Origin of the sequence: Bradyrhizobium sp. th-b2 (assembly GCF_000426785.1) — a bacterium.
Classification (GTDB): domain Bacteria; phylum Pseudomonadota; class Alphaproteobacteria; order Rhizobiales; family Xanthobacteraceae; genus Bradyrhizobium; species Bradyrhizobium septentrionale.
On sequence record NZ_AUGA01000053.1, the window covers coordinates 1 to 46,975 of the forward strand.

The following is a 46,975-nucleotide window of genomic DNA, read 5'->3' on the forward strand; positions in this document are numbered from 1 at the left end:
AGGGCGACCGTGCATGCGATGACGGCGCTTGATGATCAGGGTCATCGACGCGGCCGTCTCCATACAGCAAACGGCCGGGAGGCGAGTAGAGTGAGGAGGCCAGTTGGTGATCGCTCCTCTTCAGCCGTACAGCTAGACAATTTCGATCAGGTTTCCGCATATCGAGTGGACCCCTTGAAAGGAACTTGGCCGGCGGAGTATCCGCCAGCCAAGAGCGATCGTCATCACGTGCTCCTGCTGTTGGCGGAGACAATCTATCAACCTTCGCACATGGCCCTTGTCGCTGCTAAAGCTATGGGCACTAGCCGGCGGGCGGATCTTGCCCCGCGTCTGCCGGCCTGTCTTCGTCCACATCTGCGGGCCAAAGGCTCGGGTCCAGTGCTGGCGTGAGGCGAATGAAGCCCTCGTCTCTCCATTCGGCCGTGTGAGGTACGCCGAAAAGGGTAAAGACTTTGGTCGGGTGGTCTTGGGTCGGCAGTACCCCGCTGCGCTCCAGCATGTCGATCTGAGCGCTTGTGGCTGTTTGGCCCATGAAAACCCAGTAGTCCTTGGCGAGACGTCCGTCCCGCATACGGAACTCGGAAAGTTCTGGCGGTACAACTTCGGAAGGCCCAGCCTGAGATGGTCCGGCGTGCGAGGGATTTTTATCCATATCCTGCCATAGCAAATCTTGGTCGAAATCAGGATGCGCCTCGATCGCCTGAGCGATCGTCTGCTGCGAGAGGTGATGCGGGGACCGTTCTGGTGCTGGATCTGCACCGAGCGCAGCCGGCGCATGCGAATCATCCTCCCAACCCAAGCCTGGCGAATAGGGTTGCGCTATATCCAGGTACGGCGAAAAAGGGTGCCGAGCATCCAAGTACGGCGAATAGGGATGGCCTGCGTCCAGATATGGCGAATAGGGCTCCCCCGGCAGCGCGGGCGAGGCGGTACGATGTGGCGCAGCACCACCCTGAGCGCCGTTGAGCTGCTGCTCAAAGCCGGTAGCGTCCGTGGGCGGTAGCGGTGAATTGGTGTCCGGGCTCGTGTTCGATGGTCCGATTTCGTTGAAATCCATCCTGTCACTCCCGCATGATGGAGCAGCTCGAGCAATGCGAAGGCTCCTGCCCTGCGAGACCGAAGCAGCTGTTTCGGAGGTTCGCGTTGATCTTCAAGCCCTCCTGGATGCACACGTCTGGCGCGGTCGATGCGAGGCACCGCCATCCAGACAGGCTCATCCTGGGTGAGGCAGCTTTCGAAAAGCTGACGATCAGATGGATTTAAGCGAATGCAGTTCGGATCCTCGGCTCGAGCTCTCTCGTATTGTTAAGTCACTTCTGGCCTGCAGCTTCGCGCACGATGCCGTCCTGATGCTGCGCTTCTGAGGAATAGTGGCTTTCAGGTCGTCCGTCGCGAATGACCGTGCTCGAGGAGCCACGAAACAACATCAAAACCGACCCCAGTGGCGGCTTTTCAGCAGCGGTTGGATTCCGCCGCGCCTGCGCCTCCGCCACAAGGCCCTTGAGCGTTTGGTCCACGAGCGCGATGAAGCGCGGCGGGCCCGAAGCCAGGACGAGGCCATCTCCTGGAGCCGGCTTCACGATATAGCGCTCATCGGAGATGTTGAGCACATCGAGCGCGGTCCTGAACGCATCGAAGCTGATCGGATTCAACACAATGAGACGGCTTTGCGCCTCTTGAGCCGCGGATATGTAAAGCACGAGACCGTCGTAATACCATTGAAGATTGTACAGATTGGTCAAGCGCTCGAGGAACTCTCGCGGTGGCAGGTCCGGCATTCGCCCACGAATCCGGCCCTTTACCTCGGCGCTGACATTGACCCTGATATTGTGATTGTTGCCGAACTCCTGCAGCGCGGCGGAAAGGTCCTGATCCAGAACCGTGTAGCTGTAAGGAGCCGACGGCAGTGAGAGGGATGCGCCGAGCGCGCTTACCGTTCCCAGATAGACAAAAACTCCGACATGGAGAACTCTCCTCAAAGTGTAGACCGTTGTGGATCGGATGAGCATTCCCGAAGGCCTTCCGCCTGAAAACAAACCTGGAATTTCATTCCAACGTGAAGGCCAAACGTGATCTTTAGATGACGTAACCAGCGGCATCTTCGTCAGGTTTTCGTCAGCTCGCCAATCTACGCTCATGATCCGTTCGTCGTTCAACAATGCCTGATCTCATCACACGAGCACAATGACTCCTTATATGATGGTAGGCGCAACGCCGATCTCTCCCCATTCAGCTGACTGTGTTTCCAGTGCCTGCTCGCCGGCAGTCACTGGCGAGCAGGCTCACTTTGAGCAGTCCCTTGCGCAAGCGTCTTCCAATGAGGTCGCCGCCTCGTCAGTCTCAGCTAGAGCGGCAGTCGCTCCGCCGGTATCGGAGGTTCAGCGAGCGAGCGCGCTCGCAAGTCCGCCGGGCGATCGCGTCCTTCATGCGCTTTCCACCATGTACCGGAGCCATGCCGTTTCTCCCGCGGTCAGCGGCGCGCCTGCTCCGAATGGCGTGCAAGGGGGGCCGGCTGCGCAGCTGCTCGTGCAGGTGGATGATGTCGGCACACATGCGGCGGTTAAGCCGATAGGTTCGGATTTCGATTCGATGATGGTTGGTCTGCGTGATGTCTACAGAGACGTCGTTCAGGTTTCACTTGTCTCCAAGAGCACCAGCGCCGTCAGTTCGTCGCTGAACAAGCTGCTATCGGCCGGCTGAGCGAGGATGATGACTGACGTGGTCCAGAGGCGTGGCGGTGGCGGCCATCGATCGTGGCGGCGGCTTCGCATTTGTCTTGCCCTGCCGCTCCTTCTTGCTTTGATTGGCTGCAAGACTGATCTCTATACCAAGATTCAGGAGCGTGAGGCTAATGAGATGCTCGCGCTTCTTCTTGGCAAGGGTGTCGATGCGGTCCGTGTTGTCGCCAAGGATGGAACCAGCGCAATCCAGGTCGAGGAAAAGCAGCTTGCGTATTCGATTGACTTGCTGAATGTCGAGGGGCTGCCTCGCCAATCCTTTAAGAATCTTGGCGAGGTGTTCAAGGGGTCAGGACTGGTTGCCTCACCGATCGAGGAGCGCGCTCGTTACATCTATGCGCTAAGCGAAGAATTATCCCGCACGATCAGCAATATCGATGGCGTCCTTTCAGCGCGTGTTCATGTCGTTCTGCCGAAGAACGATCTGTTGCGGCAGGATGCGACCCCATCCTCGGCGTCGGTCTTCATTCGACATGGCTCTAACGCGAAGCTCTCGGTGCTCTTACCGCAGATCAAGATGCTGGTCGCCAACAGCATCGAGGGGCTCTCCTACGACAAGGTGGCGGTCGTCTTTGTGCCGGTTGAGCGGGCGCCGCTTGAGTCGTCACGGGCAGTCAGTTCCCCTCAACCAGCAAAATTTGCTTCAACGCCGTTGCTTGCCTTCGGGGTGGGCGGTGCCGGCGCCGCATTCGGCATCGCCTCTTACGTGTTGTTGGGCGCGCGTATTCGTCAATTCGGACAATCGTCGCGCAAACTGACCATGTTTGGCGGAGGTTCGAATGTGCCGGCCGTCCAGGCTGCTGACGAGAAGACCACTTCTGATGCGACGTAGTCAGGACGCTTATGTCGGCATCGATGTCATTCACCGAATCCAATCGTTCGTCCGTGTTGGCTTCCGATCGGCTGCGCGAGCTTGTTGCCTCCATCCATCCGAGCCGCTTTGCTGCGCGCCTTGATCCGTTGCTGTCGCCTCCCACGTTGCTACGGTTGCAGCAGAGTTCCAGACTGCAGCCAAAACTGGCCGGGCTGCTGCTTGGCGGCGAAGTCGATGTGAGCGGAGCCAACTGGAACGAAGACCTGCTGCTCGGGCATGATCCGCGTCGAGCTGCCCTGCTCGCAGGTAGTATCTGGCATGCGCGCTCGGTCCTGAAGCTGGTTTCAAGGCACGATCTATCAATTTTGGTCGAACTGATCGGTGCCGAAGTGCATGCTTTTGGGATCCGGCATTTATCAAGCGCGGTCGCAACGACGCCCATTGCCGACCCGGAGCAACTATCGCGACAGATTGAACATGATGGGCTCGTCTGTCTCGGCACCTGGCTCGACGAGGCTCCAGCGCTTGAGCGTACCCGCGTGCTTCTACGCTTGCCCGTTGGGACCGCCGCGGACAATCCGGCGGCCGACTACCGTGGTGCCGCAGGCCCGCTGCTTTCCTTGGTCATGGCCCATTTGAGGACGGAGGTTGCCAGGGGATGACCGCCGATGTCCCAGCATTGCCGGTGGCGCCGCGGATTCGCCCGCTCGGGCCCCTGATACGGGCAGCCGAACTCAAGGTCTGGCACGATGCCGTGCAGGCGCTCGCCGCTGCCGAGCGACATCTGCAGCGCGTTCGTAGCTGGGGACGCAAAGCTTATGAGCTGGAACGGATGCGCGGCCATGCCGAGGGCAAAAAGACGGGAGCGGAGGAAATGACACGGCTGATCGCGCAGGCTGTTTGTGAACTGGCGCAGCGAAAGGCCGCTCTGGATCAGGAATTGCCGCAGTTGGTCATTGAGATCGTGAGCAATTTGCTGGGTGCCTTTGAGCCGAGCGAGATGCTGGTGCGGGCCGTTCGTCACGCCATCGAGCAGAAGTATAAGAACACGGAAGTTTGCCTTCACGTATCGCCCCTGAAAGCCGATCTGCTGGCCAGTGAGTTCGCGGCCTACGATGGACTTGACGACCGACCTAAGGTCAGGATTCAGCCGGATCCTGCGCTGACGGCGGACCAGTGCGTTTTGTGGAGCGAGTTTGGCAATGTCGACCTTGGACTTGCCGCGCAGGTCCGCGCGCTTCGTCTTGGCCTTGGTTTGTCCTCGCAGGAGGGCGAGCCGTGACCATGCAACGACCAGCCCATGAGGCTGCGGCAGGGGAGGGGAATGTTCACGCCGCGCTCTCGTCCTTAAGATCTTCCGCAAAGCATATTGACACCCGCGCCGTTCGTGGTCGGGTCACGCGGGCAATAGGGACGCTGCTCCACGCCGTTCTGCCGGAGGCCCGTGTTGGGGAACTGTGCCTCCTGCAAGATCCTCGCAGCGGATGGTCACTAGAGGCCGAGGTGATCGGTCTATTGCCGGACGGGGTGTTACTCACCCCGATCGGCGACATGGTCGGATTGTCCAACCGTGCGGAAGTGGTCACGACCGGGCGAATGCAGGAAGTGCCAGTCGGTCCCAATTTGCTCGGCCGCGTGATCGACAGCTTCGGCCGTCCACTCGATGGCGGGGGCCCGATAAAGACTGGCGAAGTTCGCCCGCTGCGCGGCAGGGCGCCCAACCCCATGAAGCGACGCGGCATCGAACAGCCTTTTCCGCTTGGCGTTCGCGTCCTCGACGGGCTTCTGACATGTGGAGAAGGCCAGCGGATCGGAATCTATGGTGACGCTGGTTGCGGCAAGTCGACGCTGATGTCGCAGATCGTCAAAGGCGCGGCCGCCGATGTCACCATCGTCGCGCTGATCGGCGAACGTGGCCGGGAGGTGCGTGAATTCATCGAGCGCCATCTTTGCGAGGCCATGCACCGTTCGGTCGTCGTCGTTGAAACCTCCGACAGTTCGGCCATGGAGCGGGCGCAATGCGCCCATATGGCAACCGCGCTGGCCGAATATTTTCGTGATCAAGGATTGCGCGTCGTTCTGATGATGGATTCATTGACGCGCTTTAGCCGCGCCATGCGTGAAATCGGCCTTGCCGCAGGAGAGCCTCCGACCCGACGCGGATTTCCGCCCTCGGTTTTCGCGCTGTTGCCAGGCCTATTGGAGCGTGCTGGCATGGGCGAGCACGGCTCAATCACGGCTTTCTATACCGTGCTCGTCGAAGGTGACGGCACGGGCGATCCCATCGCCGAAGAATCGCGCGGCATACTTGACGGCCATATCATTCTCTCACGCGCGCTTGCCTCGCGAGAGCAGTTTCCGGCCATCGACGTGTTGTCGAGCCGAAGCCGCGTCATGGACGCAATCGTGTCTGTGCCGCATCGCAAGTCGGCATCCTTCTTCCGTGATCTGCTCTCGCGGTACGCCGAGGCGGAGTTTTTGATCAAGGTCGGCGAATACAAGCAAGGCTCCGATCCGTTGACGGACCGGGCGATCGCCTCGATTGATGAGTTGCGGGCATTTTTGCGCCAGGGTCAGGACCAGGCATGCAGTTTTGAGGAGACGGTGGCATGGATGTCACGTCTGACCGCCTGAATGGCGTTCATGCGTCTAAACTGCGGCTCGTCAAGGACATGAGGGAGCGAAGCGCCTTTCGTGAACTGTCCAACATGGAAACCAGGCGCCACATCGCGGTTGAAGCCGTCGAACAGGCTTCCAAGCATCTTGCAAATGCCGAACGACGCCGCGCAAGGGTTGAAGCCGAGCTTTATCGGGAAATGTTGTCGGCCGATGCGATATCGGTCGCCGACCTCGAGCGGCGCCACCATCTCATCATTGGGCGGCTCACAGAGGAGATCGCAGCGACGCAACGGGCGTTTGATGAGGCACGTTCCGCTCAAGACCAGGCCGAGGCTGCCGTTCTTGAGGCGCGGACCCTCTGGGCCAAACGTTCAACGGCGAGCCAAAAATGGCAAGAGATCGAGCGCGACGTTCAGCGCATGACCGACGCGCATTGCGAAGCTGCGGCCGAAATTGAAGCCGATGATGAGGTCGTGCTTCGGTACCGGAGGGGATCAGATCGCCAAGTGGGAGGCGAGTCGACCTGATGGCCACTTCTCCAACGCCAGGACGCCCTGATGTGGAAGGGAGGGTTGCGTCGCGATCGTCGGGGGAACCCGCACCGTTCAGACCAGCGCTGATCCTCTCTCATGCTGTGGTCTCATGGCTCAATGAAATCGCAGCTTTCCGCGTCGCTCTGCAAAGCCATCTAGGAGATAAACCGCTGTCGCTGGATCATAACCGGCTGGTCTGGCAGGCCGAGCCGGCTGCGGCATCGATGCTTGACTGCGTCTTTGACGCCGGCGGCGAAACGGTCGTCTTGTCCTTGCCCGGTTCGCTTGTGGAAGCGTTGATTGCGAACGTGCAGAGTGGTTTGACCTTACCTTCCGAGCCAAGTCGTTCGCTGATCCTTGAACTCGCGCTTGAACAATTGCTCGCTCCACTGGAGAGATTGATCCAACGGCCGTTGCAGCTTATCCGCACCCATAAAGCAGTGATGTCGGGTCCATATATTGAATTCGACGTCGCCTATGGTCCGCTTACAGCGAAGGCTCGCCTGCTTCTATTCCCGTCTCTCGACGGTCCCGTTCCGCCTGCGTTCAGCGCCCTCGGCGAACTGCTTGGCCGATTGCCGCGACAGCGGCCCAAGCTTCGTCCTGAGCTGCCTGTCATCGTTGCAGGCCAGATTGGCTCGCTCCGCGTCACGATTGGGCTTGTTCGTCAAGCACAGCAAGGTGACGCGCTGCTGCCGGACGCAATTCCCCTCGCTTGCGGCCAGATCATCCTTGCCGCTGACCAATTATGGGCTCCTGCCGAGATTGCCCGCGACAGGCTGGTCCTGCGGGGGCCATTCCGCTTGCAATCCCACCCCCTGAAGAGTGGACATATGACGACACAACCAGAAGCGCAGCAGCTTCCTTCTGAAGCCGACATCGACAGCCTCGAGATCACACTTGTATTTGAATGCGGCCGCTGGCCCCTGCCGCTGGGAACCTTGCGAACTATCAACGAAGGTCATGTGTTCGAACTTGGCCGGCCGCTTGATGGTCCGGTCGATATCCTTGCCAACGGCCAACGCATTGGACGCGGCGACCTCGTGCGGATTGGCGAGAAACTTGCCGTCAGGTTACGCGGCAGGTTGGCGGTCAATGACTGAGATTCAACCCAGCATCCTCGCGCTTCTGGCGGTGACGGTCGGCCTCGGCCTGCTCGCGTTCGCCGTCGTCACAACCACCGCCTTCATAAAGGTCTCCGTTGTTCTCTTCCTGGTTCGCAATGCGCTCGGGACCCAATCGATACCGCCGAACATTGTCCTGTACGGCGCGGCACTGATTCTGACCGTCTTCATCAGCGCTCCGGTCTTTGAGCAGACCTACAACCGCTTGACTGATCCCCAACTTCGCTACCAAACCTTCGATGACTGGGTGACCGCCGCCAAGGACGGACAGGAGCCGCTGCGCGCCCATCTGAAGAAATTCACCAATGAAGAGCAGCGCCGGTTTTTCTTGTCCTCGACTGAACATGTCTGGTCGGAAGAGATGCGCGGCAGCGCTACGGCCGATGATTTTGTGATTCTGGTCCCGTCTTTCCTGATCTCCGAACTCAAGCGTGGTTTCGAGATCGGGTTTCTTCTCTATCTTCCCTTTATTACCATCGACCTGATCGTCACGACGATTTTGATGGCCATGGGCATGTCGATGGTGTCCCCGACGGTGATATCTGTTCCCTTCAAGCTCTTTCTGTTCGTCACCATCGATGGCTGGTCACGTCTCATGCACGGGCTGGTATTGAGCTACACAACGCCGGGAGGCGGACAATGAATGAAGCCGGTATCCTCACGCATCTGAGCGAATCGCTCGTCCTGTTCATGATTTGGGTTCTGCCACCGCTCCTCGCAGCCTTGGTCTCCGGATTGATCATCGGCCTCATCCAGGCGGCGACGCAGCTCCAGGATCAAACCTTGCCCCTGACGGTGAAGCTTCTGGTCGTCGTCGCCGTCCTCGCTGGGTTTTCTCCGGTGCTCAGTGCTCCCCTCATCGAGCAGGCCGAGCGCATCTTCAGCGAGTTTCCCGCACTCACCGGCAGATACTAGCAGAGCCTGGATGGCTGGACTGTCCCCCACAGATGCGCAAGCTCTGGTCCAGGGCGCGATCGAACTTGTCGCCGCAACGGGTCTTGGTGCGGCCCGTGCCTTGGGAATCATGCTGGTGCTTCCCGTCTTTACGAGGCCACGTATCAGCGGCTTGGTTCGAGGAAGCCTGACGATTGCGATCGGACTGCCGTGTCTGGCGCAGATCAAGCTCGGCCTGCAGGCGCTGGATCCAAACACGCGTCTGGTCAGCGTCACCATGCTCGGTCTGAAAGAGGTGTTCGTCGGCCTTCTGCTCGGAATCCTGCTCAGTATCCCATTATGGAGTATCCAGGCGGTCGGCGACATCATCGATACTCAACGGGGAATTTCGAGCCAGGTGGCGGCGGAGGATCCCGCAACGCACAGCCAAGCGTCGGGAACCGGGCTTTTTCTCGGTATCACGGCGGTCACGATTTTCGTTCTGGTGGGCGGCCTGCAGACCATGGTGAGAAGCCTTTATGGCAGCTACCTGATCTGGCCCGTGTATCAGTTTCTGCCCGCGGTGACGGCGCAAGGGGCAATGCAATGTCTGAGCCTACTCGATCACATCATGCTGACGACGCTTCTGGTCGCCGGGCCGGTGCTGGCCCTGCTGCTGCTGATCGATGTATCGGTCATGATGCTGGGGCGCTTTGCATCGCAGCTCAAGTTGAACGATCTCTCTCCGACGATCAAGAATGTCGCCTTCGGTCTCATCATGGTCAGCTACACCGTCTATCTTCTTGAATACGCGGGAACTGAGATCCTCACGTCGGACAACGTGCTGGAATATCTGAAGAAGCTCTTGAAATGAGCGGCTCGAGCGAGGAGAAAAAGCTACCTCCAACTCCCAAGAAGCTGCGCGATGCGCGCAAGAAGGGGCAGAGCGCGCGCAGCTCCGATTTGGTGAGCGGTGTCAGCGCGTGCGCCGGTTTCGGCTGTCTGTGGTGGAGAGCCGGGCCGATCGAAGACAAGTGGCACGAAACGGTCCGGCTGATCGACAAAGTGCAGGAGCAGCCGTTCACGAGCGCGGTCCCGCAAGCGCTCAGTGGCTTGCTGGAGCTTTCGCTGGCAGCCGTCGCGCCATTGCTCGCCTGTGCCGTGGCAGCGGCCCTGTTGGCGAATATCCTGGCCAATGGCGGCTTTATGTTTGCCTCGGAGCCGCTCAAGCCGAAGCTGGAGAAATTGGATCCCGTCAAGGGCCTGAAGCGGATCGCATCGAAACGTTCGTTGATCGAACTTGGCAAGACGCTGGTCAAGGTGGTGGTCCTCGGGACGAGTTTGTTCCTCACCGTGATGGCAAGTTGGAAGACGCTGGTGTACCTGCCGGTCTGCGGCATGGGCTGTCTTGGCTTCGTCTTCACCGAGGTCAAACTGCTAACCGGAATTGCCGCTGCGGCTTTTCTGGTCGGCGGATTGGCCGACCTTCTGATCCAGCGCTGGTTGTTTCTGCAGGACATGCGCATGACGGAAACAGAGGCCAAGCGCGAGAACAAGGAACAGCAAGGCAATCCGCAGATAAAGCGTGAGCACCGCCGTCTGCGGCAGGAGGCGGCGAACGAGGCTCCGCTCGGCGTCCATCGCGCCACTTTGATATTGAGGGGAGCGGCAACCTTGATTGGGTTGCGCTATGTTCGCGGCGAAACCGGCGTGCCGATCCTGGTCTGCCGTGGCGAAGGCGACGCTGCGTCACAGCTGCTTCATGAGGCGCGCGCGCTCCGCCTCCGTATTGTAGATGACGACATCCTGGCGCGCCAGCTCCTCGGCAAAGCAAGGCTGGGCAACCCGGTTCCTTCAGAGCATTTCGAGCCGGTCGCAAAAGCGCTTTACGCTGCCGGACTGGTCTAGATCGTTTTGACCGAGGGGCTGCGATTGCGAAAGGCCGTCATCGAGGCGGCTGTATGTCCCTCGTTCCGCCCGCTGGGGCTTCCGGCGCTGCCCTGTTGGCTCCATCGTCGCTATTGCTCTTGTTGCGCGCGGTAAATGTCCCGTAGTTCGCAACGGGACCGGCGGCACGATCGCCATTGCTTGGCATAACCGATCGATTGTCCAGCAAATCGAGCGGATCGTTGACCATGGCTGCCAGATTGCTTCTGGTCGAGCAGCCGAGCGTCGGGTCAAACGAATTATCGTCAACTGCAGGCCCGACGATGGAGAGCGACGGACAGACAGGAGGATGGGCTTGATAGGTGATCGCCTCGATCCTCACCCCGAAACGGGCAGGCAGATCGAGCGGGGAGGCCGACAGGCGGATGTTGTAAGGGGCAACGCCCATGGCACGGGCCTCGTGCGCCACCTGGGCGATGAGACGGGGCGAGCCGGTGACCTCGATATGAAGTGCATCCCGCCGGCCGCCACTCGCAGTTGCAATGAAACTGTGCAGCCGGTGCCTTTCGGAGCCGCGAAGGCTCTGCAGGACCAACACGCTGTTCTTCTGCTCCACCTCAATCGCTTGTTGAGCCGATCCAGAATGGGTCGAAGCATTGTTTGCGCATCCGCCTAATGCTGCCGCAACAGCGATCAAATGGCACAAATGTCGTAAGGTCATTTGACGATCCTCACTCGATGATAAAGCCGGCACCGCCAGTCAACCCTGGTGCGCTCGTGCGGGGCCCATCGCGATCTCGGGACGGCCGTGCCAGCGTGTTCGTCAGAACGCGGCCCGCATCTGAGGGCGGCGCGATGCGATCGTTCGGCGCACTCATCCGAGTCGGGTTCGATCCCGGCCGAACGATGTAGGGTGTGACGACAATGACGAGCTCGGTTTCGCGCTTTTGAAACGATGAGGAGCGAAAAAGCGCGCCAAGAATCGGCACGTCGCCGAGCCAAGGAAACTCGCCGATGTCAGTGTTGAAGTTGCGCCGGATGAGCCCCCCGATTGCAAAGCTCTGACCGCTGGCGAGCTCGACAACGGTGCTGGCACGCCGCGTCGAGAGGGCGGGGACGGCCATGCCGTTGATTTTGACTTCACCTTCTGTCGACAATTCACTGACTTCGGGCTTCACGCGCACGTTGATCTGGTTGTTACTGAGGACCGTGGGGACAAACTCCAGGCTCACGCCGAACTGGCGGAATTGGACCGAAACCTGCCGGTTATCCTGCATGACCGGAATGGGAAATTCGCCGCCGGCCAGGAAGCTCGCAGCTTCCCCGGACATCGCCGTCAAGTTGGGCTCAGCCAGGATTGAAGCGAGGTGCTCGCTGGCGAGCGCGTCGAGAACAGCGCTCAGGTTGATACTGCCGGCGCTAAATCCGATACCGACCGTGCCGCCGCCGCCCGCAGCGCCGGAACCTGCACTTTTTCCGGTGACAATGAAGGCGCCATTTTGGCCCGAGGCGGAGAGGTTGATATTGAGATCCTTGACGGCGCTGCGGGAGACTTCCGCCACGCGGACGCTGAGATTCACCTGCAAAGAGCCGGCGACCTGGATCTTGTTAACGACCAGCGCACCCGCACCGAGAAACTGCTCGGTCACCTTCTTGGCGGTCTCGACGACGTCTGCATTGGGTGCGGTCCCGCCAAGGATCGCTCCGCGCGGGGTATAGCTGACCAGAATCGGATAGTCGCCGACCTCGGCTCTCAGCGTGGCACGCAGATCCTCAATCGGCTGCGTGACCACAACACGCATCTCGGCGAGGGCCTCGCCGGCGTCGTTCAAGGCAAACAGGCTGGTCCGCCCAGGCTTTTTACCAAACACGAAGATCGTCGTGTTTGAGGGGGCCTGGTAATCGGCGATCGCCGGATCTGCAACAAAGATGCTGGCCGCAGGAGCGGTCAGATGAACTGTCTTGCCCTGTGAGGAGGACAGGTTGAGGGTGCCGGTCGCGCTGCCAGGCGCAGCTCGCGGCGGTTCTCCTTTGCCGTCCCGCTTTGTCTGAGCCGCGGCAGCAAATGGAAATAGCACTGCGAGCGCGCAGAGGGCGTAGCAGAGAAGCGGCAGAGCGGCAAAGAGCGGCGCCGTGGAAACCATCGGCGACTTGTCAGCGCCGGCAGCATTGTTAATGACCTTCAAGGGATTGTGCTTTCAAGTTCGATCGATTAGGCGGCCGATGCCGCACTAACGAGCTCAAGGGTGTAACCAACGCCGCGCGCGGTCTTGATTCTTAAGGTTGCACCCGCCTGGCTCAAATGCGCGCGCAAGCGATAGATCCCAACTTCCAGCGCGTTGGTGGAGACCTCGTCGTCGAAGGCATACAGGCTATCCTCCAGTGACGACCGAGGCACGGTGCGGCCGGCGCGGCTCAGCAGATGCTCAAGAATGCACACTTCCCGGCGCGCAATCCTCAGTACTCGGCCGCTGACGGAGACTTGTCTTCCGATCGGGTCGAAATGCAGGTTGCCGAATGTCACGACCGGCGCCGTCATCTGCGTTGACCGTCGCAGTATAGCGCGCATGCGAGCGATGAGTTCGTCGATTGAGACGGGCTTGGCCAGGAAATCATCCGCACCCGCATTAAAGATCGCGATCCGCCGGGCGAGATCGTTCAAGTTGCTCATCATCATCGTAGGCATTGAACATCCGTCGCGCCGCAATTGCTTCAGCCAGTTCAAGCCGTCTCCATCCGGTAAAGCCGATTCGAGCAAGAGAATGTGGTAGCTGGCGCAATCCAGCGCTGCCGCCGCTTCATCCAGGGTGCGTGTCACGTCAACCGCGAACCCGCAACCGAGGAGCGCTTCCTTCACAGCGCGGGCAAAGTCCGCATGATGATCAACCAAGAGAATTCGCATTTCATCGCCTCTCGTTCATCCACGCCGAGACCTGCGCGCGTTACGGGTGACCAAGAGCGTCGACCAAACTCACAGAGGCGCACTTTGAAAAAGCCCGAGAGCGACGAAGCAGATCGTGGTGGCGCGCGAGCAAGTCGAGCCATTCACTTGTCACCGAACACAAAAAAGCGGTGGTCTGCCGTGGACTGGGAAGATCTCCGAAATCATTCACGAGGCCCAAAGCAGAAGCAGCAGACGGATGCCTAGGTGCGCTGATCGCGGCCAGGCGTGCACGCGCTGGGCCGCCTCGTTCGATATCGTTAGCGCCAGACGGCGCGATCGATACCCAAGCGCAGGAGACAGCTGGATCTGAACCGTCTAGCAAAATCGACATTTGGAAACTCCGCCACCTTGCTCTAGTCCCGCGGTCGGCACTGCTATGCTTGCGCCTATGGCGTCGCCAGGTCATGACAAAGCACGCTTTTCCGCTTGAAGAAGTTTACGCCCCGCAACTGACCGATGCTTCAGAAGCCGCGACGCGTAACGATGCGATCGATGCGCCTACCCGCTAGCGACAGAGCCGTTCGGTAGCCGGTGATAGACATGCAGGACGCCAGCGATCCCGACTTTCAATCGCGTCCGATGTCCCGGACGCGGCATACCCTCGACAGCAGTGCACGAGGCCGAAAAGGCGCGGCACGCCGCAATGAGGCATCATCGGATTGAAGTCGTTACGCCAGCTGCCTCTCATCGCTTGGGATGAACGACGGCCGAATGACCGATGCTCGACCTTAAAGTTCCTTTGTGTCGGCACGGAGCGAGATAAGCGGGGGCCGCATTCTACGCGCCTGCTACAGTCTGCTCCGGCTAAGGCAGTGCTGATTCGTCCGTCCTGCAGATAGGCGGCGTTGAAAAGTCGCCTTCGAAAGGAGTGGTCGACCCGCGTGACGGGGCGGAGTGGGGCTGCATTAAGCTTTAAAGATGTTCGCAATTCTTGCTACCTATCAGGAAGTGTTCGCCCGAGTGGGGTTCTTTGTGGTGAGGCTGTCGGAAATCCTACAATCTCACGTACGGTGCGATTCAAGTGTCTTTAACGGTTGGTTAGCGGAGTGCCGTCAAATGTGCGGGCGCCCTGGAGCGGCGTCGACACAGACGCGGCCATCGACATGCGAATCATGGTCGCTCTCACCTTCTTCGACGTCGTATGCATTACCTTATGACGTCCAGCGTGAGCCGTAGCCGATGGCAGCGTGTTATGAGGCAGTCGTTCTTACTACGCGTCACCGCTGTCCACAGCGTCTGACCGGGCGGCTGGCTGATCGCCTCAGACGTGGCGATCAGCCAGACAAACTATGGCTAGTCGTGGGATGCTTGGACCTGCCGCGTCATTTACATCCTGGATGCAAACGCGCGATTGCCCAAGTCGAGTTGACCGGCAGGGGACTGAGAAAGATTGTCACACTACATTGTAGAATGCGGCCTCCCAAGATTGCTCCGCCGACTATGGGGTCTTCGCGCAAGATCGGCAAAATCGATTGTTTCGATGGAACGCATTCAGGAGACGAATGGGCTCTGCCGCGATGCACCGCATGCCGCGGTTGATGCCGCTTTACTGCGCTTGGTGGTGCGATCGGTCTGACCGTCCTCTGATCGAACGCGCTTCCAGAATCAGGCTGAGACGGCCGTGAACAGAAGCCGAGCTTTCAGCGCTTCACGTCACCGGGCTCGATGACGAATGTGACCGCTAGCCATCGGATCGATGCCGGGATGCCAGAAGCGCTTGGGGCGCCGTGCCAAGAACGCGTGAAAGAACCATTCGGGCGGCTCCAGATGCCTGACCCGTTCGCAGGACCCGTTTGAAGGCCGCATGCGGAGGCTGCTCGATACGTTGTTTGTAAAGCCTGCGCTCATGGCACATCCTCCGTTTCTTCCCTGGGGGACGTGCCTAGCGTTTCAGCACGAAGGCACTTACCGACAAAGGGCGCGCAGGAGGCCGTCTAATCATTGCCATCGCGCTTGTACGGATTTGGGTCGCCGGCGGTCCGGTAGTCGTCGAGATTGCCGCCCAGAAAAAGGCGCTCGGTCTCTCGGGTTGGCGTTCTGCCCAGCGCGCACATGAGGTCCACATCCGCATCGATGTTGTGCTGATCCTCAACATTCATTCCGAGCCCAATGCTGCTCAGCACGTCGTCGGGCGTCCAGACCGCGGACCTCGGTACGGCGTAGGTGTGCAGCGCGTTCGTACTTTGGGCGATCGCTCGTGCCCAGTGATCGCGCGAATCGACCAGTTTGGATGGATCCTCAACCAGCGACACGAAGGGGGATGCTGTTCGACCGCGCATATGCCATCCGGCTTGGCGCGCCCGGTCCATGGGATATCGCTCCAGAGGATCTCCCATGGAAGAATGATCCCGCGCCGTGTTGCGCACATGCGATATTGCGCTCGTGTTGTCTTCCACGCGCGGCCTGCAATCGCTGTCCTGGTTCTGGAAGCGCCGCAGCGTGACATATGACGATCCTACCACGTCATCGAAAACGCGCTCCCGATCGACACCGCCGTCGAAAGCGGCGGTCGATGGCGACCACCGTGCCGATTGCTGCACAGCCAATTCGATCTCATTTCTGAGCGCATCAAGGGGGGCGCCTGTCAGCGTTGCGGCAAGCTGAGCGCGCGCGCCCACAAATGATGCGGCTGGATAGCGAACGGTTTGCCGGGCCTCGTTTGGCCCAGTCGAGGACGTGGAAGTTGCGGAATTTGTTGCGGTAGGAACTGAATCCGACGTTGGGTGAGTCGGATGCAGGTCATCCAGCTGCTGCTCGAAGCTTGCTTGATCAGCGGACGGTTCTGCCGTTGAGCTGGTCTGTGCGTTCGACTCATCGAGCTGCCGGGGCACCCGGTGCGGCTGCGGGAGGACGTCGTGAACGCAAACCGGAGTTTCTGCAGCATTCCGCGGATCAATATTCATTGGATGCCTTTCAAGTACTGCTCGTTCGTGTACATTTTCGTAGATGTAGCTTTCAGGAAGCTGACGGACGGGGAAATAAGCGATATCCGCTGAGGGTTGCCGGATGGATGAATTCAGTCCAGTAAGGCGAGCGGCCAGCCGAACGGAAGCCGCGCAAAGCGGTAGAGCAAAGTCGGCGCTGTTTTTCGCCGTCTGGCATTCTTGTTTGTTAAGGCCGACATCAGACGCCCTGACTGGGCAAGGCTTGTTCACGCCGCTGCGTTGGGCGCTTGTCGTCGTCCTCATTGTGGACGTATTGTTTAGGTGGCAGAGAGCCATGCAGGTATCACCGTAAACAACCTGGCAAGATGCGCCCTGGTCGAACTGTTGACCGGAAACCGCGCGCTTACACACATTTAAAAGCTCATCCGCTCAATCATGTCGACCTCCGTTGGAGGAGCTTTGCCGCTTGTGGTTTCCAAGTGGCCGCGTCTTTGATGAAGTCGGTCCGGCGATGTCGCCCGAGGAGAAGCGACTTCAGCAAACCTGACCTACGAGGTTGTGACGTCGGAATAGCCGCCACAACCACTTGCGCCTGTTTACGATAGGTTGTTTTTGTCGCAAAGCGCGACCGCACGTGATGCTCGAACTCGCCAAACGGCCTTGCGAGCACGAGATCCTGCAACGTTGCGCTTCTGCGATCTGTGGTTCTCACCGAGGAAAAACCTATGAAGTTTATTGGCAAAGGCCTGTCGATCCTATTGTCCTTGCTTTCGATCGCCTGCGTGAGCGCGATGGCCCGGGCCGATGAGCCCTCGCCGAAATACGTCGAGGTGCTGCCTTGCAGACGGGCAAGAATGTGAAGCTCATACTGGATATGAGCCGCTGTACCGCCGCCGAGGGTGGAAAGGCCGGGTCGGCGACGCAGGCCGGTTTGGTCATCAATGCCTTCAGGGTGACCACCCGGAACGGCATCAGCTTCGCCAATGCGCACCAAACCGTGGACAGCTCCGGGCATGCCGTGACCGAATGCATTCGTCATAGCCTCAGCCGCGAAGGTAAACTCACGGTGCAGGCCTCCAAGCTTGTCATCGGGACGACCGAACTCGTGAACCAGGGCGAGTTTGTCTGCGAACTGCCTGATGGCGCGAAGTTCATCTGGTGATCGAGGCGGCGACTGCGCCGCGGCGGGGAAGCGGCGTCGCTACCTTATTCTACGGAGGTTCTTCGTATCCTGACACGATAGTTTCGTGCCGACGGCCAGAATCAGTTCTGGCCGTCTTTTGCTCCCCTCTGGCCGAGTTGCACGAATTTGCGTCAGTTCGCCCAAGCCATCGTAACGGGGGGGCGCCGGTGTTCAGCAGACCTCAATAATTCGGGCGCGAAAGGCGACGCTTCGCTCCTGTCATTTCGTCGCTTACAACTCATAGCGTTGGCATTTGCTGGCCTGCTCCTCAAAAGGCGTGACCGGCACCGGTCATGCCTCCCGACGATTGCGGTTTGGCATATTCACATCTCCTGCAAAGCAGAAAGCCGTCCATTCCGTTCATGCGATCGATGATTTCGCGAAATATCGGTGTTTCGAAGAGATCCTCGTATTCGTCTCGCAGAAGATTGCCCAGGACATGATGCCGCTCAAAATCCATGCCGCACAGACTAATGTCGCAGTTCGGGAGGAGGACATTTCGATTTTGCCGTTCGCCAATGCAAGTTAGAGTGCCGACGAGAGGCCGTCGTGGTTTGATGATACTCGGATCAGTACGTCCTCGCCTGCTCGTCAGCGGCCGTAAGCGCGTTAACTGTTTGGCGGGAATGATGTCGGCGAGTTTGGGATGGACTTTGCCAAGAACGATGTATCGAATTGAGGGAATGTTCGCCTCGACCAGTCTCCGCATGACATTGAGATAGGTCTTTCCGACAAGGCGGCTGTTCATGTAAGTGCCGTCATCGAGGACGTGCACGACGAAGCTCTTGAACTGCAGCATTTGCAAGCGTCGAACGTCACTCCTATTCATTCCGACAAGGGTCGTGAAAATGCGGATGCCATGGCCGCGTGTGTAAGCATACTCAACCATCGTCGTGCATTCCGGATGGAGCCAAGGCTCCGAGTAACCCGCAAAGCCGATATCGATAACCGCTGGTACGCGTGCCAGACATCGCTTGAAATCCTGAAGACCAAGGTGCTTCGCTTGGGACACGGGTCGTTGGCGTTCTGCGAACTTATCCTGGGGACAATAGGAACATCGGACGATGCACCCTGCCGTCGTCGTAATCTGTAGTTCCCGGCGGCTGGGATTTAGGTCTTGTAACGCCATGAGGTGTGCTGTCATTCGTCTGATCCTTTCAGGTCCCGGCGCAAGGAATTGCAAGCAGCGCGGCGTTCCGCAGCGGGGCGACGCCACCAAACCGCAGCGTTCGCGCGGGCGGCAACCAACGCGGCCGGTCTGGAGGATATGCATGCGATGCAGCAGGCGATCGCGCATCGCGAACTCGATGCCGATCGTTCGCGAAAACGTCCTGCCCTGCCTAAATGGCAAGTTGCTCCTCAGGATGATGGACGCTCGCAGGCTAGTCGCCGTGTTGAAGTACAAATTGGCTTCTCTCGGCGGAACGGTAATTGATTTCGGCGGCGACGATCACTTTGGCAGTTGTCGCCCACGATCCTGCGGCCAACGAAGTAATGAATTGAGGGGGCGGTCCCGAGCAGCCGAAGATGGCGGGGTTAGCCGTTTTCAAAGAAGGATCACATTGCGTCCTGTTCGATAGCTCGAGCAGTAATGCGGCTGCCATGACGCGACGCCTGTCTACCGGTGATAGTTTCTCATCGATCCACTGGAACAGATTGATTTAGAGAGTCAATGCGATCCTGACTGCCGGAAATGGTAGGGGGTGGTTGCGTAAACTTTGCGATACCGTGTCGAACGACAACCCCCAACAAGACACTACGGCAGCTCGAAACCTTAAATCGCTATATGGATCCGTAAGCTCTCGAGCGAGCAAGATCTGCGGAGACGATCATGGAAACTCGATTGGCAGACGTTGGAGCCGACGATGCTTGCAATATCCCGCTGAGCAATCTGGACGTAAGCGAAGCAAAGCGTTTTCAAGATAATAGCATATGGAGCTGCTTCGAGCGGCTGCGAAGGGAAGATCCCGTTCATTACTGCCAAGACAGTCCTTATGGTCCCTATTGGTCCCTAACGAAATACCGAGATATCCTGGCGGTAGATACAAATCATAAGGTATTTTCGTCAGAGCGAGGAGTCACGATTATCGATGTGCCTGATGAGCACTGGACTCAGAGTTTCATCAAGATAGGTCCTCCCAAACATCGCGAGCAGCGCGATACAGTAAGTCCGATAGTTGCACCGGAAAATCTGACAAAACTCGAAGGCTTAATTCGCTGTCGGGTCAGGACGATTCTGGACGGCTTGCCGCGCAATGATGCGTTCAATTGGGTGGACATGGTCTCCATTGAGTTGACGACGCAGATGCTCGCCACACTATTCGACTTTCCATTTGAGGATCGGCGGCTCTTGACCTATTGGTCGGACGTAGGTGTTACAATTCCGAAAAAAGGTCATGCTGTCGATAGCTGGGACAAGCGAAGCAAAATCCTGTTCGAGTGCCTGGACTATTTTACCCGTCTTTGGAATGAGCGCATCAATGCCGAGCCTCGCCTCGACTTGATTTCCATGATGGCGCATTCTCCTGCGACGCGCCATATGGATCCGAGTGAGTTTCTCGGGAATCTGATTCTGCTGATCGTGGGAGGCAATGATACTACGCGCAATTCGATCACCGGGGGGCTCCTGTTCATGAACCGGTATCCCTCCGAGTTGCGAAAACTACGCGATAATCCCAAGCTGGTGTCGAGCGCCGTGTCCGAGATTATTCGATATCAGACACCCATCGCACATATGCGCCGGAACGCCGTGGTCGATACCATCGTGGGTGGGAAACGAATCAGGCAAGGTGACAAGGTCGTCATGTGGTACATCTCTGGTAACCGCGACGAAGAGGTCATCGAGAACGCGAGCAGCTTCGTGATCGACCGCAAGAACGTGCGGCAGCATCTTTCGTTCGGTTTCGGCATCCATCGTTGCGTTGGTCGACATCTTGCGGAACTGCAGTTGAGAATCCTGTGGGAGGAAATGTTGAATGCGGGGCTAGAGGTCAAGGTTGTCGGCGAGCCCGAGCGAATTGCGTCAAATTTTGTGCACGGTTATTCCGTGCTTCCCGTGCGGATCGCAGCTTAGGCCGTGATGCTCTGGATTGGGAGCTGACACCCGCATCACGGTTGCGTTCTTTTTGACCAGTCTTGCTGCTCCATTGGTACCTAATCGGCGTCGATCGGTACTAAGGAGCTGCTCATGGGCACGGAGCTCCGTGAGCGCTAGTGCCTGGCCAAGCCCTTTGCGGTGCCGGCGCCTTTAAGGAGCGTATGAGCTCAATATTGAAGATTGTAGCGGTGGGAGCGCTTTTGCTTGGAGAAGCGCTTTCGATAATCGCGGAGTTGATTGCCTCAAAGCAGTTTGGAAAGGCAGGCGGCGGGCATCTGACAGCGCTCCTGCCGATGTTCCTGCTGATATCCCTCGGCGGTATCCTGCTCGTCTGCGGATACGCACTAGGCTACATGCATCTGAAGAATATTTGGATAATCATCTCCATCTCGGTGGGAGCAAGTTTAGTGGTGGAACCGAGTCTCACGCTTCTGCTCTTTCGAGATGTGCCGACGGCTGGTTCGCTGATCGGGCTGGTGCTTGGCGCGCTTGGTACGCTCGCAGCGATATTCCTATGACCGTATTCTGAGAAGGCGAAAAATGGGCGGCAGTTCAGCATGAGTCAACTTTGAAAACGTTGCGCAAGATAGGTTTTGCTCAATTCGAACGCGAGAAAGAAAATATGTTTTGACGGACGTTCTGCATCTAGTTGGGACGGCATGATCGTTGGCTCCTCTCCTCTGCAGGCGCAGACTGGCGTGTCATTTCCAAAGAGCGGGGCTTATGCGGCAGCCAAAGGTCTCTCAATCGATATATCTCGGGTCGTTTTCCCTCACCACAACAATTCAGTCCGATCTGAGAGACTGTAAGCGGCAAAGAGACTGAAAGAGACCTCGTCTGGTGGAGTGGGTGGGTTACCCTTACGCTTCAGCACATTACCAACGGCTGGCCAAACAGCGAGATGAGACACTTATGCCATGGAATCACGCCGCCTGAACGGCCTCAGTTTGCCGCTTACCGCTGGACTTCGCTGCGCATAAAGACGATCGCCCACTGGACGCCGCCGTGTCGGCTATTGGCGCCTCCATATTTGCTCGCGCGGGTGGGCTCCGGATCGACTAAAAAAGCTGTTCCGCCGTTGCCGGGAGAGCCCGCAAGTGCGCTTGAGCAACAGCAGCCCGATCATGAAGTGCGTCGCGAAATCCGGCCAACATTCTCGCGATAAGCGGCACGACTCGCTGTCGATCCAATCCCATCGATCTGGCCGGCGAGCAGAACCAATTCGCGCTTTGCTGATCCGGTCCAGCTTGGCCCAGAACAGATCGCCTGATCCCATGGTTGGGTACATCTTCGGCGCATCCCTCCTCGGACATGGATAGGGAGACATGCTTCATCCCCGAAGGGCGTTCGGAAAGCGGAATTGCGAGGTTCTGAGGCTCAAAGCCTCAGAACTTCGCATTCTCAAAGCAGCCTGCAACAAGAATTGCCGCTCTAACTCGGTTGCTTAGCTCTGGCGACTATGTAACAGGCCTGAAGGCTGCAGGACGCTAGCCACGGGCTGGTTCAGTCATCGTCTGCAGTCTCACCCTTGCCGCGTAAGTCTGACGAACCCTCCTTCGATTAATTCGGCTTTGTGCAGCTTGCCGTCGAGCGCGATGGTTGTTGGGTGGTCAGGGGTAGGCATGTAACCCGCCTCGCGCAGCTTCTCGATCAGGGCCAGCGGGGCCCACTGCTCCGGCAGCGGGACGTTGCGACGGCAGGTCTCCCGGAAGAATGCTCCGAAATCTGGTACGCCCTGCGGCCCCTCGCCCATCCTCTGGTCCTCCGGGGGATTGTGGATGAGACGAGTGCCGCTGGTCGGGTCCTGCGTGGCCGTATAGCGGTGACCCCGGATCTCGTAGGACATCGTCGGCTGGTCCGCGTCCGGCAAAAGACCGTGGTGGGACAGTCTCTCGATCATTCGTTGCGGGGCGGGTTGAGAACCATGGGAAAATCTCTCGGGAACCGCCCATGAGACATCATATGTTTCCTCAGGGGCAGCCGATGAGGGCCCCGCCTCGTTCGTCCTTGCTTCATCCAGGAACTGACGAAGGTAATCTTCATCCTCTTGATTCCAGGCGTACTCCTCTGGGGACCTTGACGGCCCGGCACCGCCGATTCGGTTTAAGTCCATGCTGCTCTCCTTGTTGCCTTTGGGAACATGGTCTCTTGCAGGTCCGCCCAATGGATAGCTCAGCGTCAGCAGTTCCTTCGGCGAGAGACCAGATTGCTATGGTAGGAGAGTCGGCTGTCCAGAAGCTGACGAGCTGCCAGGAAAGCAGCTATGTCAACTCGCATGCTGTGGCCTGCCGCACCTAGGCACTGACGCTGATATCCGTCATATCGGGATGTAGGAGAGGCGGCGGCTCTGCCGCGTTCGGGAGGTTCTCCCTCGACTTCGCTTGTCTGGCCTCGAGCCGCTTCATATCATCGATGATGGCTTTGATCGTCCCGCCGGCTTTGATGGCAGGCAACAGCTTTCCAAAGTTCCACACTCGATGCGCGTGGGCGGAAGTTTATCCTATCGAAAGTTACCATCTCTGTTGAATGGTCAGAGGTGCGTCAGCGGTGAATAGCGATCGCAGCGCGAGAGGTTTCCGTGTACCCGCGGCGGAGAATGTTGTGGCCTTCCGCAGATAAAGGCGCCTGCATAGCTGCCGGTTCTTAAGGATTGCCGTCACGGCGGATGCCGGCGCGGGCTGCAAGCATATCGTTATGGCGGCCGCGGTCATGATGCGGCTGACTATCCCGCACCTGTCGATTTGGATTTCCTTGTGAATCCGAGAGAACGCTTTTCGTCAGCCAGTCGTCAGCCAGGCGGCCCATCTAGTAGGCTGCACATTCTCACTGATCGGAGATGGAATATGACCGGCATTGGCCGACCAGACAAATCGCCCGTTGGGCCTACAGGAGCGGACAGCACGTGGAGATCGAGCGGTTCGCGCTCGCAGTACGATCTCGCCCCAGGGGAAGGTGGCCAATCGTTCGACTCCGTCGTCGAGCGTATGCGCCCCGGGCCTCAAGATAGAACGGCGCCGCTCGCCGGCCAACCGCGAACTTCGGGTGGCGCAGTCCCCATTTCCTCGAGTGGCGACGATGTCAATGCAGCAGAGCGAATGGATAGCCTGCTTAAGGAACTTGATGCTTGCCGCAATGCGGCTATGCAATGTCGGAACTCGTCTGAGGCGCAAAACTTGATCGATCAGCTCGTCAAGGCCGGCTCAACAGTCCTGGACTACTACGCAAGCTTGCCCGCGCATCTGGCGCGGAGCATGCTGTCTGACGATCAGGCCCGCCGGGTCCGCGACGAGGTGCTCGATGCGGCTGACCAATGCAACACACTGGCCACGCCGACAATCTACGCCTTGGAGCAGAACAGGAAGAATGCGGCAACCGTGCTTGGCCGGATGCGCCAATCCAACGCTCCGCCCGACCAGCTGAGCCGCGCGGCTTCAAGTGTAGCGAAGCACCATTTGGCCTGCACGGAGTGGTGGGGGAAGAAGGCATTGCGCTCGGAACGAATGCGGTCGGTCTGCGTGGCCACAGCGAACTTGCCAGGTACAGCAGCCGAGATGCGGCAGGCCGAAGAGGCCACGCTACGATTGCACACGGGCTGGGCACTGTATACGCAGTGCATGTATCTGCAATCGAAGATCGCCCTCGCGCAGGTGCTGATTGAGCCGCGGGCGAGCACGTTCGAACCAGCCGTCAAGCAGATCCTCATGGGTGAGGACGGGCGCGCGCGTTTGCTCGCAACCTTCATCGAGGATGTTTTTCCGGCATTCGTCTCGACAGTCGACGCTGTGCTAAACAGCCAAGGACGGGCGCTCGATGCGGAGCACTGCGCCGTTCTGGAAGGGGTCATGGAGCGGCTGTCGGAATTTGGTGGGACGTTGCATGACATCATTGTCGAGTTGAGCGGCGTCGGAACGGGTGCCGACCTCCCAATGGACCTCTTGAACCAGATCGTGGAGGGCGCGTGGGTCACGGCGGACGACGTCATGCGTCTCGTGGTGGTGCAACCGAAGATGCCGGCCATCATTGGACCACAGGCCGAACATGGGGCTGGGACGCCGGTCAATACGACCCGCAGGGCTGCAGTCACCGAAGGTAATGCAGCGCGCAGGAAGGGGAAGGGCAAGCGCACGCCGGCTCCTGGCGCGGGGAGCTCGGCGGCCGGGCTGCCGGAGCCTTTGGTCGCAGGGCCCGACGCCGGCACCCCGCCGACAGCCAGGGTTATCGTGCTCTCGGATCTGGGCACGAAGAAACTTGCGACTGCGGAGGAGGCACATGCGAGAGCGTCATCGTTAGCGACGGGGCACTTGGCGATATGGCAGGCCCCACCGTCGAAGGAGGCATTGGCGCGTCTGCTCGAGCGATTGGACGAACTTCTGCAGTTCGATCTGGCCGGTCAGCAAAGGGCCGCCTCGCAAGCGCGCCACATGAAACCCGAGGACGCCGACCACGTCGTGGACACTGTCGTCGAGCGCCTGCAGACGCAAGCCGCGGAGATTGAAGCCTGTCTAGCCTCGCTGGAGCAGCCCCGTCGACGCGGTGTATTCACGCCCGCGCAAGTGCGCGACGTGCACAGTAAAACAGTCCGGCTCAACGTAATGTTGTCCGATGTGCAGGGGCTTGCCAAGGCTTTGAAGGAACGAAAGGCCACGACCAGGATCGATTGCATGAAGACCTACGCCTTTCCGTCGCAGAGTTACCTTGAACACTTGCGGGCGGCCGGGGAGCTGGCGCATCCGGATCCGCCACGCGCGTTGAAGGGCGAGCCAGGGACGCTGTTTGAGATCAAACTGCAGCCCAATGCGCTTCGCAATGATACGATGCCAAGTCCAATGTGGGTGCACATCCATACGAAGCGGCCGGTATATGCGTGGCAGTTGGCAACGCTGGACGACAGCGACTTCGCCGCTTGCCACGTGAAGTCCAACGAACAGCGCGGCTACAATCGACTCTGGCAGAACGCCCGAGCCGCGACGGGTCATGAGAACGTCGTGATCCACCGCGGCAAGCTCACGCCTGCGTTCTGTAGGTCGTTGTTGAGCATAGCCTCGAGCGACTGCCCAACCTATGCGTTTGCCGAGGCGGAGCAGGGGCCAAAGCGGGCTACTCGATAGTTGGAGTGTATCGCAGCAGAGTGCCGTTCGTGGTGATACCCTCGTGGGACCATCCAGCTTCTCGGTGAAGCTACCGTTGAGCGGCTTCCGGGAACCTATCGCCTGATGCGCGCGCGGAAGTCCGACATGGAGCTCTGTTGAGCGGCTTTGCATCCCCCCGAACGGGGCACTTGGGAAAGGTGCCCACTCCAATATCAACTCGCACTGCCCACGCTTCGATTTAGTTCACGATCAATTCCATCCTTGACCCGACGGATCGCAAGAAGTTGCAATCTCGTTTGGGTCTTGCCGCTGGGACCGTCCTGCCATCGATCTTAAAACTGTAGCGCCATTCGCCTGGCAGAGCTTCCCGAATGCTGAATTGCACACCTCTGTGTTGCATAAAGTTCTCTCAAGCCCCGGCACGAGCGTCGCGGCCTGTCGCGCGCCTGCGCCGATCGCGTGCAGATTGACTTTGATTCCTCAATCAACACCGAAGGAAGCCGCCGATCCATAGGACCGGCGGCCAAGTCAAGGGAGGAAAGCCCCCTAGGGCGGCGGTAGTGAAGGCTACCGCAAGGCACCGCCAACTTCTTGGCGGATCTCGAATAAGCATTTTTGAGACCAGGCTGGAGGATAGTCCGCCTGTTATCGAATGGAGGCAATGCGAAGAGGTCCACGCATTGTGCACCCCAAGTAATTCAATTTAGACCGAACGAAAAGAAAAAGTTGCGTACGCATCGTACCAATTGAGCTCTTTCGCGCTTTCTCATTACATCTTCGACTGGTCGGTGCTTACCGCACAACGTTAGGCAAGCCAGATCAAGTGCGCAGTGTGCCATGCTCTGACTCGGGCCAAGCTACCGCGCGCGTGACTTCCGATGTCACGCTCGGAAACTCGCTGCCAGTTGCAAAAAATTCATAAGCAACATGTGACCTTAGTACTGACTCAGGGTGAAACTGCACGCCATAGGTTGGTTGATGCCGGTGTGCTTGAGCCATGATCTCGCCTTCACTTGAACGAGCTGTCACCATGAGATGCGGAGCGTCGGACTCATCGAGTTCGACCGCCAGAGAGTGGTAGCGTCCGGCAGGAAGTGGAGACGGAAGCTGCTTGAACAATCCCCGACCGGCATGCGTTATTGGTGAGGCTCGCCCGTGCGTGGGACAACGGGCACGGCGCCACGCGCCCCCCGAAAACGCTGCCAATACACTGGTGTCCAAGACAGATGCCAAGAATGGGGACGCGACCCGAAAGCTCGCGGACGACGGCAGTGGAAATGCCGGCTTCCATTGGCGTGCGGGGGCCGAGAGAAATGACGATTGCGCGCGGCTTGAGCGCAACGAGATCGGTGATGCTGATCGCGTCATTTCGGACGACTTCTGTCTCTGCACCCAGCATGCGAAGATAACGTGCAATATTGAATACGAAGGAATCGTAATTATCGATGATGAAAATCAAAATGCACCGGGTATCTCGGAATCAAAAGCATCAAAGAGGCGCTGTGCCTTGGCAAGCGTCTCCTCATATTCGGCTTCAGGAGTTGACATCGCCGTTATTCCGCCCCCTGCATGAAACATAGCCAGGTCGCCGTCGATCGTCACAGTACGAATCGCAATGTTCGTGTCAATCTGTCCACTGAATCCAACGAAGCCGATCGCCCCGCAATAGACCTCTCGCGCCACTTTCTCGAGGTCCGCAATGATTTCCATCGATCGCACCTTTGGAACACCAGTCACGGAGCCGCCCGGAAAGCAGGCGCGAAGCAGGCTAACCGCGTCTTGGCCCGCAGCAAGAGTGCCGCTGACGATTGAGACGAGGTGATGCACTGAGGCATAGGATTCCAGGTTGCACAGTGCCATGACATCGACCGAATTGTCTGTACAGACGCGTGACAGATCGTTGCGCAGCAGGTCGACAATCATGACGTTCTCGGCGCGATCCTTTTCGGACGCAAGAAGCACTTTGGCGCGGCGCCGATCTTCCTCGCCGTCGGCGGAACGCGCGATTGTCCCCTTGATGGGGCGTGTTTCGACCTGCTGTCCGTCAAGTTTCAGAAATCGTTCCGGAGAGCTCGATGCGATCGTTAGCTTTCCGTAGCGCAAGAGCGCTCCAAACGGGGCCGGGTTCGATGAGCGGAGCTGGCAATAGAAGGTCAGTGGATCGAATAGCGGCGACACCCTGGCGCTGAAACATTGCGCGATGTTCGCCTGAAATATATGCCCGGCCAGAATCAACTCGATGACGCGTTGGACCGCCGGCATGAAGCCTTCGCGGCTAAAGTTCGAATGCCACGGTCCCGCCCTGCTAGGGATTGTGAGTCGAGGTAACCCTGGCCTGGCAAGCAGTGCTGCAAACTCATCAGCGCGACGACGCGCACGCTCGTTTCGTCGAGCGGGCTCCTGCTCCGGCCATCCTGTAGAGACGATCCAGCACTTCTGGTCGCGCTGATCGAAACTGACCACCACGTCATAGAAATGTAGAATTGATTGAGGTAAGCGGAGGCCGGGAAGTGACGGGGCCGGCAGTCGCTCCAGTGTCCGGTTCATGTCGTAAGCAAGGAAGCTGGCGGCGCCGCCCTGGAACGGCGGGAGATCGGGGCGATGTGCTGCTCGGTATCTGGCGAGAAGGCTTCGCAGGACCACCCATGGATCGCCCGCAACGGCCTCTGCATTCCAGCTTGCCTGTCCATCGGCGACCAAATAGGTGCCAAACGGTTCGCAGGTCAAATATGAGTACCGCCCGAGAAGTTCATGCCCTGCCGCGCTATCGAGAAAGGTAAGCTGCGGGTGCTGCGCAAGGCATCGCAGCGCCTTGACAGGCTCGATCCACTGCAACTCGCGGACGTGCATAGGGCTATCGGTTACCGATGATCGGCAGGCCGTAAAGCCGGCTCTGATCGTTGTCCCGGCGCGAACAAGCGCAATTTCCGTCCGACACGTACAAAGCCTCGAGGCTGATCATCATCATGCTTAGCTGCGACTAGCTCGTCGGGGGCGTCGAACAACTTGGCTCAACCCTGACGGTTCAGCGAAATAGACATCTGCTGACAGTTCGTAGTCAGCGGCAAACCGCAGTTCCCGAAGTGGCCGGACGCACCGGATCGCTTCTTGATACAAACCGTGCGTTTTGTACGCAGCGAGATCCATCTCGCTGTCGAACTCACCGTACACCACGACGTCGACTTCATTGCCGAGTTGATCGCTCTTGCGGTTGCGCGCAATCTCGAGCCGGCGTGCATACGGGATTGCGGTGAGAACTGACAGACCTTCGACGATCTGGTCGATGCCGGCTTGATCGTTGGCTGTGAAGAAGACGATGTGACGGATCATGGTGGCCGCAATCGTGACGCTGCAACGTGGCGTTCCTATATCGGCATCAAGCCCAACGCAATGCTGTACGGAAGCCGGCAGCACTTGGCGCGAATTTCTGGAAACCGATCCAGGTTGGCCTCGAAGCAGGACCGACGCTGTGCGTGTTGCCCGCCTTTGCCGTCTTCCATCCGGTCGCATCGTGCCCGAGCGTTATCGCCTGCAAGCGGGCGACCCCATATTCGCCGGAGATTGACGAGGTTCGCATCGACCCGGAACCGCCCGACGTCACGGCGACCAACATGGGCATCTCTAGAATGCATTTGTGCGCCGGTCCATCTTGGCCCCGGGGGCACGTCGCAAGTCTCGCGCGGCTCATGCCGGCGTAAGGCGCCGACAAACCTTGGTATAGGTTTGGCAACCCATTCTATATCGCGCGCTTGCCTTTGTAGAGTTGAGTCACTCGTCGAGTTGTTTGTACTTTCGACGTCGCCGCTGGATCATTCGACAGCGGCGCGGAAGCCGTTAGTGCCGACTGATCCGCTTGCTGCAAGGCGTTGCGTGCCATTGAGGCGTGAGGATGAAGCGGAATGGAAATGCGTGAGCCCGCTTCCGTATTCCGAGTCGGACCTCGGGCCGATTGCGCACAAAATGACATGGGTCTTTATCCTGAAGAGGTGTGTCCTTACTCGCGATCAGCGATCAGCGATCAGCGATCAGCGATCAAAAGGGCAAAGATTCATCCAAGGAATGGCGATGGAGAAGTGGAGGATCGGATCTTCTGCCTAGGAACTAGCCGTTAGAGCAGCCGATTCCGCTTCCTTCTGGGGTCTTTGCCACTGTCAGCCGCGCTGATGACCGTAACTGGAGCGCGACTTGCCAGTGCCAGCGAATTTGCGTCACCCTCCTGAATGCGAGAGCCTCGATGGCATTTGCCGATCTTTTCATCAAACGTCCCGTGTTATCAGTCGTCATCAGTCTGCTGATCCTGTTGATCGGCCTTCGCGCGGCCGCCGTTCTGCCGATCCGGCAGTATCCGAAGCTGTCAAACACGGTCGTCAATATCACAACCTCCTACCCGGGTGCCTCCGCCGACATGATCCAGGGGTTCATCACGGCCCCCCTGGAGCAGGCAGTGGCGTCCGCCGAGGGCGTCGACTACATCACGTCCTCATCGGTGCTCGGTAGCTCGACGATCCAGGTCTACATCAAGCTCAATTTTGATCCCAACGAGGCGCTTACCGAAGTGCTCTCCAAGGTCAACTCGGTCAAGTCTCAAATTCCGAAGGAATCAAACGATCCGGTCGTCACCAAGTCAGCCGGTCAGACCACCGCTGTCATGTATATCGCTTTCTCCAGCGAGGAATTGACGGCCAGCGCGATCTCCGACTATCTTTCACGCGTGGTGCAGCCGGTTATGTCGACTGTAGAGGGGGTCGCAGCGGCGGACATCCTGGGCGGCCAGAGTTTTGCGATGCGGCTATGGCTCGATCCTGTGAAAATGACGGGGCATGGCGTGTCGCCGGCGGACGTTTCGGCTGCAATTGCCGCCAACAACTTCCAGGCCGCGGCCGGTCAGGTCAAGGGCTATCTCACCATCTCCGACATCACGGCCAACACTGATCTGCGCGGTGTCGATGACTTCAAGCGCATGATCGTCAAGGCCAATGACGGCGGATTTGTGCGCATGGAGGACATTGCGACGGTCGAGCTTGCCGCGCAGACCGCAGACGCCAGTGTCTCCATGAACGGCGAGCACGCGGTCTTCATCGGCGTGCAGGCGAGCCCTCAAGGCAATCCACTGAACATCGTACGAGGCGTACGGACGCTATTTCCAGACATGGAGCGCAACTTGCCGCCTTCGCTGAAGATGAAAGTGGCCTACGACTCCACGAAGTTCATTCAATCATCGATCGATGAGGTGGAGAAGACGCTGGTCGAGGCCGTCTTGATCGTGGTGGTCGTGATCTTCCTGTTCCTGGCCTCGTTTCGGTCGGTCATCATTCCCGTCGTTACCATTCCGCTGTCGCTTGTTGGCGTCTGCAGCATGATGCTGGCGCTGGGGTTTTCATTCAATCTTCTGACCCTTCTCGCGATGGTGCTTGCGATTGGTCTCGTGGTCGACGATGCAATCGTCGTCGTGGAGAATATTCATCGCCATCTGGAACAAGGCGCGCCGCCCGCGCTGGCCGCGACCCAGGGGGCGCGCGAGATCGTCGGTCCCGTCGTCTCCATGACGATCACGCTGGCCGCCGTGTACGCGCCAATCGGCTTTATCGGCGGCCTCACCGGCGCGCTGTTCCGCGAATTTGCGTTCACGCTGGCGGGCTCGGTCATCGTGTCGGGCGCAATTGCGTTGACGCTTTCGCCGATGATGTGTTCGGTCTTCCTGAAGAACTCTGAGGAGGGGCGGTTTGCAAGGGGTGTGAACCGCGCGTTCGGCGCCACGACCCGCTGGTACGGTCGCAACCTCGACCGCTCGCTCGACTATGGTCCGATTACCGGGCTGTTTGCGCTGACCATGCTGGGCCTTGCGGGCTTTCTCTACATGCATACGTCCAAGGAACTTGCACCCGAGGAGGATCAGGGCATCATATTCGCGCTGACTAAAGCGCCGAAATACGCCAATATCGATTACCTCGATTATTACGGCGCCAAGCTCGACAAAGCGTTCCAGAAGTTTCCCGAGACCGATTTGCGCTTCGTGCTCAACGGCAGCAGCGGGCCGCAGGGCGGCATGGCCGGCATGTTGCTAAAGCCTTGGGACGAGCGTAAGAGATCAACGATCGCGCTCAAGTGGTCCGTTCAGGCCGAGCTGTCCAAAATCGAAGGCATCAACGCATTTGCCTTTGGTTTGCCGCCTCTTCCGGGCGGATCGGGCGGCCTGCCGGTGCAAATGGTGATCAGTTCGACCCTAGGTTTCCAGTCCGTTTATGAGCAGATGTCGAAGCTGAAGGATGCCGCTCGCAAGAGCGGTCTGTTCGCGGTCAGCGACTCTGACCTTGAGTTCAATCAGCCCGTGGTGCAAATCAAGGTTGATCGATCCAAGGCAAGCGATCTTGGCATCACCATGGAGAACGTCGGTGGCGCGCTTGCGACCCTGCTCGGCGGCAACTACGTGAACCGCTTCAACCTGCAGGGGCGCTCCTACCAGGTGATCCCGCAACTGGCGCGCGAAAACCGCCTGACGCCGGAATCACTTGGAAGCTATTATGTGAAGACTGCGAGAGGCTCGATGCTGCCGCTGTCGACCGTGGTTTCCATCGAGACTGCGACCGATCCGAACACGCTCACCCACTACAACCAGCTCAACTCCGCGACCTTCCAGGCTGTACCGATGCCTGGTGTCACGATCGGTCAGGCTGTGGACTACCTGGACGAGGAGGCAAAGATGCTGCCCGCAGGCTTTAGCCACGACTTCCTTGCCGACGCTCGCCAATATGTGCGCGAGGGTAATCAACTCGCCATCACCTTTGCGTTTGCACTCATCATCATTTTTCTGGTGCTTGCGGCACAGTTCGAAAGCCTGCGCGATCCCCTCATCGTCATGATCAGCGTTCCGATGGCGGTCGTCGGGGCCTTGATCCCGCTATTCTTTGGCTTGTCGACGATGAACATCTACACTCAGGTCGGGCTGTTGACACTGGTCGGGCTGATTTCCAAGCACGGTATCTTAATGGTTGAGTTCGCCAATGAGCTGCAGCTCAAGGAGAGGCTCGACCGCCGCTCGGCTATCGAGATGGCGGCGCGCGTTCGACTTCGTCCGATCTTGATGACCACGGCGGCGATGGTCACTGGTCTCTTACCCTTGTTGACCGCAACGGGCGCTGGCGCCGCGAGCCGCTTCTCGATTGGGCTCGTGCTCGTCGCGGGCATGTCCATCGGAACGTTGTTCACGCTCTTCGTGCTACCGGCGCTCTATGTCGCGATTGCGTCCGATCACCGCGCCGGTGCGAATGCTGTCCACGTCAAGAACACCGCTGAGTTGGAACACGCCGGGGCTGTTGATGCCCACTTGGCCAAGTGATGACGCTCACGATCAATTGAGCTTCGCTGAATTGGTGCTAAAGCAGGGGGCGCTGATCGTCGACCGCGGTGACTTGATCGCGCTGGTTGGCTACAATTGGTGGCGCGGACCGCGTCATTCTCTGCTCCGACAGGCTCGGTATTGTTGCCGACCGATCAGAAACGGGCGGTAGCTATTGCCTCTGCCAGGGTGAATTGCCGGACATCCACGGCAGCGCAACTCGCATGCTTGCCTGTCTGGGAGAATTCATGCACTCCCGATGACGTAGAGTGGTGGTGCCGCCTTGTTTCATTGGCTCTGGAAGGGAATGATTTGCTCGGGCTTGTCTTGCTGGCAGAACAGACGAGCGCTGATTTGTTGCAGTCTGCGTCCCGTAGGCGAGCGGGTCGGAACTGTCTGGGCGTCTGAAGCCTATCTCATTAACATAGCTATCGATTCGATACTGGTCGGGCACAGGCAGCCTATTCTGGCTAGCAAGGGGGCCTCTTGCGCTGCGCAGCAAGAAACCCGCCGTGTTGCAGCGATCATCACGCGGATTGCCCATCGCTTGTTCCAATGCCGATGACCATCCAGCAGGAAAAAGCGAAAAGCTCGAGAGCCTACCCGACCCCAACAAGAAGGCGCGGCCCCAACACCGGCCCCTCCTGCAAAAATCGAATGCTTCATCAAGACAATTCCCATCTCTCGGGCCGACCTACTTTCTTCCCCAAAGACTTGACGGGGAGCGCCATATGAGCGGAAGGGACCCGTGATCACGTTGTCCAGCGCTACGACGGGCTTCGCTTATGCGCAGCGCTCTGAATTCTCGGCGGTGCCGTCTCGGGCATCATCAGCATGGCACAGAATCCGGCCGCGCTAGCGACAAGCATGTACCAGGCGGGCGCCAGTGCGTTCCCGGTAACGTGGATCAACCAGGTGACGATGGGTTGAGCTGTGCCACCGAAGATCGCTATCGCAAAAGCGTAAATCGTCGCGAAGGCGCCGCCGCGGATGTTCTTGGGCAAACCTTCGGCCATGCTCACATAGAAGGCGCTATACGGGACCGTTCCGATGAAGGTGAGCGCGCCGAGGCCTCCGAGAAGTGCGATGGCACTGCGGCTCTCTACGATCCACCAGAACACCGGATAGGTCATCAGCAGCGCGGTGACCTGCGGCCATATCATGATGTGCCGGCGTCCGGCACGATCCGCGAGCCAACCGCCCAGCAGTGCGGCGCCAATTCCTACTGCATTGCTGACGAGCGTGGTGGCGAAGGCGAGAGGCGCAGAAACTTGCAAGGTATTCAGCGCATAGGTGGTCATGTATTCCGTGATGTAGGTAAAAATTGTGCAGCTGGCCAAAATGACGAGTCCCAAGCTCATCATGCGGCGGACGGCACGCAATCTCTTCGCACTCTCGACGACGGGAGCCGAAGCTTCCGGGCGGTGTAATGTCTCCGGCAGGGCGCTCCGCAGCCAAAGTCCGAACGGCAGCGTGGCGGCGCCGAGCAAGAACGCGATCCGCCAACCGTACGCGTCCAGTGCCTCACTTGTCATCGCGAGGGAGAGTATTTCTCCAACCAGCGCTCCGGCGGTTGCAGCTATCTGTTGGCTGGCAGGCTGAAACGAGACAGCAAGACCCCGGGCTTCGGCCGGGGCCGCTTCCATCAAATAGGCAGTAGTCGGACCGACCTCACCTCCCAGAGCGAAGCCCTGCACCAAACGTGCGAAAATGGCCAGTAACGGAGCGCCAATTCCTATCGTCTCGTACGATGGCGTAACAGCTAACGCGAGGATCGCGGCGCTCATCATGGCAAAGCTGGCATTCATCGCGGGCCGGCGCCCGACCCGATCCGAGTACGAGCCGAGCACGATGGCCCCGATCGGTCTGGTTACAAAACCCGCGCCAAACGTCGCGAGCGACAGCATGAGGCTGGCAAACGGGTCGCTCGCCGGGAAGAACGCCTGACCGATCTGGATTGCGAAAAAGCTATAGGTCCCGAAGTCGTAAAATTCGAGAATATTGCCGATCGTTGCGCCCAACACGGCGCTGCCGGTCAGGCTTTCGTCCGGCGCAACGAGAATCGGCTTTCGATGCTCCGGAGTGAATTGACTGGCCATCCCCGATCCATCTCGGTCGCGATCTGGCCGAAGACTTCGGCCAGCCAGGTCGCGCGCGTTGCTCTCCATCTAACCTACACGCCGTCTATCTTGAGGCGGCCAGGCCGCGCGCCGATTTCCCAGATGTAGATGAAGCATGTCACGACGAAGCCCATCGTAACGCGTGCAATAAAAATGCCTGCTTCGTGCAGCCCGATTCAAGCCTTGCACTGATCGCGGCAATCGCCCGCAAAAATGAATAAAGGAAACCGCTGCAGCCATCGGGCGCGGGCAGTCGTTGTGGTCCTGCGCGATGGCGAGTTTGCGACAACATTGGCAGTCACCGAACAGAAGGCCTGCTTTCACACAGAAGGGCCGCCATGCGTGCATGCTGCGTTCAGCTGGCTGCGCGTGCGCGGAAGTGTCAGGCGATTGGCCCGGCTTTTTGCTCCACCGCGTGGTAGTTGCGTGAAGCTGCATGCTTTGTCGAGATTGTTCCCTGCAGAATAAGATCTTCGTGCGATCAAACGTAATGGGAGCTTGCATTGTTGATGGCACCTTGAAAACGGCCGACATCGCGCCGGCCGCCGCAGGCATCAGGCGGTGATATCCGGTCATGGCGAGCCGCAGCTCAGCTGGCCGCAAATGACAAGCGTGATGCGCCAGAGTTGAGCCCCGAAAAGTGGAAGTCAAAGGCATCAGCGATGGCGACGACGCGCCTCTGTGGGTGGATTGGATTCATCAATGTCGTCCTAGGATTATAGCCTTCCTTTCATATTGCGACGCTGCCGTCAGGTTATGGCCGCAAAGGCGTGCGGCCTCCGTAACCAATAGCGGTCGCGCTCCGCTCACGCATCTGCTGTGCACACGCGCTCGAAGCTCGATGGCAAAGCACGCCTGCAATCAAAAGCCTAGAATAGAATGTGTAGTATGAAAACGAAGACAATGACGACCATCGTGCTTGCGGTTCACGCGTTGCTCGGTTCGCCCAGCGGGGCTGTTGAAACCTACGATGTCACCGATTCGAACGGCGTGCCATTCATACGGGCGCGGATATTCGGTGTCGGAGATGGCCCTTTTTGTTGTGGCCCAGGTGACGAGCAGCGCGCACTGCGGAATTTGCCGCAATGGGAAATAGATCATTCACTGGCTGCGATTCAGTATTGGGCTGAAATCATTAAGGTCATACCGGGTCAATCGCCGGCCATCGTCAACGTCGCCAGGATTGCCATTGACAACGCATGGGCCTCTATCCAATCGTCAACCGATGGCGGGAACAAGGTGCAGGCGGCACTCACGAGGCAGGATCCCGGCTCGCTGACCTACGGGGCGCATGGCATGGTTGCGATCGGACAGATGGGGTTTTCAGCCGAAGCATACATCCCTTCGCAATTACCGATGACGCCAACGATAGGTCTTGCACCCGTTATGATTCATGAGATCGCCCATCAGATGGGAATCGCCAGTACTATTGACGGCTACGAAGCATCGCCGCATTTCCCCGAAGCGATAAATGCCTGGACGGACCATTTGCACGATGACAATGGCAAACAAGCCAAGCCGGGACAGGCGATCTATTGCTCCGGCTGCGCCAACCCGCGAGCTGACAACGTTTTCGACCTGCGCCGCGATCAGGGCTATTTCGCCGGGAAGCATATGAGTGAAGTGCTGGCCGGCGCCATGCCCGGTATTCCCGTGTAGGCGATGCATGAGGACGGGTCGCCGGATGCAGCCTTCGTCTCGCATAGCGAGCTCAAGAACAGCTTAATGAGCCACCAGCGATACCGGAATTACAGATCTTTCATGGAGGCGGAGTTGGCCGCGTTGCAGGATATCGGCTATACCATCGATCGGCGCAAGTTGTTCGGTTACTCTATCTACGGCAACGGTCAGAGTCTGATTAGCGCGACGTGCAGGCGCTCGGCGAGCATGGCATCGCAGCAAGCTTCGACTTTGGCAACAATGCGATGGGCAATCACCGTGAATATCGTGGGTATATTCGCACGATTGGCAATAACCCGGCCCCGATGCTGAACGAAATCGACGGTCCGCTCGTCAACACGTTCGATCTGACCGGGCGCCTGGCTGGCAGTTACGCGGCGATGTACATGTCGAACAGTGGTTATGTGGGCGAGATCAACGTGATGGGTGGCGCAACGCTGTCAGGGGACATCCTGTCTGATTACGCCCAACTTGACGAGAAGGGTTCGCCGCGCCTGACCAAATTGACGTTCGGTATGACGCCTGACGCGAATGGTCACTCAACGGGACAGCCGGACGCAAGCTTTGCAACCCGTTATGAAGGTAACATCATTGGACGCAACAGGTGACGACATCGCTGCAATCGCCGACTTTAATGGCGAGCGCGACAGCTCAGGGCGACAACACCTACGCGTTGACACTCTCGCGCCCAAGCGATGCCTATTCGCGTTATGGGGCCGCCCGGTCGGCGCGGCGCTCGATCGGGTAGCTGGCAATGCTGCGGCGGGACTGCACTCGCTGATCGCGGCACTCGACTTCTCCGCGCCCGACGGCACGGGGGTGACATCTGCGCTGCGTCAGCTTTCGCCGTCCATCTATGCGTCGGAGAAGGGCAGGCGTGTCAACGACAGCTTCTATGCGCGTTCTGCAGTGTATGACCGTCTCGAACAGGCCTTTGGAGGCGCGCCATCCTCGCCGATGGGGGTGATGGGTTATGGTCCTCAGCAGATGCGAGGCGGCAAATCTGGCTCTGCCATCGCTGGCTGGTATGGCAATGATTTCAGCGTCTCATCGAATCATTGGCTGAAAGCAACAAGTCTAAAAGGCTCGTTCACGATCGAGAGGGTACCGTCGAGCGCCGCACTTCCGTGCACCACGAGGCGGCTGAACGCACCAGTATCGTTCACTGCGACCTGCAAGCGCCCGGTGGACGTTTGCAGATAGCCCCCATTCGCCGTTATGTTGTTGTCACGACCATCGATGAGCGGCGCGACAGCCCCGCTATTGGTGAAGCGGCCATCGGTATTGAGCAGATAACTGCCGTTCAACCTGTCGCTGCAGTTGTCCGGCGGCGTCGCGTTGCTTACCGGCAATCACGAAGTGTACGACGCAACTGTCGCGCAACACGCAACCCTGTCCGGTCTATGGCAAGGATCACTCGCTTACTCAGCGTGGCGCCGGCCCGACTTCTTCTGACCTGCCATCCTATGACTTGCAGCGCTATGCAGCCTGGAGTTCTGCTTTTGGCGGATGGACAAGCCAATCGGGTGATCGCAATGCCGCAAGCACCAGATCCGGCATTGGCGGCTTCATGACCGGGATCGACGCGTCGGTATCTGACGACTGGCGGTTCGGTGTTCTTGCAGGCTATAGCCGCTCCACTTTCAACGTCGGCTCCTCTTCGTCATCAGGCCGCAGCGATAACTACACTTTCGGGACCTATGCCGGCACCGAGTGGAGCGTGCCAGAAGGAGCCATCGCCTTCCGCTCAGGCATTGCCTATACATGGCACGATCTTGAGATGAGCCGCAACGTTGCGTTCCCGGGGTTCAACGACAACTTGATCTCGGATTACGATGCGGGCACTTTCCAGAGTTTTGGAGAATTGGGCTACAAGGTCCATCTCGGCAACTGGTCGGTGATCGATCCCTATGCCAATCTTGCCCATGTTCGGGTCGCGACGAATGCTTTTAGCGAGAGGGGATTGAACGGGGCGGCGCTTGATATTCACGCCGACACGATGCAAACGACGCTCTCCACCCTTGGCGTCTATGGGACCACCCGTCTTCAACTTGGCGACATCGCCACGACTGCGCGAGCTGATGTTGGCTGGCGTCATGCCGTTGGTGACCGCATTCCGCTGTCGACAGCTAGCTTTGCTGCCGGTTCCAGCGCTTTTGTGGCTTCGGGCGTATCCATTGGCAAGGACGTGACACTCGTCGAATCCGGTCTGAACTTCCAGCTTTCCCGCGAAAGCACCCTTGGCATCGCCTACCAGGGCCAGTTCGGCTCAGGCGTCACCCAGAACGGATTCAATGCCATCTTCAACGTGAAGTTCTGATAGCATGGTCAGTCGACTTTTGGCCCGGCGCGCTACCCGCAGCAGGCTCATGTTGGTTCTAATCCAGGTCTCGTCGACAAAAACCTAGCGCCGGGATCGAGGTTAGCCTGCATGAACGCCAGCGCTGGCGCGCGCGGTTGGCGTGTTTTCGCCGCCTGCCGCAGATCATTGGCCACCGCTTGCTGAACCCTTCATTGCCAGAGTTGACGGTCTCCTACAGCCTGCGGAGGATGCGCCGCATTGCTGGGCGCCCGGCTCTTTAGCAAAGCTCTGCCAAGCGGTCACCACCTCCGCGCGTCCTCCTTCGGATTGCCCTCAGCCAGTCCGCGACCGTTTCAGCGAGAGACGGCGAAGGCATCGCCTGCGCCTGGCCGTGGTTCGGCCCGGACGGTTCATTTCCGTCGGCGAGGAAGAAGTAGGACCGTCGGGCCGACATACCCTCGGCCCTCAGGGGTGTATCCTAGTTCCTCGGCACCTGCTCGGGCAGCGATTTTCGGACAGAACTAGGTGGGTGAGCTCCGCATACAGAGCTTGAGCAAGATCTCTAACCTGCGCCTGTCGCTTCCTAACTTTGGTGAGAACGCTCGTGATGATCGCCAGAAGTGGCACCGATGATGAGGAAGCCCGCTTTTTACGTATTCTCGTTGCCAAACGATATTATCATGGCCAAGGCGGCGATTGCGCCGAGCGCAATGGGTCCCGCGATCAACCAAGCGCTAACTGTCCGCATAGCCAGCTCTTCACTATAGCACGACTCCATAGTGCCGAACTCTCCGGGGAGAGCCGGCCGTGTCGCGCCGCATGCAAATCTCCAGTTCCCTGCGATTACATTTCGCCCGAAACCTCGCGCGCTTACATCTGCTGATACCTGATACTGTTGCTCGCGCTTGCGACAACTACCGACCTATAGGGTAGGCAGCGGGATCTCGCCCGCTATAAGATTGTTAGGTTTGACGCTGCAATCTTGGGACTACAATTTCCATGCATTCTTCTTTTGTCCTCGCTGTGGGAGTTTTCCTGCTTCTTGATCGGGCGCGCGTCCTATCGGCTCGGTTACTGCGCTGGCCGCGAACAAGGTCGATGCGAGGCCTATCGTTTGTATATCAGGCATCCTGGCCGGCGCTGATCAAGGCGTGAGCCGCCGCAAAGTGCCTAAACTGTCCGCGACGCGCGCGTCGCGATCGGGTCGACGGTCTTTGCCCTGATCGCCAGTGCCTTCCTGTACGTCCTGTCGCCGCAGCCGAGCGATCCGAATTTGCGCGGCACCCTTCAGCCGCGGGATGGGGAAATCGTCCCGCTTGCGCTTGGCGGGCCAGTAGGAGGGGATGGTCCGGCAGGCAGGGGGCCGTACTCGACTCCCATGCGGTTGACTAGCACTTCGGGAAATCATCCTGCCAAGGTACTCGCATAAAATCGCCCCGCGCATGGGCGGGCTCGCGGATCTCCGCGCTGCTGACCCGCGGGCCGCCGGTAACATGAACCGGGACATGCCAAAGCCAGACGCCAGGTGTACGCTCGCTGGCGTAGCAAATGCGGCCGATCTGCTGACCGTCCTTGAGGACGGGATTTCGGTCGGCCGCAGCGCGAGGCTCATTCGTCGTCGCCCTTGTTTTCGATTGCCTTGGGCGCCTGCTACTCCTCGAGCTGCTCGCGCCGGCGCTGCTGCGCCTCGGCCGTGCGCTCCATTGCCGCGCGGACGTCGTCGACGGTCGCGTCGGTGTAGAATTCGGACGTGATGGCAATGGTGGAATGGCCGAGCAGTTCATACACAATGCGCAGATTGCCGGTCGCGCGCAGCGTCCGCATGCCGGTCGTGTGGCGCAGGTCGTGAATGCGTCCGTTCACGCCGGCTTTATCCCATTTTTGTTTCTTGTTTGAGGCGAAGCCGGCTGACGTGATCGGGGCGCGTTGGCCCTTGACTAGGCTCAGGACCTATTAATTTTGATTGATGCGTGATTCAAGGTCTCGGATTCGGAGGCTTTGATGGGTGATTTGTTTTTGCTGAGCGAGCGCCAGATGGCGCGCATATCGCTGTGTTTTCCGTTGGCGCTTGGCGTGCCGAGAGTTGACGACCGGCGCGTCGTGAGCGGCATCGTTTATGTCATCCGCAACGGCCTGCAGTGGAAGGACGCGCCGAAAGGCTACGGCCCGCACAAGACGCTCCATGGGAGAGGCGCGTGGATATGAAGGAAGCTTCGGCTATGACGGAAGCCTCCGGGCTGACGGACGAGGAGGGTGACATCGAGCAGAGTTTTGTGGCCAGGCCGATTAACCAGACGGAGCCGCGAGCGAACCGAAGCCCGCTGCATTCGCACTCGTCCGACAGCGCGATGCGCTGGGCCGAGCAGTTGCGCAAGGTGACCGTGAAGTCCCCATTGCAGTCGCTCCTCGTCGCGTTCCTGCTCGGGGTTTGGGTCGCGCGCCGGCGCTAGGGAATGTGTGGGTGTGTGAAGCTCAAGACGTCTCAGACCTCGCTGGGCTTCCACGATCTTGCGATCGCGAGCGCCCTCGATGAGGGCGGCGCTGAAGCCCGGCGGAGCGGGCAGCAACCTCTTTCCCGAAGGCGTTGCCACGGTAACGGCCCCCGACACGGTCTTGACCATGGCAAAGCAGGGCGTTGTCCTCAGGCGGCCCGCGGGATCGAACGGGCACCTCGCCAAACAGTCCGGCCTGCCGACCTACTCCGGCGACAACGACGGTCGCGGACGCCCAAAGCGCCGTCCGAAGCCCAAGATCAGCGAAAAGGCCGCCCGGAAGGCCCGCATCGGAATTCGAGAGGGAGCATTCACGACAGCAGGCCGAGCGCCGCCGTGAAGAAACCGCAAGAGCAAGAGACCGTGAGCGGCGGGACAAGGGGTCGCGAAGGCGCAGGTGGCGTTCGATCGGGCAAAAGGTGAGCATGAAGCTAAGGCGAGGGCCATTGAAAGCGGCGTGCGGCATTCGAGAGACGAGCCGAAGACGAGAAGGCTCGCTGGGAGAAGCAGAACAAAAAACTCGATGCCGCCCTGCGTCGGGCGCGCGAATAGCGCCACAGTGTCGTCTACGCTCGCTACGCGGGCTGGTCTCTCGACTCGCTCATGAAAGCAATGAACGGAACGGCCCCACGTCGCGAAGCATGCCCCAGCAGAACCATCGTCACGACAGCCTGCGTGAGCATCATGCTGACCTCCGCAAGGCGGCGGCCCAAGGCCGCCGCAGCCGCATCGCGAGGCCGCCGGGGCGCGGCGGATCGTCATCGTCGCCGTCGAGCTTGCGCAACGCGGCCACGATATCTGCGAGCCCGATGGTGTGGCCCATGCCGGGGATCTCGCGCAGGGCGGGGCAGGATTCGACGGCGTAGATGTCCGACGCCCATGATGACAGGATGATCCGCTTCTCCGGTACCGAGAGCCCGTTGTCGTTCAGGACATCCCCCGCAGACGCATAGTGCGCGGCTGGATGAAACGGGGGATTGAGATTGCCGGTGTTCGTGTTGGCGTTGGTCATCGGTTGACTCCCTTACACGCTCCTTTCCTCGGGACTGGTTTTCAGTGAGTTCGGGGCGGCGGCGACCGCCGCCCACGATGGTCTTTACTGCGCGTTGATCGCGATGCGCTTGACGTCCGCCCGCGAGTTCTCGGATTTCGGCAGCGAGATGGTCAAGACGCCGTTCTTGAACGACGCCTCGGCCTTGTCCTCGTCGACGTCATCGAGCGCGATCTGCCGCTGGAACGAGCCGTCGTGGCGCTCGGTGAAGTATTTGCCTTCGTCCTTGCGCTCGCTCTTCTTCTCGCCGCGGACGGTCAGCACGCCGTTCGCGATTTCGATCTGGACGTCCTTTCTCCGTCATGCCGGGAAGCTCGGCTGAGATCGTCAGCGCCTTGTCGGTCTCGCTCAGTTCGATCTTCGGCCAGCCGAATTGCCCTTCCATGAGCGGTGATAAACCTGTGCCGCGGAAGACGTCGTCGAACAGACGGTTCATCTCGCGATGCAGCGTCATGAACGGATCGTAGTTGCCGCGCGTGGACGCGAGCTCCTGGTTCCTCGACCAGGGAATGAGATCACGGATTGCCATGGCTTTCTCCTTCGTTGCATGAGGGAAGGGAGCGCGGCGGCGCTGGCGCGCGCCGCACTCCGCCGTCGCCCCTCGACCGGGCGTCAGGCCGCCTTCTTCTGCTCGATCTGCGACGGAGATCCACCGCTTCCGATCTGGATCCGGCGCGGCTTCATGGCCTCCGGCACCTCGCTGACCAAGTCGACGATCAGCAAACCGTCTCGGAAGGAAGCCTCCTTCACCTGGACGTAGTCGGCGAGATTGAACACCCGCCGAAATGGACGGGCGGCGATGCCCTGATACAGATATTCGCCGGTCGCCTTCTCGAGCTTGCTGCCCTCGATGGTGAGCGCGTTCTGCTCGGCCGTTACGGTGACGTCGCCGGCGCCGAAGCCGGCGACGGCGAGCGAGATCCGGTAACGGTCTTCGCCGAAGCGTTCGATGTTGTAGGGTGGGTAGTGGTCCTCGGTCGCCTGGCGCAGCGTGCCTTCGACGAGGCCGGCCAGGTGGTCGAAGCCGATGGTGGAGCGCCATAGGGGCACGAAGTCAAACGTGGTCCTCATAACCAAGTCCTCCAGAGAGCAAGATGGATACGAAGGAGCGCAGGACAGGGGTTTCGGACAGATCCGAAGACCCAACCCGGCGCCCGTGCCGGACCCGTTAAAGGCGCCCGGCGCACCGCTCTCGCGGCGAAAAATGACGTAGAAAAGCAAGAGGCTGTTTCAAGAGGGGAGCGCAAAAAAAAATTGCAGCCGTCGGGCACAGCGCGTCGCCGTGCGCCGCCTTTCCGAAGGACTTGCAGATGCGACGAGAGGCATTTTGACAGCCAATCGCGTCCGAATATTTTTTTTGCGCCGGGGATCTCTTTCCCCGCTTTCGCAACACCGAAAACGACCGTGACGACCGTCAGGAGAGACGACGAGACGAAGATCTGGCCTATCCGTGCGCACCGCAGCAACATTCACCGCTATCGACGGCTGCTAAGGAAAATCAGGAGAAGGTCCACATAGTTTTTCCTTGCGGTTGAGCAGAAGCTGCTCGAGTTCCCGGCGGCAGCCGCCTTCCCGGTAGATCTCCGGTCGTGCGGAGGGGTATGCCTTCGCCTACGCATGGCTCGAAGAAAGCTTTGTCCGGACCGCCGTAGACTTGCTCCCTCGGCCCATCACCATCGACGTTGGTGAGGGCGCCAACGCCAAACGGCACCCAACCAATCTTCGCGCTCAATCGCCAAATTGACTGCACTCATAGGGCGATCGATTAACACATAGCAACCATTCATTGAAGGCACCTGACGGTGAAAGTGAGGAGGTGGCGCGGCCTGTTGCGATCCCCGCAATCAGGGGAATTGCCGCTTGGCAACTCCCGATGTTCCTTATATGTTCGACTTAGGCCGGAGAGGATTCGATCCAATGAATGTAGAACTTTTGGCCGCTCTCAAAGAGGTCGCGAAGCGTCGGGCGCGGGTGCGCTGCAGGTCTTGATCAAAGAGGGTATTAACAACTCTCGCGGCGGATTGACGAAGGAATACGGCGGTCGGACGTTAAAGAAGGTTCGTGCCCTCCGTCGTAAATGAGTCGTTCTGCGACATCGCTGGCGATGGTTTCCACGGATGCGAGCGACAAGTCGGTCTGCGCGTGCTCAGCGGCGAGGACTTTACGCCCAGCGAAAAGGCATATTGATTGGCTCGGTCCCGGCGTGTATTTTTGGGAAGGCGATCCGGTTCGGGCATGGGAGTGGGCTAAAGACCGAGGCTACTCTGAACCGTTCGTTATCGGGGCGATCATAGACTTGGGCGAATGTTTAGATCTCACTTTGCGTGAAAATCTTGAGTACCTAAGCATCGCCTACTCAGACCTGCGGCGCGTTCGGCGCCAAGCTAAGTCGAAGCTTCCTTCAAACAAGGATGGTCGCCGACTACCAAAACGCGACAAAGTACTCAGGTTTCTCGAGTGTGCGGTGATTACTCACCTTCATCACATGGTCGCAGATGCCGTCGCTGAAAAACGTTACCTCGATTTGATACAGTGCGCGGGTTGTTCGAGGGGGAGATCCCGCGTTTCGCGGCGCTCGATTCTATAGCCGCACCCACACTCAGATTGCCGTAATCAACCAGCGCCTTATCCGTGGTGTTTTTCTTCCGAGAAGTCTTGATAGCCGGTCGCTCGAGCAAGCGATGTCTGGCTCCTAGTCGGCTATTCACTCCCTGGCATTTAATCCAAACGTCTGGCCAGCTGGACAAGTTTGTTGTTTGCAGCGCCCAGTTGTCGAAGAGGTGCACCAAAGCTGAAAATTATCTCTGGATGAAAACTAGCGCCGTATTAGTGCGAGGCGTCGCCAAGGCTGATTCCGGGAAAATTCGGCAAGCGCCTGTGCCTCAGTTTGAGATTGTCTGGCTTCCTGCCTGCTTCTTGCACACGCGGCGCAACCCCGGACGGTCCGCTTGTCGATCCCCGTCAGCGCATCCTCCCGGCCAAGCCAGAAGCCGTCGCCGCGGTAGCGACAAGCCTCTTATCAGTCCGGCGAAAAATTTTAGAACAAAAATGGCCAGAATGCGTGACAATGGTTTTCAACTTCTTAGGGACGCGTCAGGCGGGGTGGATATGCGCTTGGTAAGGTTCTGACGCTCGGCGAACGACGTGTTGATTAGGGCCGGATCCGTTGTCCAAGAGGTAGATCTTGATCCGGCCGATGCACTTGGGTGGGCTATGGCCCCCGGATGCGGCCACCGCGAAAATCTGTTCAGCATCGCCTAATCAGCATCAAAATAACATCTCGCGCCCGCAGGGAGCCTGGCTACGGTATGATAGCCGAAGCAACGATTCGGCGGCCAGATCTGGCCTTGACCCCAAGTCCGCGCCGCCGTAGCGCCCCGTCCGAAAGGGCGGGGCGCTTTCCTTTTGCATATGTCCCTTGCGGGCGATTCTAGCAGAGCATCAGATGGGTACGCCGCAACTGTATACTGTCAAACAGGCCTTGGATCGTTGGTCGCGAGCGGTATTGTGGATACGGAAGCAGGCCTTCGATCGCGGGCGCGGCAGAATGTCGTGTTCGAACTCGGCTTCGTTATCGGGAAGTTTGGGGCAGCCAATGTGGCTGCGCTTATGAAGTCGACGGTGGAGAAGCCATCCGACCTTGATGGCATTGCCTATATTCCCTACGGCCCGGGCACTTCCTTGAAGACTGAGCTTGCACGCGAAATGTATCACATGAAAATCCCCTTCGATACCAAGGCTGTTCTTACAGCTTAGGTAAGCCTCGATCGTGCATCAATCTTGAAGAATGCTCGACGTGATCGAAGCCGGCGATGAGGGGGGTGATTGGCCGCGACCCAGGCGCGGCTAAGTAGGCTGATCAGTTTGATCTGCATCGCTAAGTCCAAGGGAGTAACTGGTCGTCGGTTAAGAAGCCGATTTGAGTGGTGTGCGGTGGCTGGTGACTGAGAAGAAGGCAGCCAGGAAGAGGTACCAAAGAGCCCTTAGCCAGGCGAGGATGCGGCGGAAGTTGTAACCGACGGCGGAGAGGATGACGTTGGCGGTATCGCCGGCGCGGCCTTTGAGGTAGCAGCGGCCGAGGTGTCCGTCAGCCTTCAAATGGCCGATCACGGGCTCGATAGCGGAGCGGCGCCGCAGCTGGCGCTTGATAGTGCCGAAGACGCCGCGCTTCTGGCCGGAGATGAAGACGCGGCGCGGGTTCTGTGCG

The 46,975-nt window shown here is 59.0% G+C and carries 36 protein-coding genes and 4 pseudogenes; 22 read left to right on the forward strand and 18 right to left on the reverse strand.

The features are described 5' to 3' along the window. Positions 1 to 301: 301 nt before the first annotated feature. Positions 302 to 1,057, reverse strand: a complete 756-nt coding sequence (locus K359_RS61975) for a hypothetical protein (protein WP_156928879.1) — start codon at positions 1,055 to 1,057, stop codon at positions 302 to 304. Positions 1,058 to 1,310: 253 nt separating this feature from the next. After that, complete coding sequence (locus tag K359_RS0138015) at positions 1,311 to 2,009, reverse strand: hypothetical protein (protein WP_029083920.1); 699 nt, start codon at positions 2,007 to 2,009, stop codon at positions 1,311 to 1,313. Positions 2,010 to 2,199: 190 nt separating this feature from the next. Between K359_RS0138015 and K359_RS63605 the strand changes: the two genes are divergently transcribed. From K359_RS63605 to K359_RS0138070, 11 genes are read left to right on the forward strand one after another with little or no spacing between them, the layout of a single operon-like run. Beyond that, positions 2,200 to 2,700 carry a nodulation protein NolB gene (locus K359_RS63605; RefSeq protein WP_166216057.1) on the forward strand — a complete coding sequence of 167 codons (501 nt, stop codon included), beginning with the start codon at positions 2,200 to 2,202 and terminating at the stop codon, positions 2,698 to 2,700. 9 nt (positions 2,701 to 2,709) lie between these two features. Continuing rightward, positions 2,710 to 3,570, forward strand: coding sequence for a type III secretion system inner membrane ring lipoprotein SctJ (gene sctJ, locus K359_RS0138025; RefSeq protein WP_029083922.1), 861 nt, complete (start codon positions 2,710 to 2,712; stop codon positions 3,568 to 3,570). Positions 3,571 to 3,593: 23 nt separating this feature from the next. After that, positions 3,594 to 4,214, forward strand: coding sequence for a nodulation protein NolU (locus K359_RS0138030; RefSeq protein ID WP_224742050.1), 621 nt, complete (start codon positions 3,594 to 3,596; stop codon positions 4,212 to 4,214). Further along, entirely contained in the window at positions 4,211 to 4,834 is a 624-nt protein-coding gene (sctL, locus tag K359_RS0138035; protein ID WP_029083924.1) for a type III secretion system stator protein SctL, read from the forward strand. The genes K359_RS0138030 and sctL overlap by 4 nt, the downstream gene beginning before the upstream one ends. A 2-nt stretch (positions 4,835 to 4,836) precedes the next feature. Continuing rightward, entirely contained in the window at positions 4,837 to 6,186 is a 1,350-nt protein-coding gene (gene sctN, locus K359_RS0138040; protein ID WP_175612405.1) for a type III secretion system ATPase SctN, read from the forward strand. After that, a complete protein-coding gene (locus tag K359_RS0138045; RefSeq protein WP_029083953.1) occupies positions 6,162 to 6,698 on the forward strand; it encodes a hypothetical protein in 537 nt (178 codons plus the stop codon). Before sctN ends, K359_RS0138045 begins: the two co-directional genes overlap by 25 nt. Further along, the gene (gene sctQ, locus K359_RS0138050; protein ID WP_084518646.1) at positions 6,698 to 7,807 is read left to right on the forward strand and encodes a type III secretion system cytoplasmic ring protein SctQ; all 1,110 of its coding nucleotides are present in this window, start codon (positions 6,698 to 6,700) and stop codon (positions 7,805 to 7,807) included. Before K359_RS0138045 ends, sctQ begins: the two co-directional genes overlap by 1 nt. Next, a complete protein-coding gene (sctR, locus tag K359_RS0138055; protein WP_029083927.1) occupies positions 7,800 to 8,471 on the forward strand; it encodes a type III secretion system export apparatus subunit SctR in 672 nt (223 codons plus the stop codon). Before sctQ ends, sctR begins: the two co-directional genes overlap by 8 nt. Next, entirely contained in the window at positions 8,468 to 8,743 is a 276-nt protein-coding gene (locus tag K359_RS0138060) for an EscS/YscS/HrcS family type III secretion system export apparatus protein (protein ID WP_029083928.1), read from the forward strand. The genes sctR and K359_RS0138060 overlap by 4 nt, the downstream gene beginning before the upstream one ends. Before the next feature lie 10 nt (positions 8,744 to 8,753). Next, positions 8,754 to 9,575 carry a type III secretion system export apparatus subunit SctT gene (sctT, locus tag K359_RS0138065; protein ID WP_029083929.1) on the forward strand — a complete coding sequence of 274 codons (822 nt, stop codon included), beginning with the start codon at positions 8,754 to 8,756 and terminating at the stop codon, positions 9,573 to 9,575. After that, entirely contained in the window at positions 9,572 to 10,609 is a 1,038-nt protein-coding gene (locus K359_RS0138070) for an EscU/YscU/HrcU family type III secretion system export apparatus switch protein (RefSeq protein ID WP_029083930.1), read from the forward strand. Before sctT ends, K359_RS0138070 begins: the two co-directional genes overlap by 4 nt. Positions 10,610 to 10,646: 37 nt before the next feature. Here the strand turns inward: K359_RS0138070 and K359_RS0138075 are convergent, their stop codons facing one another. From K359_RS0138075 to K359_RS0138090, 4 genes are all read right to left on the reverse strand, one after another. Next, entirely contained in the window at positions 10,647 to 11,309 is a 663-nt protein-coding gene (locus tag K359_RS0138075) for a CpaD family pilus assembly lipoprotein (RefSeq protein ID WP_029083931.1), read from the reverse strand. A gap of 10 nt (positions 11,310 to 11,319) precedes the next feature. Continuing rightward, entirely contained in the window at positions 11,320 to 12,774 is a 1,455-nt protein-coding gene (locus tag K359_RS0138080) for a type II and III secretion system protein family protein (protein ID WP_029083932.1), read from the reverse strand. A 26-nt stretch (positions 12,775 to 12,800) separates the two neighbouring features. Continuing rightward, positions 12,801 to 13,490, reverse strand: coding sequence for a response regulator transcription factor (locus K359_RS0138085; protein ID WP_029083933.1), 690 nt, complete (start codon positions 13,488 to 13,490; stop codon positions 12,801 to 12,803). 1,976 nt (positions 13,491 to 15,466) lie between these two features. Further along, complete coding sequence (locus tag K359_RS0138090; protein WP_029083934.1) at positions 15,467 to 16,435, reverse strand: hypothetical protein; 969 nt, start codon at positions 16,433 to 16,435, stop codon at positions 15,467 to 15,469. A gap of 820 nt (positions 16,436 to 17,255) precedes the next feature. Here K359_RS0138090 and K359_RS54325 point away from each other — a divergent pair. After that, on the forward strand, positions 17,256 to 17,579 hold the full coding sequence (locus tag K359_RS54325; RefSeq protein ID WP_224496571.1) for a VirK family protein: 324 nt from the start codon (positions 17,256 to 17,258) through the stop codon (positions 17,577 to 17,579). Between the two features lie 289 nt (positions 17,580 to 17,868). On the opposite strand, the gene K359_RS54330 is transcribed toward K359_RS54325, so the two are convergent. Beyond that, positions 17,869 to 18,897, reverse strand: coding sequence for a radical SAM/SPASM domain-containing protein (locus tag K359_RS54330; protein WP_224496572.1), 1,029 nt, complete (start codon positions 18,895 to 18,897; stop codon positions 17,869 to 17,871). Positions 18,898 to 19,431: 534 nt separating this feature from the next. Between K359_RS54330 and K359_RS0138110 the strand changes: the two genes are divergently transcribed. Next, entirely contained in the window at positions 19,432 to 20,673 is a 1,242-nt protein-coding gene (locus tag K359_RS0138110; RefSeq protein ID WP_029083936.1) for a cytochrome P450, read from the forward strand. Between the two features lie 197 nt (positions 20,674 to 20,870). Continuing rightward, a complete protein-coding gene (locus tag K359_RS0138115) occupies positions 20,871 to 21,215 on the forward strand; it encodes a hypothetical protein (RefSeq protein ID WP_224496573.1) in 345 nt (114 codons plus the stop codon). A 1,004-nt stretch (positions 21,216 to 22,219) separates the two neighbouring features. Here the strand turns inward: K359_RS0138115 and K359_RS61980 are convergent. Continuing rightward, positions 22,220 to 22,543: a hypothetical protein gene (locus K359_RS61980; RefSeq protein ID WP_156928880.1), complete on the reverse strand. Its 324-nt coding sequence runs from the start codon at positions 22,541 to 22,543 to the stop codon at positions 22,220 to 22,222. A gap of 997 nt (positions 22,544 to 23,540) precedes the next feature. On the opposite strand from K359_RS61980, the gene K359_RS0138130 reads away from it, so the two are divergent. Beyond that, a complete protein-coding gene (locus tag K359_RS0138130) occupies positions 23,541 to 25,805 on the forward strand; it encodes a hypothetical protein (protein WP_029083940.1) in 2,265 nt (754 codons plus the stop codon). A gap of 863 nt (positions 25,806 to 26,668) precedes the next feature. On the opposite strand, the pseudogene K359_RS59450 reads toward K359_RS0138130, so the two are convergent. From K359_RS59450 to K359_RS0138140, 3 genes and pseudogenes are all read right to left on the reverse strand, one after another. Next, positions 26,669 to 27,246, reverse strand: a pseudogene (locus tag K359_RS59450) (aminodeoxychorismate/anthranilate synthase component II). Further along, a complete protein-coding gene (locus K359_RS0138135) occupies positions 27,243 to 28,637 on the reverse strand; it encodes an anthranilate synthase component I family protein (RefSeq protein WP_029083941.1) in 1,395 nt (464 codons plus the stop codon). The pseudogene K359_RS59450 and the gene K359_RS0138135 overlap by 4 nt, the downstream one beginning before the upstream one ends. A gap of 120 nt (positions 28,638 to 28,757) precedes the next feature. Continuing rightward, positions 28,758 to 29,117, reverse strand: a complete 360-nt coding sequence (locus K359_RS0138140) for a Dabb family protein (protein ID WP_029083942.1) — start codon at positions 29,115 to 29,117, stop codon at positions 28,758 to 28,760. 904 nt (positions 29,118 to 30,021) lie between these two features. Between K359_RS0138140 and K359_RS0138145 the strand changes: the two genes are divergently transcribed. Beyond that, a complete protein-coding gene (locus K359_RS0138145) occupies positions 30,022 to 33,123 on the forward strand; it encodes an efflux RND transporter permease subunit (RefSeq protein WP_029083943.1) in 3,102 nt (1,033 codons plus the stop codon). A 767-nt stretch (positions 33,124 to 33,890) separates the two neighbouring features. Here K359_RS0138145 and K359_RS0138150 read toward each other — a convergent pair. Continuing rightward, on the reverse strand, positions 33,891 to 35,222 hold the full coding sequence (locus tag K359_RS0138150; RefSeq protein ID WP_029083944.1) for an MFS transporter: 1,332 nt from the start codon (positions 35,220 to 35,222) through the stop codon (positions 33,891 to 33,893). 909 nt (positions 35,223 to 36,131) lie between these two features. Here K359_RS0138150 and K359_RS64870 point away from each other — a divergent pair. Beyond that, positions 36,132 to 36,902 (forward strand): hypothetical protein, encoded by a 771-nt coding sequence (locus K359_RS64870; protein ID WP_029083945.1) that lies wholly within the window; start codon positions 36,132 to 36,134, stop codon positions 36,900 to 36,902. Positions 36,903 to 37,111: 209 nt separating this feature from the next. After that, the gene (locus tag K359_RS64875) at positions 37,112 to 37,531 is read left to right on the forward strand and encodes a hypothetical protein (protein ID WP_029083946.1); all 420 of its coding nucleotides are present in this window, start codon (positions 37,112 to 37,114) and stop codon (positions 37,529 to 37,531) included. 447 nt (positions 37,532 to 37,978) lie between these two features. On the opposite strand, the gene K359_RS57630 is transcribed toward K359_RS64875, so the two are convergent. Next, on the reverse strand, positions 37,979 to 38,230 hold the full coding sequence (locus K359_RS57630) for a hypothetical protein (protein WP_176539522.1): 252 nt from the start codon (positions 38,228 to 38,230) through the stop codon (positions 37,979 to 37,981). 164 nt (positions 38,231 to 38,394) lie between these two features. On the opposite strand from K359_RS57630, the gene K359_RS54340 reads away from it, so the two are divergent. Next, positions 38,395 to 39,243, forward strand: a complete 849-nt coding sequence (locus K359_RS54340) for an autotransporter outer membrane beta-barrel domain-containing protein (RefSeq protein WP_224496913.1) — start codon at positions 38,395 to 38,397, stop codon at positions 39,241 to 39,243. Between the two features lie 1,632 nt (positions 39,244 to 40,875). On the opposite strand, the gene K359_RS0138190 is transcribed toward K359_RS54340, so the two are convergent. Next, entirely contained in the window at positions 40,876 to 41,172 is a 297-nt protein-coding gene (locus tag K359_RS0138190) for a tyrosine-type recombinase/integrase (protein WP_084518647.1), read from the reverse strand. A gap of 54 nt (positions 41,173 to 41,226) precedes the next feature. Between K359_RS0138190 and K359_RS54345 the strand changes: the two are divergent. Together K359_RS54345 and K359_RS0138200 are read left to right on the forward strand one after the other, a co-directional pair. Continuing rightward, a pseudogene (locus K359_RS54345) lies at positions 41,227 to 41,415 on the forward strand (transposase); the annotation flags it as partial. 11 nt (positions 41,416 to 41,426) lie between these two features. Next, positions 41,427 to 41,675, forward strand: a complete 249-nt coding sequence (locus K359_RS0138200; RefSeq protein ID WP_210293180.1) for a hypothetical protein — start codon at positions 41,427 to 41,429, stop codon at positions 41,673 to 41,675. A 724-nt stretch (positions 41,676 to 42,399) separates the two neighbouring features. On the opposite strand, the gene K359_RS0138210 is transcribed toward K359_RS0138200, so the two are convergent. The 3 genes and pseudogenes from K359_RS0138210 to K359_RS0138220 all read right to left on the reverse strand — a co-directional run bounded on the left by K359_RS0138210 (position 42,400) and on the right by K359_RS0138220 (position 43,839). Next, the gene (locus K359_RS0138210; RefSeq protein WP_029083950.1) at positions 42,400 to 42,729 is read right to left on the reverse strand and encodes a hypothetical protein; all 330 of its coding nucleotides are present in this window, start codon (positions 42,727 to 42,729) and stop codon (positions 42,400 to 42,402) included. An 84-nt stretch (positions 42,730 to 42,813) separates the two neighbouring features. Beyond that, a pseudogene (locus K359_RS54355) lies at positions 42,814 to 43,297 on the reverse strand (Hsp20/alpha crystallin family protein). A gap of 83 nt (positions 43,298 to 43,380) precedes the next feature. Continuing rightward, the gene (locus K359_RS0138220; protein ID WP_029083951.1) at positions 43,381 to 43,839 is read right to left on the reverse strand and encodes an Hsp20 family protein; all 459 of its coding nucleotides are present in this window, start codon (positions 43,837 to 43,839) and stop codon (positions 43,381 to 43,383) included. 2,436 nt (positions 43,840 to 46,275) lie between these two features. Between K359_RS0138220 and K359_RS59465 the strand changes: the two genes are divergently transcribed. After that, positions 46,276 to 46,524 (forward strand): TIR domain-containing protein, encoded by a 249-nt coding sequence (locus tag K359_RS59465; protein WP_245284844.1) that lies wholly within the window; start codon positions 46,276 to 46,278, stop codon positions 46,522 to 46,524. Positions 46,525 to 46,674: 150 nt separating this feature from the next. Here the strand turns inward: K359_RS59465 and K359_RS54365 are convergent. Continuing rightward, positions 46,675 to 46,975 (reverse strand): annotated as a pseudogene (locus K359_RS54365) (IS5/IS1182 family transposase); the annotation flags it as partial.

Coding starts and splice junctions, on each gene's coding strand:
- sctT (WP_029083929.1), top strand. CDS start 8,754: ATGGCTGGACTGTCCCCCACAGATGCGCAAGCTCTGGTCCAGGGCGCG.
- K359_RS0138200 (WP_210293180.1), top strand. CDS start 41,427: ATGAAGGAAGCTTCGGCTATGACGGAAGCCTCCGGGCTGACGGACGAG.
- K359_RS64870 (WP_029083945.1), top strand. CDS start 36,132: ATGAAAACGAAGACAATGACGACCATCGTGCTTGCGGTTCACGCGTTG.
- K359_RS0138110 (WP_029083936.1), top strand. CDS start 19,432: ATGGAAACTCGATTGGCAGACGTTGGAGCCGACGATGCTTGCAATATC.
- K359_RS0138135 (WP_029083941.1), bottom strand. CDS start 28,637: ATGCACGTCCGCGAGTTGCAGTGGATCGAGCCTGTCAAGGCGCTGCGA.
- K359_RS0138090 (WP_029083934.1), bottom strand. CDS start 16,435: ATGAATATTGATCCGCGGAATGCTGCAGAAACTCCGGTTTGCGTTCAC.
- K359_RS0138030 (WP_224742050.1), top strand. CDS start 3,594: ATGTCATTCACCGAATCCAATCGTTCGTCCGTGTTGGCTTCCGATCGG.
- K359_RS54330 (WP_224496572.1), bottom strand. CDS start 18,897: ATGCGCGATCGCCTGCTGCATCGCATGCATATCCTCCAGACCGGCCGC.
- K359_RS0138070 (WP_029083930.1), top strand. CDS start 9,572: ATGAGCGGCTCGAGCGAGGAGAAAAAGCTACCTCCAACTCCCAAGAAG.
- K359_RS0138210 (WP_029083950.1), bottom strand. CDS start 42,729: ATGACCAACGCCAACACGAACACCGGCAATCTCAATCCCCCGTTTCAT.
- sctR (WP_029083927.1), top strand. CDS start 7,800: ATGACTGAGATTCAACCCAGCATCCTCGCGCTTCTGGCGGTGACGGTC.
- K359_RS0138220 (WP_029083951.1), bottom strand. CDS start 43,839: ATGAGGACCACGTTTGACTTCGTGCCCCTATGGCGCTCCACCATCGGC.
- sctN (WP_175612405.1), top strand. CDS start 4,837: ATGCAACGACCAGCCCATGAGGCTGCGGCAGGGGAGGGGAATGTTCAC.
- K359_RS61975 (WP_156928879.1), bottom strand. CDS start 1,057: ATGGATTTCAACGAAATCGGACCATCGAACACGAGCCCGGACACCAAT.
- K359_RS0138015 (WP_029083920.1), bottom strand. CDS start 2,009: ATGCTCATCCGATCCACAACGGTCTACACTTTGAGGAGAGTTCTCCAT.
- sctL (WP_029083924.1), top strand. CDS start 4,211: ATGACCGCCGATGTCCCAGCATTGCCGGTGGCGCCGCGGATTCGCCCG.
- K359_RS61980 (WP_156928880.1), bottom strand. CDS start 22,543: ATGTCCTACGAGATCCGGGGTCACCGCTATACGGCCACGCAGGACCCG.
- sctJ (WP_029083922.1), top strand. CDS start 2,710: ATGACTGACGTGGTCCAGAGGCGTGGCGGTGGCGGCCATCGATCGTGG.
- K359_RS0138045 (WP_029083953.1), top strand. CDS start 6,162: ATGGATGTCACGTCTGACCGCCTGAATGGCGTTCATGCGTCTAAACTG.
- K359_RS0138145 (WP_029083943.1), top strand. CDS start 30,022: ATGGCATTTGCCGATCTTTTCATCAAACGTCCCGTGTTATCAGTCGTC.
- K359_RS0138075 (WP_029083931.1), bottom strand. CDS start 11,309: ATGACCTTACGACATTTGTGCCATTTGATCGCTGTTGCGGCAGCATTA.
- K359_RS0138150 (WP_029083944.1), bottom strand. CDS start 35,222: ATGGCCAGTCAATTCACTCCGGAGCATCGAAAGCCGATTCTCGTTGCG.
- K359_RS0138085 (WP_029083933.1), bottom strand. CDS start 13,490: ATGCGAATTCTCTTGGTTGATCATCATGCGGACTTTGCCCGCGCTGTG.
- K359_RS63605 (WP_166216057.1), top strand. CDS start 2,200: ATGGTAGGCGCAACGCCGATCTCTCCCCATTCAGCTGACTGTGTTTCC.
- sctQ (WP_084518646.1), top strand. CDS start 6,698: ATGGCCACTTCTCCAACGCCAGGACGCCCTGATGTGGAAGGGAGGGTT.
- K359_RS0138060 (WP_029083928.1), top strand. CDS start 8,468: ATGAATGAAGCCGGTATCCTCACGCATCTGAGCGAATCGCTCGTCCTG.
- K359_RS0138140 (WP_029083942.1), bottom strand. CDS start 29,117: ATGATCCGTCACATCGTCTTCTTCACAGCCAACGATCAAGCCGGCATC.
- K359_RS0138130 (WP_029083940.1), top strand. CDS start 23,541: ATGACCGGCATTGGCCGACCAGACAAATCGCCCGTTGGGCCTACAGGA.